This is a genomic window from Helcococcus kunzii ATCC 51366, assembly GCF_000245755.1.
GTDB classification, from domain to species: domain Bacteria; phylum Bacillota; class Clostridia; order Tissierellales; family Peptoniphilaceae; genus Helcococcus; species Helcococcus kunzii.
Genome location: NZ_JH601088.1, coordinates 1116048 through 1173718 on the forward strand (window position 1 = coordinate 1116048; position 57671 = coordinate 1173718).

The 57671-nt window shown below is 28.7% G+C and carries 49 protein-coding genes and 1 other annotated feature (1 of these 50 only partly in view); of the genes, 15 read left to right on the plus strand and 34 right to left on the minus strand.

Annotation, left to right across the window (positions count from 1 at the left end; genetic code table 11):
• Positions 1–80: 80 nt before the first annotated feature.
• A complete protein-coding gene (locus HMPREF9709_RS05055) occupies positions 81–479 on the plus strand; it encodes a hypothetical protein (RefSeq protein ID WP_005398463.1) in 399 nt (132 codons plus the stop codon).
• 123 nt (positions 480–602) lie between these two features.
• On the opposite strand, the gene HMPREF9709_RS05060 is transcribed toward HMPREF9709_RS05055, so the two are convergent.
• From HMPREF9709_RS05060 to HMPREF9709_RS05070, 3 genes are all read right to left on the minus strand, one after another.
• Entirely contained in the window at positions 603–965 is a 363-nt protein-coding gene (locus HMPREF9709_RS05060) for a PH domain-containing protein (protein ID WP_005398464.1), read from the minus strand.
• A 9-nt stretch (positions 966–974) separates the two neighbouring features.
• On the minus strand, positions 975–1952 hold the full coding sequence (locus HMPREF9709_RS05065; protein ID WP_005398465.1) for a gluconeogenesis factor YvcK family protein: 978 nt from the start codon (positions 1950–1952) through the stop codon (positions 975–977).
• A 949-nt stretch (positions 1953–2901) separates the two neighbouring features.
• Entirely contained in the window at positions 2902–4299 is a 1398-nt protein-coding gene (locus HMPREF9709_RS05070) for a cation:dicarboxylate symporter family transporter (protein WP_005398466.1), read from the minus strand.
• A 137-nt stretch (positions 4300–4436) separates the two neighbouring features.
• On the opposite strand from HMPREF9709_RS05070, the gene nagB reads away from it, so the two are divergent.
• Positions 4437–5171, plus strand: coding sequence for a glucosamine-6-phosphate deaminase (gene nagB, locus HMPREF9709_RS05075; RefSeq protein ID WP_005398467.1), 735 nt, complete (start codon positions 4437–4439; stop codon positions 5169–5171).
• 58 nt (positions 5172–5229) lie between these two features.
• Here nagB and HMPREF9709_RS05080 read toward each other — a convergent pair whose 3' ends face one another.
• From HMPREF9709_RS05080 to HMPREF9709_RS05090, 3 genes are all read right to left on the minus strand, one after another.
• Positions 5230–6591 carry a bifunctional metallophosphatase/5'-nucleotidase gene (locus tag HMPREF9709_RS05080; RefSeq protein WP_005398468.1) on the minus strand — a complete coding sequence of 454 codons (1362 nt, stop codon included), beginning with the start codon at positions 6589–6591 and terminating at the stop codon, positions 5230–5232.
• Between the two features lie 69 nt (positions 6592–6660).
• On the minus strand, positions 6661–6846 hold the full coding sequence (locus tag HMPREF9709_RS05085) for a DUF4250 domain-containing protein (RefSeq protein ID WP_005398469.1): 186 nt from the start codon (positions 6844–6846) through the stop codon (positions 6661–6663).
• 78 nt (positions 6847–6924) lie between these two features.
• Positions 6925–7776 (minus strand): 2-oxo acid dehydrogenase subunit E2, encoded by an 852-nt coding sequence (locus HMPREF9709_RS05090; protein WP_005398470.1) that lies wholly within the window; start codon positions 7774–7776, stop codon positions 6925–6927.
• 430 nt (positions 7777–8206) lie between these two features.
• Between HMPREF9709_RS05090 and HMPREF9709_RS05095 the strand changes: the two genes are divergently transcribed.
• The 7 genes from HMPREF9709_RS05095 (at position 8207) to malQ (ending at position 16641) form a co-directional block, all read left to right on the plus strand.
• Positions 8207–9589: a sugar ABC transporter substrate-binding protein gene (locus tag HMPREF9709_RS05095; RefSeq protein WP_005398471.1), complete on the plus strand. Its 1383-nt coding sequence runs from the start codon at positions 8207–8209 to the stop codon at positions 9587–9589.
• 84 nt (positions 9590–9673) lie between these two features.
• Positions 9674–10114 (plus strand): hypothetical protein, encoded by a 441-nt coding sequence (locus HMPREF9709_RS05100; protein WP_005398472.1) that lies wholly within the window; start codon positions 9674–9676, stop codon positions 10112–10114.
• Positions 10101–12134 (plus strand): ABC transporter permease subunit, encoded by a 2034-nt coding sequence (locus HMPREF9709_RS05105; protein WP_005398473.1) that lies wholly within the window; start codon positions 10101–10103, stop codon positions 12132–12134. Before HMPREF9709_RS05100 ends, HMPREF9709_RS05105 begins: the two co-directional genes overlap by 14 nt.
• A gap of 1 nt (position 12135) precedes the next feature.
• A complete protein-coding gene (locus tag HMPREF9709_RS05110) occupies positions 12136–13035 on the plus strand; it encodes a sugar ABC transporter permease (protein ID WP_005398474.1) in 900 nt (299 codons plus the stop codon).
• Between the two features lie 8 nt (positions 13036–13043).
• A complete protein-coding gene (locus HMPREF9709_RS05115; RefSeq protein WP_005398476.1) occupies positions 13044–14126 on the plus strand; it encodes an ABC transporter ATP-binding protein in 1083 nt (360 codons plus the stop codon).
• 7 nt (positions 14127–14133) lie between these two features.
• The gene (locus HMPREF9709_RS05120; protein ID WP_005398477.1) at positions 14134–15108 is read left to right on the plus strand and encodes a LacI family DNA-binding transcriptional regulator; all 975 of its coding nucleotides are present in this window, start codon (positions 14134–14136) and stop codon (positions 15106–15108) included.
• A gap of 3 nt (positions 15109–15111) precedes the next feature.
• Positions 15112–16641 (plus strand): 4-alpha-glucanotransferase, encoded by a 1530-nt coding sequence (gene malQ, locus HMPREF9709_RS05125; protein WP_005398478.1) that lies wholly within the window; start codon positions 15112–15114, stop codon positions 16639–16641.
• Between the two features lie 656 nt (positions 16642–17297).
• On the opposite strand, the gene HMPREF9709_RS05130 is transcribed toward malQ, so the two are convergent.
• The gene (locus HMPREF9709_RS05130; RefSeq protein WP_005398479.1) at positions 17298–18275 is read right to left on the minus strand and encodes an aldose epimerase family protein; all 978 of its coding nucleotides are present in this window, start codon (positions 18273–18275) and stop codon (positions 17298–17300) included.
• Positions 18276–18470: 195 nt separating this feature from the next.
• Here HMPREF9709_RS05130 and HMPREF9709_RS05135 point away from each other — a divergent pair, with 195 nt between their 5' ends.
• On the plus strand, positions 18471–19001 hold the full coding sequence (locus HMPREF9709_RS05135) for a hypothetical protein (protein ID WP_005398480.1): 531 nt from the start codon (positions 18471–18473) through the stop codon (positions 18999–19001).
• A 46-nt stretch (positions 19002–19047) separates the two neighbouring features.
• Here the strand turns inward: HMPREF9709_RS05135 and HMPREF9709_RS05140 are convergent, their stop codons facing one another.
• From HMPREF9709_RS05140 to HMPREF9709_RS05195, 12 genes are all read right to left on the minus strand, one after another.
• Positions 19048–19524 carry a metallophosphoesterase family protein gene (locus HMPREF9709_RS05140; RefSeq protein WP_005398481.1) on the minus strand — a complete coding sequence of 159 codons (477 nt, stop codon included), beginning with the start codon at positions 19522–19524 and terminating at the stop codon, positions 19048–19050.
• A 7-nt stretch (positions 19525–19531) separates the two neighbouring features.
• Positions 19532–20125 (minus strand): RdgB/HAM1 family non-canonical purine NTP pyrophosphatase, encoded by a 594-nt coding sequence (rdgB, locus tag HMPREF9709_RS05145; protein WP_005398483.1) that lies wholly within the window; start codon positions 20123–20125, stop codon positions 19532–19534.
• Positions 20122–21543, minus strand: coding sequence for an Asp-tRNA(Asn)/Glu-tRNA(Gln) amidotransferase subunit GatB (gatB, locus tag HMPREF9709_RS05150; protein ID WP_005398484.1), 1422 nt, complete (start codon positions 21541–21543; stop codon positions 20122–20124). Before gatB ends, rdgB begins: the two co-directional genes overlap by 4 nt.
• The gene (locus HMPREF9709_RS05155; protein WP_005398486.1) at positions 21540–22934 is read right to left on the minus strand and encodes an amidase family protein; all 1395 of its coding nucleotides are present in this window, start codon (positions 22932–22934) and stop codon (positions 21540–21542) included. The genes gatB and HMPREF9709_RS05155 overlap by 4 nt, the downstream gene beginning before the upstream one ends.
• Positions 22935–22941: 7 nt before the next feature.
• On the minus strand, positions 22942–23223 hold the full coding sequence (locus HMPREF9709_RS05160; RefSeq protein ID WP_005398487.1) for an Asp-tRNA(Asn)/Glu-tRNA(Gln) amidotransferase subunit GatC: 282 nt from the start codon (positions 23221–23223) through the stop codon (positions 22942–22944).
• On the minus strand, positions 23224–25230 hold the full coding sequence (ligA, locus tag HMPREF9709_RS05165) for an NAD-dependent DNA ligase LigA (RefSeq protein ID WP_005398489.1): 2007 nt from the start codon (positions 25228–25230) through the stop codon (positions 23224–23226).
• A gap of 165 nt (positions 25231–25395) precedes the next feature.
• A complete protein-coding gene (locus HMPREF9709_RS05170) occupies positions 25396–27603 on the minus strand; it encodes an ATP-dependent helicase (protein WP_005398490.1) in 2208 nt (735 codons plus the stop codon).
• Between the two features lies 1 nt (position 27604).
• The gene (gene tsaD / locus HMPREF9709_RS05175; RefSeq protein WP_005398492.1) at positions 27605–28615 is read right to left on the minus strand and encodes a tRNA (adenosine(37)-N6)-threonylcarbamoyltransferase complex transferase subunit TsaD; all 1011 of its coding nucleotides are present in this window, start codon (positions 28613–28615) and stop codon (positions 27605–27607) included.
• Positions 28612–29052: a ribosomal protein S18-alanine N-acetyltransferase gene (rimI, locus tag HMPREF9709_RS05180; protein WP_005398493.1), complete on the minus strand. Its 441-nt coding sequence runs from the start codon at positions 29050–29052 to the stop codon at positions 28612–28614. The genes tsaD and rimI overlap by 4 nt, the downstream gene beginning before the upstream one ends.
• 11 nt (positions 29053–29063) lie before the next feature.
• Complete coding sequence (tsaB, locus tag HMPREF9709_RS05185; protein ID WP_005398495.1) at positions 29064–29741, minus strand: tRNA (adenosine(37)-N6)-threonylcarbamoyltransferase complex dimerization subunit type 1 TsaB; 678 nt, start codon at positions 29739–29741, stop codon at positions 29064–29066.
• Complete coding sequence (gene tsaE, locus HMPREF9709_RS05190; RefSeq protein ID WP_005398498.1) at positions 29722–30186, minus strand: tRNA (adenosine(37)-N6)-threonylcarbamoyltransferase complex ATPase subunit type 1 TsaE; 465 nt, start codon at positions 30184–30186, stop codon at positions 29722–29724. Before tsaE ends, tsaB begins: the two co-directional genes overlap by 20 nt.
• Positions 30176–31168 carry an aromatic acid exporter family protein gene (locus HMPREF9709_RS05195; RefSeq protein WP_005398500.1) on the minus strand — a complete coding sequence of 331 codons (993 nt, stop codon included), beginning with the start codon at positions 31166–31168 and terminating at the stop codon, positions 30176–30178. Before HMPREF9709_RS05195 ends, tsaE begins: the two co-directional genes overlap by 11 nt.
• Positions 31169–31629: 461 nt before the next feature.
• Positions 31630–31853 (plus strand) — a binding site (T-box leader).
• 518 nt (positions 31854–32371) lie between these two features.
• Between HMPREF9709_RS05195 and brnQ the strand changes: the two genes are divergently transcribed.
• Positions 32372–33673: a branched-chain amino acid transport system II carrier protein gene (gene brnQ, locus HMPREF9709_RS05200; RefSeq protein WP_005398501.1), complete on the plus strand. Its 1302-nt coding sequence runs from the start codon at positions 32372–32374 to the stop codon at positions 33671–33673.
• Positions 33674–33720: 47 nt separating this feature from the next.
• On the opposite strand, the gene HMPREF9709_RS05205 is transcribed toward brnQ, so the two are convergent.
• Together HMPREF9709_RS05205 and tpx are read right to left on the minus strand one after the other, a co-directional pair.
• Positions 33721–34899 carry a cation:proton antiporter gene (locus HMPREF9709_RS05205; protein ID WP_005398502.1) on the minus strand — a complete coding sequence of 393 codons (1179 nt, stop codon included), beginning with the start codon at positions 34897–34899 and terminating at the stop codon, positions 33721–33723.
• A 136-nt stretch (positions 34900–35035) separates the two neighbouring features.
• On the minus strand, positions 35036–35536 hold the full coding sequence (gene tpx / locus HMPREF9709_RS05210) for a thiol peroxidase (protein WP_005398503.1): 501 nt from the start codon (positions 35534–35536) through the stop codon (positions 35036–35038).
• 116 nt (positions 35537–35652) lie between these two features.
• Between tpx and HMPREF9709_RS05215 the strand changes: the two genes are divergently transcribed.
• From HMPREF9709_RS05215 to HMPREF9709_RS05225, 3 genes are all read left to right on the plus strand, one after another.
• Positions 35653–36108 (plus strand): nucleoside 2-deoxyribosyltransferase, encoded by a 456-nt coding sequence (locus tag HMPREF9709_RS05215; RefSeq protein WP_005398504.1) that lies wholly within the window; start codon positions 35653–35655, stop codon positions 36106–36108.
• Positions 36108–36473: a YccF domain-containing protein gene (locus tag HMPREF9709_RS05220; protein ID WP_005398505.1), complete on the plus strand. Its 366-nt coding sequence runs from the start codon at positions 36108–36110 to the stop codon at positions 36471–36473. The genes HMPREF9709_RS05215 and HMPREF9709_RS05220 overlap by 1 nt, the downstream gene beginning before the upstream one ends.
• A 152-nt stretch (positions 36474–36625) precedes the next feature.
• A complete protein-coding gene (locus HMPREF9709_RS05225; RefSeq protein ID WP_005398506.1) occupies positions 36626–37966 on the plus strand; it encodes an MATE family efflux transporter in 1341 nt (446 codons plus the stop codon).
• Positions 37967–38300: 334 nt separating this feature from the next.
• On the opposite strand, the gene HMPREF9709_RS05230 is transcribed toward HMPREF9709_RS05225, so the two are convergent.
• The 3 genes from HMPREF9709_RS05230 to HMPREF9709_RS05240 are packed head-to-tail and all read right to left on the minus strand — an operon-like array spanning position 38301 to position 41445.
• Positions 38301–39677, minus strand: coding sequence for a glycoside hydrolase family 1 protein (locus HMPREF9709_RS05230; protein ID WP_005398507.1), 1377 nt, complete (start codon positions 39675–39677; stop codon positions 38301–38303).
• Positions 39674–40573, minus strand: a complete 900-nt coding sequence (locus tag HMPREF9709_RS05235; RefSeq protein ID WP_005398508.1) for an ROK family protein — start codon at positions 40571–40573, stop codon at positions 39674–39676. Before HMPREF9709_RS05235 ends, HMPREF9709_RS05230 begins: the two co-directional genes overlap by 4 nt.
• A complete protein-coding gene (locus HMPREF9709_RS05240) occupies positions 40561–41445 on the minus strand; it encodes an ROK family protein (RefSeq protein ID WP_005398509.1) in 885 nt (294 codons plus the stop codon). Before HMPREF9709_RS05240 ends, HMPREF9709_RS05235 begins: the two co-directional genes overlap by 13 nt.
• A gap of 58 nt (positions 41446–41503) precedes the next feature.
• On the opposite strand from HMPREF9709_RS05240, the gene HMPREF9709_RS05245 reads away from it, so the two are divergent.
• The gene (locus tag HMPREF9709_RS05245) at positions 41504–42241 is read left to right on the plus strand and encodes a MurR/RpiR family transcriptional regulator (protein ID WP_005398510.1); all 738 of its coding nucleotides are present in this window, start codon (positions 41504–41506) and stop codon (positions 42239–42241) included.
• Between the two features lie 55 nt (positions 42242–42296).
• On the opposite strand, the gene HMPREF9709_RS05250 is transcribed toward HMPREF9709_RS05245, so the two are convergent.
• The 10 genes from HMPREF9709_RS05250 to HMPREF9709_RS05295 all read right to left on the minus strand — a co-directional run.
• Positions 42297–43574: a glycoside hydrolase family 125 protein gene (locus HMPREF9709_RS05250; protein WP_211204494.1), complete on the minus strand. Its 1278-nt coding sequence runs from the start codon at positions 43572–43574 to the stop codon at positions 42297–42299.
• Entirely contained in the window at positions 43571–46210 is a 2640-nt protein-coding gene (locus HMPREF9709_RS05255; RefSeq protein ID WP_005398514.1) for an alpha-mannosidase, read from the minus strand. The genes HMPREF9709_RS05250 and HMPREF9709_RS05255 overlap by 4 nt, the downstream gene beginning before the upstream one ends.
• A 102-nt stretch (positions 46211–46312) precedes the next feature.
• Positions 46313–47947 carry a right-handed parallel beta-helix repeat-containing protein gene (locus tag HMPREF9709_RS05260; protein WP_005398516.1) on the minus strand — a complete coding sequence of 545 codons (1635 nt, stop codon included), beginning with the start codon at positions 47945–47947 and terminating at the stop codon, positions 46313–46315.
• 93 nt (positions 47948–48040) lie between these two features.
• Complete coding sequence (locus HMPREF9709_RS05265) at positions 48041–49576, minus strand: extracellular solute-binding protein (RefSeq protein ID WP_005398518.1); 1536 nt, start codon at positions 49574–49576, stop codon at positions 48041–48043.
• A 480-nt stretch (positions 49577–50056) separates the two neighbouring features.
• Positions 50057–50974, minus strand: a complete 918-nt coding sequence (locus HMPREF9709_RS05270) for a carbohydrate ABC transporter permease (protein ID WP_005398520.1) — start codon at positions 50972–50974, stop codon at positions 50057–50059.
• A 10-nt stretch (positions 50975–50984) separates the two neighbouring features.
• The gene (locus tag HMPREF9709_RS05275; RefSeq protein ID WP_005398522.1) at positions 50985–51935 is read right to left on the minus strand and encodes an ABC transporter permease; all 951 of its coding nucleotides are present in this window, start codon (positions 51933–51935) and stop codon (positions 50985–50987) included.
• Position 51936: 1 nt separating this feature from the next.
• The gene (locus HMPREF9709_RS05280) at positions 51937–52605 is read right to left on the minus strand and encodes a hypothetical protein (protein WP_005398524.1); all 669 of its coding nucleotides are present in this window, start codon (positions 52603–52605) and stop codon (positions 51937–51939) included.
• On the minus strand, positions 52602–53705 hold the full coding sequence (locus HMPREF9709_RS05285) for an ABC transporter ATP-binding protein (RefSeq protein WP_005398526.1): 1104 nt from the start codon (positions 53703–53705) through the stop codon (positions 52602–52604). The genes HMPREF9709_RS05280 and HMPREF9709_RS05285 overlap by 4 nt, the downstream gene beginning before the upstream one ends.
• 233 nt (positions 53706–53938) lie before the next feature.
• Positions 53939–55708, minus strand: coding sequence for a beta-N-acetylglucosaminidase domain-containing protein (locus tag HMPREF9709_RS05290; RefSeq protein WP_005398527.1), 1770 nt, complete (start codon positions 55706–55708; stop codon positions 53939–53941).
• Positions 55705–57671, minus strand: the 3' portion of a protein-coding gene (locus HMPREF9709_RS05295; RefSeq protein ID WP_005398528.1) for a beta-N-acetylglucosaminidase domain-containing protein. Its footprint extends 1240 nt past the window's final position; 1967 of the gene's 3207 nt are visible here — the last part of the coding sequence; the start codon falls outside the window, past its right edge; its stop codon occupies positions 55705–55707. The genes HMPREF9709_RS05290 and HMPREF9709_RS05295 overlap by 4 nt, the downstream gene beginning before the upstream one ends.

Here is a 57671-nt window from a genome sequence, read left to right on the forward strand (position 1 = left end):
AAAAATTAATCAATACTTGAACAATCTATATCTTTACAATATACTTTATATTATAAAAATATAGAAATTATGGGTGAAATATGAAAATTTATAAAAGAAGTTTTTTTACAATAGTTAAATCGTTTTTACTAAATTTATTGGCAACATTTATTTTTCTAATAGTTGTGGTTAATCTTGTCGACTTACTTTATGGTTTGATAGCTACAGCAATATTGTACAGCGTACTTATGTTTTATACATTTGTCATTGACAATGCTTACTTTACAATTGATGGCACAAAATTTAGAAAATTTAATGGAAAGAAATTAAAATTTGAATATGATGTAAAAAATGAAAAAATAAAAAAGGATATGAAAAAAGGCATAACAGGATATTCTGCTATGAATATTTTGATAGGAAACAAAATTGTGAATTGTTCAATTTTAGATATAGAAACTTTTAATAGACTTTTTATTGATTTATCAGCAGCAAGTAGATAAAAACATTCATAAAAATCGGGTAAGATTACCAGATATTGATAAAACATAAAAAGAAGCTCTAAATCCATATTTACACGAGACTACTTTCGTAAAATATAGATTTTAGAGCTTTTTTAATTAAAATTAAAAATTTGTTGGATTGTTTTGACTTTCGTAGAAAATTACATTTTTTTCTCTTTTTTCTTTTTCAACCAATTTATTTAATAATTCTGATACATTTCTTGGATCAGGAATATTTTGAATTAATACTTTTGGATTTGAAGGATCTGAAGTCAATAATGTAATTGAACCCAGTCCTAAAATCTTTTGCCCAAATGACCTGCTTACAGTGATATCAGTAACTTTATATAACTGTGTTTGATCTTCATTTGTGTTAAATAAACCAACTTCTTTAAAAAATCTATCTTCTGTCACTGAATACCTTGTAAAACTTATAGGTAAACCTAATATTCTCTTTTTCTCACTCCATAAAAAATTAAGATCCATTTCATACTCCTAAATACTAAAAATTAATCCTGATAATTTATCAGCATCATGTCTAATTTTACTATCAATTATTTCTATAATATCATCTTCTATTACTTTTATGCCTTCTTTTTTAAAAAATTCCCTATCACTTTCTGGGAAAGAAACTAATTTGGATTCTACCGAATTATATTTTTCCAAAATATCATCATTAACTATTTCTTTATTCACAATTACAGCATCTATAATCTTATCATTTGCATGTTTAATAATCGCATCATAATGATCCTTAACCGTATAGTTATCAGTCTCACCTTTTTGCGTAACAACATTTACAACATAATATACTTTTGCTTTTGAATTTTTTATTAATTCAGTCATATCTTTCGCTAGTAAATTAGGCATAATAGAAGTATATAAACTTCCTGGTCCTAAAATAATAATATCCGCATTTTCAATATCATGTCTAGCATCCTCAAAAATCTCAACAACTCTAGGTTTTAAATGCACTCTATTTATTTTTGACTTTTGCTTTGATACTTCTTCTGGGATTATTGATTCACCAACGACCAACTTACCATTTTCTAGCTCAGCAACTAATTCTGTATTTTCTATTGTAATTGGTAAAACTTTACCTGTAATAGTCAATATCTCTGCAGCTTTATAAATAGCTTTTCCAAAATCCTTATAAATATCAGACATCGCTGCTATAAACAAATTTCCAAAACTATGTCCTTTTAATTCACCTTTTTCAAATCTATAATCAAATAACTGTCTCATCTCTTCATCAGTATTCGCCAAGGAAACTAGACAGTTTCTCAAATCTCCCGGCGCAATTATACCTAAATCTTCTCTTAAGCGTCCGGTTGAACCCCCATCATCAGAAACAGTAATAATAGCGGTTAATTTACTCGTATACTCCTTGATCCCTGGAAGAATAGTAGAAACACCACTTCCCCCGCCAATCACTACAACTTTGGGTTCCGGCCAAATTCTAGTTTTTTTCATATCAATCTCCTCTTATAAATAAATTATACCAAAATATATATAAAATTGTTAAAATATTAAAAACTAAAATTTTTTTCTATAGCTAATCGACTTTTTTTAGAAAAAAGTAATAAATTAATAATTACATGTGTGAATGGGAAAATGGAGATTAGACATGTAAAAATTTTGCTACAATTACATGTGTAAATGAGGAAATAAGGAATACACATGTAGAAAAAATTTGTACTTACATGTGGGAATGGCAAAATGGCGAATACACATGTAAAATGGCTTAAAATCTTACATGTGTAAATGGCATAAATTAAAATAGACATGTAGAGGGCAAAAATATTCACATGTGGAATTGGAAAAATGACGATTAGACATGTAAAATGGTCAAAAATCTTACATGTGTAAATAAGATATTTAAAAATACACATGTAAAAATGAAATAGTAAGAGAATTTCCTGATTAAATCGCAAAACTGGATATAGACAGGAAAAATTTTCAAGCAAATTTCCTGATTAAATCAAAAAAATCAAAAATAAACAGGTAGAACTAGCAGGTGCTTTTCCTGATTAAATCGCAAAACCTAAAATATACAGGAAAAAATAATGAAGGTTTTTCCTGATTAAATTAAAAAACACGAAATAATCAGGAAAAATAAGCAAAAATCTTTCCTGACTAAATCAAAAATCCCAAATTAATCAGGAAAAATATATAAAAATCTTTCCTGATTAAATCAAGAAATCAAAAATAATCAGGAAAACCTAAAAAATTTTTTCCTGTTTAAATCGCAAATGCCAAATTAATCAGGAAAAATAAGCAATAATCTTTCCTGACTAAATCGTAAATCCAAAAATAATCAGGAAAATCCAACTTCAAACATTCCAAATACAAAAAAGGTTCATCTAGATCCGCTGAAAGTATTCCCCCAACGGACTTTGATGAACCTTAAATCTAAATCTGATTAGTCTACATTTTTACCATTGAATTGTTCAATATTATGTGTGCCTTCCCATCTATCAACTACAATTGCAGATACCATTGTACCACAAACATTTAACATTGTTCTTCCCATGTCTACAATAGGGTCAATACCAAAGATTGCACCAACTCTATTGAAGTATTGTCCTAATCCAATACCATTTAGTGTAACTGTTGCAGCTACTGTGGCTGTTCCAGGAACACCTGCAATACCGATTGAACCAAGTGTAACTACAATAACTAATAAGAAGTAGAATGAAATATTCATTTCTATACCTGCCGCTGATGCTACTAAAACACCAAGCATTGCTGGGAATATACCAGCACAACCATTTGCACCAACTGTTGTACCAAGTGGTCCAATAAAGTCTGCAGTTTTATTTGAAATTCCTAATTTATTTTTCATTGTATCCAAAGTATGTGGTAATGTACCCACACTTGACCTAGATGAAAATGCAAATACTAATGTTGCAAATGCATTTTTGTAAAACTTAATAGGACTTACACCTGATAATATTAAGATTACAGCGTAAACTACAAGTTGTAATGCAACAGCAGTATATAAAGCTAAAATAAATCCAAGTAAAGCCTTAATTGATTCAATACCATTTGAAATTATAGTATTTGCTACTAATGCAATGATTGCATAAGGCATAATTTTAATAATATTAATTAATACTGAATTTACTAATGTTGATAATCCTCTTAAAAAGTCAATTACAGGATTAATTACAGTTTTACCTTTGCTTTGTAAAAATTTTGCTGAAATGGCAAATAAAATTGCAATTAAAGCAACTGAAATTATTCCGCTATTTGATGAAAATGCTGTGAATATATTATTTGGAACTAAATTACCAAAGAATTCTGGGAATGAAGAATTTGAATATCCACTTATTCTTTCATTCAGTGATTCAGTAAGTTCTCCTTGTAGAGGTATTTTAGTGATACCAAATAAATTAACAACTATAATTGCAATAATAGCAGCTATAGCAGTTGTACCTAATAACATTAACAATGTCTTAAATGTAAATCCTTTTAAGTTTTTACCTTCAAAATCTAATAATACAAAAAATAATGACAAGAATACAATTGGCACAGCCATCATTTGTATCAATTTAACGAAAGTATTACCTACCAATCCAAACCATAGTGATATTTCATTTCTACCAACATCAACGTAGTTTGCATTTGCTCCGAAAATAAGATCTACACCTATACCTATAATTAGTCCCATCACTAGAGCTATTAACATTCTAGATGAAAATGAGACTTTTTTGTTTTTTAGCATTACCATTATTCCTATAGCAATTATTAAAATTACTATTGAAACTATTGTTGGCATTGTGCTAATTTTCAAAAAGTTTGTAAAAAAACTATTCATAATTCCTCCAATCAATATTCAATATCTTATTATTACCCAAAATTTCTTTTTATAACAATTATCACAAAAAATTTTTTAAATCTTATTATATAAATGCTATATATGATATAATTAAAAAAAATGCTATTGGAGGGACAATGAAAATTATAATTACAAAAAATTACGATGAATTAAGTAATGTAGCAGCTGATTTAGTAGAAAAATGTATAAATGACAAACCTAACGCAATGTTAGGACTAGCTACAGGATCAACACCTATCGGTTTATATGAAGAATTAATTAAAAGACACAAAGATAATAATTTAAGTTTCAAAGACATTACATCTGTTAACTTGGACGAATATATTGGACTTTCAGGTGATCATGATCAAAGTTATAGATATTTTATGAATGAAACACTATTTAATCATATAGACATAGATAAATCAAAAACATTTGTACCAAATGGTAAAGCTGAAGACTTAAATGAAGAAGCTAAAAATTACGAAAAAAATATCGACGAATTAGGCGGTATTGATTTACAAATCTTAGGAATAGGCACAAATGGTCATATTGGTTTTAACGAACCTTCAAGCAAGTTAGAATTATATACACATATTGAAGATTTAACAGAATCAACTATACATGCAAACTCAAGATTTTTTGATTCAATAGATGATGTGCCAACTACAGCAATTTCAATGGGTATTGGTAGCATATTTAAAGCAAAAGAAATTATACTTTTAGCTTCAGGTGATAGCAAAGCAAAAATTATGCAAACATTGAAAGACACATTAGTTACACCATTGATTCCAGCAAGTTTCTTAAAACTACATCCACATGTAACAATTATTATGGATGAAGCTGCTGCTAGTTTATATAATCAAGAATAAAAACGAACGATATAATTTAAGAGCCCCCAACATGATTATCTTTCATTTGGGCGCTCTTTTATATCCTTTTTCTAATTATTTTTGAAGTTTCAAAAATCTCACTATTCATTAAATTCTTTTTTACTAAATCTCTTATATACATATTTTCAAATTCTGATACTTCATCAGGAGTCCTTAGACTAGGATATCCTGTACCTCTTTGAAGATAGTCATCACCAGCAACTTTATAAACTTTGTCTAAAATGATATCTTCCCCATTTATCCTAAAATAAAATGGTTTTTCTGATAATTGAACATTGTAACTAAAACCCAGAGTTCCAAGTTTTGTACCTCTAAATCCTGCTCCAAAACCATATTGTCTTATTATATTTTCATCAAATGACTGCTTAACTGCTTCAACAATATCTATACCTAAAACAGGAAAAACTGTAGGATTTAATTTCGATGGCATATTTTCGAGTAAAGTTTTCTTAGAAACTGGTTTAATTAATGATCCTTCTGAGATCCCATTGTGCATAATTGCAAAATCACAATCTAGACTTGTATATAAAGCATCACAAATAAAATTTATTAATCTATTTTCTTTATATGGATTAAAATCTAAATCTTCTAATGCTTCAATTTCTACAGATAATATTTCTCCAGCTCTGGCAAGTTTTTCCGCATAAATCATTTCAAACTCTGGGTTTACTTCATCACTTAAATTAATGTGAGAAATCTCTCTTATCTCGATTTGATTATCATCAATATATAATTCGACTTTACCTAATAACTCACCTTTTCCACACATAGAATATTTTTCTCCTATTGTAACGATGTGAGTATGAGCACCTAGAAATAAATCAATCTGTTCAAAAATTTCCATTAATTTTTCATCAACTATATGTCCACTATGTGATAATAGTATTGAAAAATCATATTCCCCTTTATGTTTTTCCAACTCATTTTCAATCGCAATAATAGGATCCTGTGTTTTCAAATTTCCCAAAGTGAAAAACTTGTTATATTTTCCAGGAGAAAATTTATATCCAAAATAAGGTGCAACACTCATTATTAAAAATCTTTTACCAGCTTTTTCTAAAATAACTGATTTACACAAATTTGGAATCTCTTCATCATCTGCATCTGTTAAATTTGATGATAATATAGGAAATTTATTAACTAGATTTACAATATTTTTATATCCTAAATCAATTTCATTATTACCAATAGCCATCAGATCAAGTTTACAATCCATAAATAAATCCATTGCAGATTCACCTTTATCTGATTCAACCACTATACTTTTTATATCGTTATAATCTCCAATATCGAAATAAAAATCATTTTCTTTTTTATTTGCATGCATATATCTATGAACATTTTGTAAAAAATTATAATTACTATGAATGTCATTTGTATGGTAAATATTTAATTTCATAATTCTCCCCTCGTCACGACTAAAACATATACATGTCTTTATTTTTAATAAAAAATTTTATCAAAAAAATTATTCGAAATCTAAGCTATTTGTACTACTATTATATACTAATCCAAGTTCTTTTAATATACATTGAAAATTACCACAATCTAAATCTTCACTTTTACAAAAATCTTCTAAACTGGAATAGTAATCTCTTAATTTCATGTTTACAATGCTATAAAGCATATTTTTATCTATATTTAAGTAATCCATTTTTCCTCCATCATCTTAATCACTTTTAATATTATAATCAAAAAAAGGGTGATTTATCACCCTAATATAAAAAAAATATTAATCTTCCATATTAATTGGTTCTTCCAATTTTTCTGGATCATTTAAGTATCTGAAAAATCTTCTCATAGCTGAGGCATAATAGAAACCATCACATATTCTTTCGTCTATTACAAAACCAACATTCATAATTTTTTCTTCTACAAATTCGTTATTTTTCTTTGAAATTTTTCTATTTTTCTTTCCTATTGATAAAAACGCACCAACAGTACCAAAATTATAAATGTGATGTAACGCAGCATCTAACCCAATAGATCCTAAATTTGTAATAAATGCAGAAGCATGAAATGGACTTGCTTCGATAACCTTGGAAGGTATTAAGTTTATTTTATCTAAATATTTTACAATAAATACTATAAACTTCAAAATACTTAGTGGTGTTTTTGATAAAGTCTTTATCAATAAATCTGTTGCATTGTTACCACTTGTATTTGGATCTTTTTCAGCTTCTATTTTAGTATTAAGTTTATCTTTTGTTTCAATTGGTGTTTCATCACCTTTAAATTTCAATTTAACAATGGTTTCATCTGCTTCAAGACTCATTTCTTTTTTTACAACCATAGAAAATGTAATATCATTTCTCATATAGTATCTACCATTCATAATAAACTGATTAATCTTTGGTCTTTCAACATAAGTACGAGCCATAGCAGCATATATAATGTGCATATATGATAGTCTTATACCCTTTTCTAAATAAACCTTTTTAATATAATCATCTATTGGTGCTAAATCAATCTCTTGATTTAACATTACCAATGCATCATTTCTATGCTTCATAATTAAAGGTATAAATCTTGTAAATGCATCGACATCTTTAACTTTGTATCCATCTTTTCTTCTAAAAATCATTATTACTCCAAAATAAATTTCAATATAATATGTTTCTTAACAGTTAGTTTACCACATTTAATAGAATATAACTAGATAATATGACAAAATAAAATTTCATACTTTTATAAAAAATATAGATTGTTTGATTATCATATATCATTATTAAATATATTTAATAATGAACGTAGCATTTTTAAAATTTTTGTATTCATAATTTAAATACATTATATTATTATATTTCATTTACTTTTACCCATTTTTACAAATTTTACATAAAAGATACTTTAGTAAATTTATTGAAATATAATACTAATTATTATATTTTTAAAATATTCATGAAAATATTTGCAAATATAGTATTTAGACATATTGACACAAAAAAAAATAATAGCTATACTATAAATATAACGCAACCGTTTTCATGGGTTGCAAAGAATGAGGAGGAAACATGAAAACAAATCACAAAAAACTATTATCATTACTACTAGCTTTAGTAATGGTGTTCTCACTTGTAGCATGTGGAAATAAGGGTGGTGAATCAAAAGATAAAGCCAACACAGAATCCACTGGTGAATCAAAAGATGGAGAAAAAACTAATGCTGATGCAACTCCATTAAAAGGAGAAATTTCAGTACAAGCAGAAAAAGGCTGGGTTCCTTACTATGAAGCAGCAATCAAAAAGATTACTGAAAAGAATCCTGATGCTAAAATTAACATTAAAGAAGCAGGATCATTTGATCATTTAGACATAATAGATTCAACATCTGCAACTAATGGTGACGTAGCTGACGTTTTTGCAATCCCTGCAGATAGATTTACTGGGATGGTTGATAACGATGTGTTAGCAGCTTTACCAGCAAAAGAAATGTCTGAAAAAGTAGGCGGTTGGGATGATTATGAAGCTGGTTTAGGTGGATTATTCAAAAAAGAAAATGATTATCTAGCATTTCCATATAATATAGAAACTTTAGTAACTTTTGTTAATACAAAAAATGCTGAAGCAGCTGGTATTGATCATACAAAACCATTTGAATTAAATGACCAAAAAGATCCAGCAACCGTATTGTTACCTTTATTTGATGCATGGTATGGAGTTGCACCAAATAACGCAGGAGGTATTGATTTATTAGCTAAAGATGGTGATCAATTTAAATCAACATATACTGGAAAATATGAAGAATTAAATGCAGATCAAAAAGCTGTATTTGATAGTATTTATCAATATTGGAAATTAAATAGTGATAAAGGAACAACATTGTTTGACGCCGATGCTGGTTGGGGTTATATCGATGGAGAATTCAAAACTGGTGGTAAAGGTGTTATTAGACTTGGTGGACCATGGGATGGTAAGGCATTCCAAGAACAAGCTGGAGAAGGTAACTTAGAAGTTTATCCAATAACACAAATTACATTAGCTGGTAAAAAATTAACTCACTGGCAAGGTGCTTGGGGATTAGCAATAAACTCAAGAATTGAAGAAGATGCTGATAAGATGGCTTTAGCAGAAGCTTTAATCATGGAATTAGTTAAACCAGAAAATGCAATTGAATTATATAAATCTACTGGTAAAATTTTAGAAAATGTAAAAGTTGATGTTTATGAAAAATCTGACTTATCTGATTTAGATAAGAAAATTATTAAAAACGTTGTAGATTCATTCTATTTATCACCAGAAAGACCAACTTTCAAAGAATATGGTAAAGTTTGGGATACATGGAAAAATGCAGTATTATCATGGAACTCTGTTAAACCTGCTGACGCAGCTGCAGCATATAAAGAATTAAACGCAGCATTCACAGGTATGATGGAACAAATTAAAGCAGGTAATTAATTATAGATAAAATAATTAAGGGAAACTAAATAATTGTGAATAGCCAAAACAACTGTTTTGGCTATTCAAATATTAAGGGTGTGTATGAATAGTAAAAAACTTATTTTAGAAAAAAAATATATAAAAAGACTAATTATAACTACAATATTAATTATCTTTGTAGCAACTTGTGAAGCATTTATTATGGCAAAAAGCAAAGAATTAATGGAAACTTATATTAAATTAAATAAAGATAAATCAGTTAGTGATTATCTCAGTCTGGTAATGTTTAGTTATTTCTTAAATATAATTGAACCAATTGCTATAACTGTCTTTACATTTTATAGTCATAAAGAATATGGCATTTCTTCCCTATATAAAATTATTTTTAGTGCAATTATTGGATTAAGAATTCTAAATACAATATTGAAATTTGAGACTTCCTCATTATTCTATTATCTAATGATAATTTTATATATTATATACCTAATAATTTTACTAAATGCACCAATAACTAAAAGGAAGGTAAAAAATGGATTATTCTAAAGATATTATGGATAGCGTTGGACGTAGTTATCCTAGAAAAAACGAATATATTCTTGATTTAATAAAAGCCTCCCCTTCTGAACAAAAAAATCTAAAAAGCAATAGAAACTCTCATCCATACAATATAAAATTAAAAGAGTATGAAGATAAAGAAAAAGCTTTTTTAGAAAAAATTGAAAAAGAAGCAAGCTCAAGATTCAAAGATATGAAAGATAAAAAAATTGCAAGTCTTGAAGAAAGAGTTTATAAGGCAAAAAGAAAAGAAGAATTTTATAAAAAATATATAGATTTAACTTATGATGCTCAATTAAATTATCAAATTGCAGAACGTGAGTTACTTCATATACCTGATATTATCGAAAATGATAAGCAATTATATATTAATTTAGAAAATAGACAAAAAAGATTAAGCAATGTCACTGAAGCTGATATTGAAGCACAAAATAAAGAAATCGAATCTAAAACAAAACAAAGACAACAACAATTAGATTTAGAATTAAAAGAATTACAAAATAAATTTAATGACGGACTTATTTCAAAATCTGCATTGAGAAATGAAATTAAAATGAAAAAAAGATCTGCAAAAGATGACATTGCAGCTTTGAAATATATTAATCAAAAAAAGGCTTTGGAAGAAGATATCACTAATATCAAACACCATATCAAAGTTGATTATCAATCAAAAATGAATGTATTAAATTCTGATATTTCTGATATAAGAAGAAAAACTCCTATTGAAGTTGAAAAGAAACAACCAATTATTTCTTATTTAACATTCTTAATTCCGGGATTAGGACAATTATTAAATAAACAATACATAAAGGCAGCTTTATTTTTCTTAGGAACTTTATTTATTTATTTAATTGCCATTCCTTATGCACTTGGTTTTGGAAATTATCAAGGTGAAGGTGTTTCTGGTCTTTTAAGTTTAGCAGAAGGTGGAAAAAGATTAGACAAATCAATCATATTTATGATTGAAGGTATTATATCCATATTCCTTTTACTAATATCAATTTTCTTACTTTATATTTCTTTTAAAGATGTCAATACTGTTGAAAAGAAAATGATAAAAGGAACAAGAAAAAATGAATGGTTTGAAACAAAACAATTAATTGCAACAGAAGGATTCCCTTATTTAGTAATCTCCCCTGCTGCAATTGTAATAATGTTTATAGTATTGGTACCTATTTTCACAACAATACTTATCTCATTTACAAACTATAATCCAGATCATCAAAGTAAATTTACTTGGGCAGGATTTTCAAATTATCAATTGTTATTACAAGGTTCTGGGGTTGCTGGTAAAGCATTCTGGCCAATTGTAACATGGACTGTAATATGGACTCTAGCAGCTACTTCTCTTGCTATATTTTTAGGTTTTGTGCTTGCTTTAATTGCAAACCAAGACAGAATTAAATTCAAGGGATTCTTTAGAACTATTTACTTATTACCTTGGGCAGTTCCAGCATTTATCACAATAATGTTCTTCTCATTGATGTTTTCAAGAAATGGACCATTAACATTATTTATAAATTCATTAACTGGTCTTTCTTTAGACATTAAAAATAATACTGCTCAAACCCGTACAATACTTATATTGTTACAAGGTTGGTTGGGTTCTGCTTATATATTCTTGTTAACTACTGGTATTTTACAAGGTATACCAAAAGATTTATATGAAGCGGCAGAAATAGATGGAGCGACAGGATTTAAGAAAACACTAAGGATTACAATTCCACTTGTGTTGTTCCAAATATCTCCACTGATAATTGGACAATATACATTTAACTTTAACAACTTCTCAATTATCCACCTGTTTAATGGTGGTGGACCATTTAACCCTTCTATATATGGAAACGTTGCTGGTTCAACAGACTTACTAATTTCATATATTTATAAGTTAACAATAAATTCTAGGTATCAAGCTTTAGGTGCTGCTGTAACATTAATTGTTTCATTAATATTAATGTTCCTATCATGGTTAGGATTTAGAAATATGAAAGCATTTAAGGAGGACTAATATGTTTAAGAGAAAAAAGAATGAAAATAAAGGACTATACTTATCCGATCAACAGCCATTAAATACTGTAGGAAAGATAATGTTAGCTATATCCTATGTAATTCTTATTGCTTGGGCAGTTATTATTATAGTTCCTCTTGCAATGATGGTTATTTCTAGTTTTAATGGAAATCAAGGTCAATACATTCAAATGAATAGCAATTTTGCTTTCTCATTAAAAAACTTTAAGTATTTATTTGAAAAAACTCATTTCCTACTTTGGGTAAAAAATACAATTGTTATTGCTGTTGCTACTGCATTAATTACCCTGATAATAGTTTCATTTACAGGTTATGCTTATTCTAGATATAGATTTAAGGGTAAAAGAATGAGTTTAATGGGCATAATGTTGATTCAAATAATACCTGCATTTGCTGGTATCACAGCATATTATGCAATACATTCTATTGTATCAAGTGTTATACCTGTATTTAGCAGATCAATGATGCTTATATTAATCTATGCTGGTGGTGGTATTGCTGGTAACACATTCATACTAAAAGGCTATATCGATTCTATATCAATGGAATTAGATGATGCTGCAAGAATTGATGGTTGCTCAAACTTTGAAGTGTATAGATTAATCATTATGCCAATTGCTAGACCAATGCTTGCAATTATTGCATTATGGTCATTTATTGGACCATTTATGGATTATATGCTTCCAGCAATTTTATTAACAAATTCACAACAATACACTTTAGCAACAGGGTTATATACTTTAATTAGCGATATGAGAACAATGAACGAACCTGCCTTTGCTGCAGGTGGACTATTAACTGCCGTACCAATTGTAATCCTATTTATAGCATTACAAAAACAACTTGTTTCAGGTTTAAGTTCAGGATCAGTTAAAGGTTAGGAGGAAAAATGAGAGTAAAATTAAATAATATTGGTAAAAAATATGAAGGAAGAGAAAATTTTACCATTAGACATATTAACTTAGAAATAAAAGACAAACAATTTTGTGCAATCCTTGGTCCTTCTGGTTGTGGTAAATCCACACTGTTAAGAATGATTGCTGGACTAAACTCAATTACTGAAGGTGAGTTAATCTTTGGTGATAAATTAATGAATAAGGTACAACCAAAAGATAGAGATATTGCGATGGTATTTCAATCATATGCACTTTATCCACATTTAACAGTATATGATAATATGGCATTTTCTCTACAAATGAAGAATGAAAGAAAAGAAGTTATTCATAAAAGAGTATTGGAAGCTGCAGATATTTTGCAATTAAACGATTATTTATATTCAAAACCTTCTGATATTTCTGGTGGACAAAGACAAAGGGTAGCTTTAGGGCGTGCAATGGTTAGAAAACCTGCAGTATTCTTAATGGACGAACCACTTTCAAACTTAGATGCTAAGCTTCGTGAACATATGAGAGTTGAACTTGTTAGACTTCATAAACAATTAGGTACAACTTCAATCTATGTAACTCATGACCAAACAGAAGCTATGACAATGGCAGATAAAATCATTTTGATGAATGACGGTAAAATCCAACAAGATGGAGCTCCAGAAGAATTTTATAATTCTCCTGCTAATCTATTTGTTGCTAGATTTATTGGTTCCCCTACTATGAATATCTTCAAGGGAAAATTTGAAAATGGTCAATTTATCTCAGATAATAATTTAATAAAAATTACACCGTCAGAAGAAGATAGTAAAAAACTTAAAGCATATGAAGGCAAAAATATTTTCTTAGGTATTAGAGCGGAAAGATTTTTAGCACAAGAATCCGAAAACTCAATAAAAGGTAGAATAGATGTAATTGAAATGTTGGGTAAAGAAAAACTATTATATGTAAAATTAGATGACGAAAGTGAAGTTGTCATTTCACAACCAGGACATTTTGTTTATGGCATTGATGAAATACATAACTTTACATTAGAATCTGATGCTCTACATTTCTTTGATGGAGAAACAGAAGAAAGAATAAATTAGGTTAGATATGAAAAGAAAGGTTACAATTCGGGATGTTGCATACCTTGCAGGTGTAAGTATCTCAACAGTTTCGAGAGTTGTATCAAATAAAGTAAATGTTAATGAAAGCACTAGACAAAAGGTTCAAAAAGCAATTGATCAAACAGGTTATGAGCCAAACTATACAGCTAGGGCTTTGGCGACAAAAAACACCGATACAATTGCTGTCATCATTGATAGAAGCCCTACTCTGAGTTTGGGTAACTCATTTTTCATTGATTCTTTAGAAGCTATTTCAACAAAATTAAATGAATATAAAAAAGATATACTTTTAGTGTTTTCAGAAGCAAATTATTCAGATGAACATTCAAAAGTAAAATCCTTGATTCAATCAAATAAAATTGATGGAGTAATCAAACTTTCTGTGCAAAGAAACGATGAAACTATAAAATATCTTGTAAGCACTGGTATACCAACTGTTGTAATTGGTAGACCAAACGAAGATGTTTTATATGTAAATAACGATAACACTCTTGCAATGAAAGAAGCGACAGAATACTTAATCTCTCAAGGCGGCAAAAAAATTGCCTTTGTCGGAGGAAATAGTAAATTAGTCGTTACTTTAGATAGAGAGCAAGGATTTAGAGAAGCTTTAGATAAAGCGGATATCTATTATGACGATTCATATATTTATTATGAAGGATTTACAATAGATTCCGGATATAAAATTGCAGATACTTTAATTGAAAACAACTTTGATTCTGTTGCTTGTACTGATGATTTAATTGCATATGGTATAGCAAAACGTTATAATGAAAAAGGTAAAAAAATAAAGATAATAAGTTTCAATAATACACTTTTATCAGAGTTCTCACCTATTCCTATTTCAAGCGTTGATATTGACGCAAAAAAATTAGGAAAAGAAGCAGTTGAACTATTATTAGGTGAGAATAACAACAAGAAACATTCAATAATAGACACAAATATTATTTTTAGGAGTTAATGTATGACAGAAGAAAATAAATACAATTTCCAGAAAATAAACGAAAATCGTTCATCTGGGATACTAATGCACATTTCATCATTACCTGGACCTTATGGTATAGGTACACTTGGTGAAAATGCTAGAAAATTTGCGGATTTTCTAAAGAAAGCTGGCCAAACATATTGGCAAGTTTTACCAGTAGGTCCAACAAGCTATGGAGATAGTCCATATCAATCATTTAGTACTTTTGCTGGTAATCCATATTTCATAGATTTAGATTATCTTGTAAATGATCATCTACTATATTCAGAAGAAATTCAACATTTAAATGATAATGTTAATCCAACAAGCATTGATTATGGTAGAATCTACAATGAAAGATTTATCGTTTTAAGAAAAGCATTTGAAAGATTTAATATTAATTCTGAAGACTTTAAAGATTTTTGCAATCAAGAATCTTTTTGGTTAGATGAATATTCCCTATTTATGACATTAAAAAATGAACATGGTGGAAAATCATGGACACAATGGGATGAAAAATATAAATCTAAAGATAAAGATGCACTAAAATCTTTTACAGAAAGCCATATTGAAGATATTAATTTCCAAAAATTCATGCAATACATCTTCTTCAGACAATGGGAAGCTCTTAAAAAATATTGTCATGAAAGAGGAATAAAAATAATCGGAGATATACCAATATATGTTGCTGAAGACAGTTCAGATGTTTGGGGAAATCCGGAACTATTCAAACTTCGAGATGACCTAACACCTGCTTTTGTAGGTGGTTGTCCTCCAGATGCATTCTCAGATTCTGGACAATTGCGGGGAAATCCTGTTTATGACTGGGAAGCAAATAAAAAACAAAACTACAAATGGTGGGTGGAAAGAATCAAATCTTCATTTAAACTATTTGATAGCGTAAGAATCGACCACTTTAGAGGTTTTGAATCATATTGGGAAATAGTTGCAAAATCCGAAACAGCAGCCAATGGGAAATGGGTTCAAGGACCAGGTTATGACTTATTCAAAGTAATCAAAGAAGAACTTGGCGACTTACCAATCATTGCAGAAGATCTAGGATATATGACTAAGGAAGTTTACGAATTTAGACAACAAACTGCATTCCCTGGAATGAAAATCATCCAATTTGCATTCAATCCAGAAATGAATAGTGAACATATGCCACACAATTACACAAATGAATTTGTAGTATATGCCGGCACTCACGACAATGAAACATTAAATGGTTGGCTAAAAAACATCGATGAAGGTACACTTACAAGAGCAATCGAATACGGAAACCTTACTAAAGAAGAAGGATACGACTGGGGAATCATTAGACTTGCAATGACTTCTGTTGCTGACACATGTATAATCCAATTACAAGATATCCTAGGTTTAGATAATTCAGCAAGAATGAACTTACCTGGCACACTTGGCACAAATTGGCTATGGAGAGTTGATCAATTACCTTCAGATGAAATTTCTGAAAAATTATATAAATACACTAAAAACTCTGATAGATTAAATACAGAGTTGAAAAAGTAAATATAATAAGCTTCATCAATATCTGATAGAAATTACCCCCCCCCAATATTGATGGACAATAAAATAAGAGACTATTGTAAAACTATTACGATAGTCTCTTATTTTGATAATTTAGCTAATCAATGGCTGTTGAAATTACTATAAGATATTGTTGGGCAATCTATTATCTTTGTATTGAATGTTATTAAAAATATAATTTTAAAAGAAAAATCAAAATTGGAACTAAATATTAAATTACATTATTTAGTTCCAAAAATTATTGAGTTTTTTGGTACTTAATCTCAGATTTTGATTTTTAGTTCCAAAATTATCTCAGGTTTTTGGTACTAAATTTAAAATTTTGTTTTTTAGTACCATATTTCTATTGTAGATTTTGGTACTAAATTTAAAATCGCCAATTTTAGTACCATTTTAGACAAATTTTTTTGGAACTATTTTTAAAAATATATAATTTAGTACCATTTGGAATAGATTTTTTTGGAACTATTTTTTAGAATCATTAAATTTAGTACCATTTATGAAGATTCATTTACTATATCAGATAATCCAGTAAATTTTAATAAGCAAGATATGGTGCTAAAATGCCTCAAATATTAGTAAAAAATAAATAGTACCATTTAAAAACGTCAATGATATGCTGTTCCCCTATCTATCCCCTATAAAAACTTATACTCTATAAATTCTCTCATATCTTCCCCAGCTTTTAATGTGTAATCTGGTAAGAAGTCTTGATTAATAAAATCTGGTTCATATTGTGCTTCAAAACAAATACCATGATGCTTAAATGATTTTACGCCTTCAAAGGATAATTCATTTTCTGGGATGGCGTTTCCTGAGTATACTACCATTGCTGGATATGAGCTTGTTACTTCCATACTAATTTCATCATTTTCTAATTTAGCATTTGGCATGTCTCCATTTAAGATAAATGTATGATCATAACCGTCAAATTGAATGGCTTGTTCTGATTTAAGATTATCTAAAACACTTAAATCTTTTCCTTCTATTAAATCAAAATCAGTTCCTTTAACATCCATTAATCCTGTAGCAATACAATGTTCGTCAGATTGAATAATCTCATCTGCATTAATCATTAACTTATGGTTTTTGATTGATTCAGATTTATCTGCATTTAAATTAAAGTAGGAATGGTTTGTGATGCTTACAATAGTATCCTTATCTGTATGTGCAAATATTTCTATTCTTAATGTGGATTCTATTAAAATGTATTTAATATTTACTTTTACATTACCAGGAAAACCTGATTGACCATCTTTTAATATTGTTGTCAAAATTATATATGGATTCATTGCATCCTTTTTATACTCTGAAATATCCCAAAATCTTGTTGTTAAATTTTCATATCCACCATGCAAACAGTAATCTCCGTTGTTATTGTCTATATGAATTTCTTCCCCATTTAGGTTAAATTTTGCATTTGAAATTCTTCCTGCGACTTGCCCCACAATAGCTCCTAAATAGATAGGATTAGTCCTATATGTTTCAAGATCATCGTAAGTTAAAACCCTGTTTTTACCCTTATAAATAACTTTATGTAATACCGCTCCTAAATTTAATACAGAAACTTCTAATTTATTATTTTTTAATATATATTGTTCAATTTTGTTAACCATTTCAATCTCCTTTATTTTAATTATAACAGAAATAACAGCTTTGATAAAAGTAAAAATTAGATTAGCACAGAACATGAAAAGAGAATTCATTCGAATAAATATTTTTATAAAATGTTTTTTATTGACTTTATTTAAAAAATAAATTAAAATAATAAAGTAACAAATAATTAAAATACAAGATTAAAAGGAAACATTATGAAAGAAATAAACAAATCAAACGCAAAAAATATGTCTAATAAAAACGCACTATTCACTTTTCTTTTATGCGATTTAATAGTAGTATCTTTATTCTTTTTATCTGACGATATTTCTCATAATTCTACAATATTTAAAATATTACTTAGCTTAAATATTGTTAATATAATACTAGGATTGTTTACTTTTTATAAAGAATATAATGGAAAGAAAAATGATTCAAACAGTAATCTTATGAAATTCTATAATTATTATTCTTTTACAACTGTCTTTATTACAGTAGCTTATATACTTTTTACAATTATTTCAGAAAATAAAATGGATTATAAAATTTATATAATAACTATAGTCTCAATATTTTCACTAATTTTTATTGGTTATAAGATATACAAACTATTACAAAATAAATTAGGAACTAAATATTCCAATTCAAATAATGTTCTTATATTTATTTTGGCTTTCATTATTACAATAGTTGCTACCTATGCTTTATTAGTACTAGGTGAAAAATTAGTAAACTTACTATTTTAAATTCAAAAAATCGGATGAAATCATCCGATTTTTTACTTTATAGTTTTTATAATTTTACTCTTTCAACGTCAATTTTTTCTTCAGTGACATTCAAAATTACAAAAGATTCATACTCGCCACCCCTATCATATCCTGCTGAACCAGGATTTAAGACGGTTATGCCATCAACTTCACGATAATCATATCTATGTGTATGTCCATACATGACCATTTCGACATCAGATTGTTTAGCTTTTTGAACGAGTTTATCTATTCCATAGCTTACACCTTCTAAATGTCCATGTGTCAATAAAATTTTATGACCTTTTACTCTAATTAACTCATGCCATTGAGTATTATCCGAATAATAGTCATTATTTCCTCTTACTACTTTTACCATACATGGAGCATACTTTTGTATTTCTTTTGCATCTTCAACCATATCACCTAGATGTATAATCAATTCTGCATCTTCATGATTTTTTAATTGACGTATAAAAGGGTTATTGTTTCCATGTGTATCTGATAAAACAAGTATTTTCATACTACACCTACTTTATTTCCTCAAGTATTTGTTTTAAGTTTTCTATCGCTTTACTTCTATGATTAATTGAAAGTCTTTCTAAATCATCCATTTCAGCCAGAGTTTTGTTTGTGTTTTTTACTAAAAATAAAGGATTATATCCAAATCCATTTGTTCCTCTTCTTTCAGTTGTGATATATCCATCTAATTTACCTTCAGCATAGTAAACTTCACCACTTTTTGAGATGAAACATATTGTAGTCATAAAATATGCTCTTCTATCGTTAAGATTTGTAACGTCTTTAAGTTCTTCAAGCAATTTTGTATTGTTATCATCATAAGTGGCATATTCTCCAGCATATCTCGCACTATATACACCAGGTCTAAAGTCTAGCGCCTCAACAAATAATCCTGAATCATCTGCAATGATATTTTCTTTTACTTTATCATATAAAGCCTTTGCTTTTAGATAAGCATTTTCTCTAAGTGTTTCACCCGTTTCTTCAACATCGAAATCCTCTAGACCAATATCTGATTTAAGTACAACTTCATACTCATCACCTAAGATTCTTTGTATTTCTTCAATTTTGTCTGGATTTGAACTGGATAAAATTAATTTCATAATTTTGCTAACTCCTCTTTTACAAGTTTATTTGCTTCTTGTGGATTTGCTTTTCCTTGTGATTTTTTCATAACTTGACCCATCAAGTATCCAACTGCCCTATCTTTACCCGCCTTAAAATCTTCTACGGATTGTGGATTACTTTCAATAACTTCCTTAACTAATTTAATTAAGAAATCTGGATCATTGTTTTGTTCTAATCCTTTTTCTTTCATAACTTTTTCAGGTTCTTCATTCGATTCAAATATTTGTCTAAATATCTTTTTAGCAGAGTTATTTGAAACTCTTTCTTCTTTGATAAGATTTAACAGTTTAACAAAATTTTCATCTGAAAGTTTAATTTCGGTAATTTCAATTTCATGTTCTTTCAATCTTCTCATTGTTTCAGTTAAAATCCAGCTTGAAACTAAACTTGGATCATTAAATTGAGCAACAATATTTTCAAAATAATTTGAAATATCTTTATCTCTTGATAAAACATCAGCATCATAATCAGATAAACTGTATTCTTCTTTATATCTTTCCTTTTTATCATTTGGAAGCTCTGGTAAATTATCTCTAATTGATTGAATAAATTCATCAGACAAAATAACTCTTGGCATATCTGATTCTACAGTAAATCTATAGTCATTTTCCTCATCTTTGGTTCTCATAACTATAGTTTTATTTTGAGATTCATCCCATCGTCTAGTTTCTTTTGAAGCTGTGATACCTTGTTCAAGTTCTTTTTTTTGTCTTTCTTCTTCGTGAAGAATGGCTCTTTCTACCGCTCTAAATGAGTTCAAGTTTTTAACTTCAACTATCGCATGCCTATTTCCATTATCATCTTTCACATTGACATTAACGTCACATCTTAGAGAACCTTCTTCCATTTTACCATCTGAGGATTCGATAAATCTAAGTCTTTGTCTTAAATCTTCTAAAAATATTCTCGCTTCTTCTGCACTTGATAAATCCGGTTCAGTAACAATTTCTATCAATGGCACACCCGCTCTATTATAGTCTAATAGAGTTTTACCATCTTCTGTATGAGTGGATTTACCTGTATCTTCTTCAACATGAATTCTTTGTAGTCTAATTCTTTTAACTTCATCATTAACATTTATATCTAAAAATCCATGTTCCGCAAAAGGTTCATCTTGTTGTGTAATTTGATATCCCTTTGTTAGGTCAGGATAAAAGTATTTCTTTCTATCAAATTTCATGTTTGTTCTAATATCACAATCAAAAGCAATCCCAGCTCTAATTGCTAATTCAATTGCCTTTTTATTGATTTTTGGGAATGTACCAACTACACCTAAACATGTAGGACATACTAAAGTATTTGGTGCTTGTCCAAATTCGTTTTTACAAGAACAAAACATTTTTGTTTTAGTATTTAATTCTGCGTGAATTTCTAATCCTATTATAGTTTTCATCTTATCACTCCCTCAATTTCTTCAGCAATTTTCAACAATTTCATATCTTCTTCTCTATTACCCATTATTTGTAAAGATCCCAATTTCCCTTTTTCCATTGGAATGGAAATAGAAGGTACATTAGTTAAATTAGTTAAATAGTTGAAAATACCAACATCAAAAGATGAAGATGCGTCATTTTTTGATTCTCCAGCTTTCCTTGGAAGTGCTATTGTTGTCGGACTTAATATGATGTCATATTTTTTAAATAATTCATCAATTTGATTTTTATATGCCCATCTTAATTTCATAGCTTGCTTGTAGTATTTTTGTTCATTATCTTTTGAGGCAAAGAAATTACCTAAAACAATTCTTCTTTTAACTTCTTCCCCAAAGAATTGTGTCCTATTTTTAATATAAAAATCATCTGTAGAATCATATTCAACAACTGATTGTCCATATCTTAAACCGTCAATCTTAGCAATGTTTGATTCTACCTCTACACACATGATAACAGTATAAACTTCACCAATTACATCTAAATGGTCAATATCGATATATTCAATATTTACATTTAATTCTTTTATTTTTTGAATGCTTTCCTCAAATAATTCTTTAATTTGTGGAGAAACTTTATATTCATCTTTAAGATTTATAACAGCAACATTTAGTTTACTTAAATCAATATCTTCATCAAAATCTTCTAAGTCTATTGATGTAAAATCTGTATCACATTTTCCTCGTGTCGCATTAAATAATTCTCTAACATCATTAACATTATTTGCATTTATACCTATTCTATCAAAGCTATTTGACATAGAAATTGAACCCATTCTTGGTAATGCACCATAAGTAGGAGCAAATCCAACAACATTACAAAAGTCTGCAGGATTTCTTACAGATCCACCTGTATCAGAACCGAAAGCCAATACAGCTTCTTCTGCAGCAATTGAAGCCGCTGAACCAGATGATGATCCTCCTGGAGTTAATGCATTATCAAAAGGATTTATTGTTGGACCAAAATAAGAAGTTTCAGATGAACCGCCCATCGCAAACTCGTCCATATTAGTTTTTCCAACAATAATTGCATCAGTATTTTTTAATCTTTCAATAATTTTAGCATCATACATTGGAATGAAGTTTTCTAAAGACTTAGATGCTGCTGTAGTTCTTAAATCTTTAGTAAGAATGTTATCTTTAACAGCAACAGGTACTCCAAAAAGTCCAGAAATTTCTTTTGAACTTTTTAGTTTTTCATCTAATTCTTTTGCCTTTTCTAATGCATTTTCTTTATTTAATGTAATAAATGTATTGTAATTATCTTTTTCGATTTTATTAAATAATGACTCAATATATGAATAAACAGACATTTCACCATTACTATATTTTTCATGTAAACTCTTTATATCCATAACTCACCTAATCTTCCATTATATTATCTAACTTAAAGTATCCATATTCTCTATGGTTAGTATTTGCAAAAATTAATTCTCTATCAGTAGAATCTTTAACTTCATCCTCTCTAAGTGGGGATTTTAAGTCTGATGTAATTTCAAATTCTTTATAATCATTAGTATCTTTTTGCATAATACTATCAACTTTCTCTACAATTTTATTTATTTTATCTATCTGTATTTTTCTATCATACTCATCTTCAGGTAAAGATAAATATGCTTTTTTAAAATATCTTTCTACATCCATTTATTCTATTCCTTTCAAAAACTCATCTAATTCTTTCCCTTGATATATTTTAACATTATTTTTCTGTGCTTTTTCAAGTTTTGATCCAGCTTTTTCACCCGCTAATAATATATCGGTGTTTTTTGATACAGAAGATGTCACTTTTGCACCCATAAGAGTAAGTTTTTCTTCTATCTCTTTTCGATTATATCCCTCTATTGTACCAGTGACTACAATAGTTAAATCTTTTAATTCATCTGATTTTTCAACTTTTGTTTCATTAAAAACAATACCTTTTGATAAAAGTGTTTCAAGCGCTTCATTTATCCTTTCATCATGAAAGAAATCAATGATAGCTTTAGATGTAATATCTCCTAGATCCCTTACTTGAACCAGTTCTTCAAAAGTTGCATTTCTTATTTTATCTAATGTACCAAATTCTTCCACTAAATCAGAAGCGGTTTTGATCCCGACATTTGGTATACCTAGAGCATATATAAATGCATCTAAATTAGCTTGTTTTGAATTTTCAATTGAATTAAGAATATTTTCTGCTCTCTTATCCTTAAATCCTTCAAGCTTAAATAAATCTTCTTTTGTTAAATCATATAGCTCATCAACTTCAGAAATATTTAATATCTCTATCATTTTTTCAATAGTTTTTTCTGATAGACCTTCTATATTCATTGCATCTCTTGAAGCAAAATGTGTAATTCTAGCATTTAATTGTGGTTTACAATTTAATGAATTTTGACAATATATATGAACATTGTCATAGAATAATTCGGAATTACAATAAGGACAATGTATAGGTTTCTTAATCTCAATTGTATCAGTCTCGTTTTCAACATCAATCGCTGTTAAAATCTCAGGTATAACATCGTTTGATCTTCTTATCATAACTTCAGAGCCAATACTAACTTTCTTTCTTTGTATGTCATCATAGTTATTTAAAGTTGCTCTTGATACAGTAACTCCATCAATATCCACAGGATCTAAAAGTGCTACAGGAGTTACTTTACCTGTACGTCCAACATTCCAAATAACTTCTCTAACTACTGTTGTATATTGCTCTGCTTCAAATTTATAAGCAATGGCCCATCGTGGAAACTTGTTAGTGTAACCTAAAACTTCTCTCGTTCTAAAATCGTTAATCTTTATAACAACTCCATCAGTCAATACATCTATTTTCTTTCTCATTTCACCGATTTCGTTGATTATCTGAACTATTTCCTCAAATGATTTTGCTTTTTTTATGAATGGATATACCTTAAATCCATTATCTTTTAAAAACTCAAATACTTCTTCTTGACTGCTCACAGGATCTGGGTCAGAAAAAGTTATATTATACAAATAGCAATCTAAATTTCGCTTTCTTGTTTCTGCAACATTAAGATTTCTCAATGCTCCGGCTGCAGCATTTCTTGCATTTTTTAACTTAATCTCATTTTTCTGATTGTATTTTTCAAGCTCAGAAATTGGCATAATGCCTTCACCTGCTATTTCAATAATCCCATTAAATTTAATTTTTTCTGGAATGGACTTTATTGTTTTTACTTGAGGAAGGATCTCTTCACCGATTATACCATTTCCTCTTGTTGCAGCATTTATAAGACTACCATCTCTATATGTCAAATTTATTGTTAAACCATCAAACTTTAATTCTACAATATACTCTAAAGATGGAAGTTTATCGGTCGCATTTTCATTGTATTGAATTCTTAATCTTTCAGCTCTATTAATCCAATCTTCAATCTGCTCAAAGGATTGAGCTTTATCAAGAGAATATAATCTCCCCAGATGGGTATGCTTCTCAAATTTATCTAAGATTTGATCCCCTACTATCTGTGTTGGAGAATCATCTAAAACTATACCTGATTCAATTTCTAAAGACTTTAACTCATCATAGATTAAATCATACTCTTTATCATCCACTAAAGAATTATCTAAAGTATAATAATGATAATTATATTCTTTAATTTTCTCGATTAATTCTCGCATTCTTTCTTTGATATCAATATTATCCATATTAACTCCACTTAATTTCATTCGCTAATATATAAATTATAACATATATAGCGGTTTTGTTGATAGTAAAAGATATTTATAAAATATATATATAATTAAAAAGAACTATTGTAAAATACCACAATAATTAGCTTTACAATAGCTCTTTTTAATCAATTGTTTAGTTTATAATTTTTTTAGTTTTGCTAATTTGGCATTTAATCTTTTTAGTCCGTTATTATCAAAACTTACCAATAGCTCATCTCCATCCGCTTTTTTTGTAATGGAAATAACCATTCCTGTACCGAATTTTTTATGAGCTACTTTATCACCAATATTGAAGTTAAGGTTTAACGAATCCTCAAATTGTTTCTTTTTGGCTCTAACTTCTTTTTTGATTCTTTCACGTTTAGCTTCAAATGAATCAAAATCATTCATAAAGCTTTCGAAGGAATTTTCGTTTTGTTTTTCTACATAAGTCTTTTCTTGGTCAATATGTGATTTTATTTCATCTATGAATCTTGAAGGTTTTGCATACTGAGATCTACCAAACACCATTCTTGAAGCGGCAGAAGAAATAAATAATCTTTCTCTAGCTCTCGTAATCGCAACATAAGCAAGGCGTCGCTCTTCTTCAAGTCCACCCTCTTCCATGGTTCTTAAACTTGGGAAAAGCCCGTCTTCCATTCCTGTTAAAAATATTATATCATATTCAAGTCCTTTGGCAGAATGTATAGTCATTAAACTTACACCATTCTCATCATCAGTCTTATCTATATCTGAAAGTAAGTTTACATTTTGAAGATAATCGTACAAGGTTGCACCTTCATTTTTCTTTTCAAATTCAGCAACCGCACTTGTTAATGAGGAAATATTTTCAATTCTTGTTCTATCCTCAATTTTATTGGAAGAATCAAGCATTTTTTTATATCCAGATTTTTCATAAACTTCCTCTACTAAATCTGTAATCAAATAGTCGTCAACAAAATTAATAAAACTTGTCATTTCATCAAAGAATGATTGAACCTTCTTTAATGTAGCACCAGATAATACATCACTAATTCCTTCATCGTAGACAGCATCGTAAATGCTCATATCATTGTCTCTTGCAAAGGATTCTAATTTTGAAATGGTTGTGTCACCAATTCCCCTTTTAGGCATATTGATTATTCTTTTTAATGAAATATCATCATCTGGATTTGCGATAAACGCTAAATAAGATAGTAAATCTTTTACTTCTCGTCTATCATAAAACTTAAGTCCACCGATCACTTTATGTGGGATGTGATTTGACATTAATTTCTCTTCTAAAACTCTGGATTGTGCATTTGTCCTATATAAAATGGCCATTTCGTCATAATAATATCCTGCATTGTACATCTGATGTATCTTATTTACAATATCATCAGCTTCATCATACTCTGATGAAGAATTTCTATATACTATATTGTAGCCATCTTTCTTATCTGACCAAAGATTTTTTTCTTTTCTTTCAACATTATTTTTTATTAAGTCATTTGCAGCATCTAGTATATTAGTTGTTGAACGATAGTTTTGCTCTAACAATATCACTTTTGCATTCTTAAAATCTTTTTCAAAATTTAAAATATTTGTAATATCGGCCCCTCTCCATGAATAAATGGATTGATCGCCATCCCCAACAACACAGATATTATCATAGATTGCTGTAAATTTTTTTATTAATTCATATTGAGATTTATTGGTATCTTGATATTCGTCCACAAATATATATTTGAATTTTTCCGCATAATATTCTCTTACCTCTTTATTTTTGGTTAAAAGCTCTACGGTTTTTAAGATTAAATCATCAAAATCTAATGCATTATTGAATTTTTTTCTTTTTTCATATAGTTTATAGATTTCACCAATATTTCTCTGTCTTTCATACATTGCAGAATCAATAACTTCATCAGGTGTTACAAACTTATTTTTATAGTCGGATATACTTGAAATAATTGCTCCAATTGGGTTGTATTTTTCATCGATTCTCAATTCTTTCATAATATCTTTTATTAAAGTTTTTGTTTCAGATGTATCATAAATACTAAAATTACTCTTATATCCAATCTTATCTATATTTCGTCTTAAAATCCTTGAACAAATACTATGAAATGTACCAATCCACATATGAGAAATATTTTTATTTAATGTTTTTCCAATTCTATCTTTCATCTCATTTGCAGCTTTATTTGTAAATGTAAATGCTAAAATATTAAATTCACTCACATTTTTTTCTTCAATCAGATAGGCAATTTTTCTCGTTAAAACAGTTGTTTTTCCTGATCCTGCTCCCGCTAGTATTAAAAGAGGTCCTTTAGTATGTAGGACAGCTTCTATTTGTTCTTTATTTAAATTTCTTGTAAGTTCAGTCATATTACTCCTTCTCAAGTCCTAAATTAGGGATAACATTTACTTTTAGAGTATCTGCACCATATTTCACATAATTATAGTATCCAGCAGATGCTATCATTGCAGCATTATCTGTACATAGTGACATTTCTGGATAATATACTTTTATACCTAATTCATTTAATTCTTCTGTTAATCTATTTCTCAAATCTCTGTTTGCCGCAACCCCACCGGATAAAACAAATTTATCTCTTTGTTTCTCCTTGGCTAGTCTAACAGATTTACTTACTAGTACATCATTAACTGATGCTTGAAAACTTGCAGCGACATCAAATGGATTTATTTCTCTTCCTGCCATTTTTTCTTTATTTAAATAATTTAATACAGCAGTTTTCAATCCACTAAAACTAAAGTCATAAGAGTCTTTTTCAAGCATTACTCTTGGAAAATCAATCGCTTCTGAATTTCCTTTTTCGCTCGCTTTTTGAATCGCTGGTCCTCCAGGATATCCTAATCCTAATGCTCTGGATACTTTATCAAAACTTTCTCCAGCAGCATCATCTCTTGTTCTTCCAATAACGTGATAATCTGTATAAGATTTAACATCAACTAAATAACTATGTCCACCAGACACAACCAGTGATATAAAAGGAGGCTCTAGCTCTTTATATTGCAAATAATTAGCACAGATATGCCCTTCCATGTGGTTTACTCCTATAATAGGAATGTCTAACGCTGCAGACACCCCTTTTGCAAATGACATACCTACTAAAAGCGCTCCTACAAGACCTGGTCCTTTTGTAACTGCTATCAATTCTATATCGTTAAATGTTTTGCCAGCTTCTTCAAGCGCTTGTTTTGCCACATAATTTATCGCTTTTATATGCTCTCTTGAAGCTATTTCTGGCACCACGCCACCATAAATTTTATGTATATCTATTTGACTAAATATTATATTTGAAAGAATTTTTCTACTATCTTCTACAATTGAGACACTTGTTTCATCACAGGATGATTCAATTCCCATTATTATCATAATTCTTCCTTTCTATCTAATTGCATAATATATGCATCTTCTCCTAATGAATAGTAATTTTTTCTTGTTCTAATAATCCTAAGTCCATGTTTCTTATATAAATTAATTGCAGCTTCATTTTTTGTATGCACTTCTAGATATAGAAGTTGCTTATTAGTCATACCGCTAATTAGTTTGTTCAATATTTCACTTGCATATCCCATTCTTCTATATTTTGGGTCAATTACAAAATGATTGATGTTTATTTCATCAAGATATTCGCTATAAAAGATATATCCGATCAAATTATCATCAATACATAAAGCTATGGACTTATTAAATTCCCCTTCCATCTCTAAGAAAAAAGCCTTCAACGGCCATGGGTTTGGAAAGGCTTTTTCTATCTCCACAAGACATTCAATGTCTTTTTCATCAATTTCTCTAAAATATTTTTTCAAATTGCCCTCAACTATTTATTTAAATTTATTTCAGCTTGAGATTTTCTTAAATAACTTGGGGTTAAATCAAAATAGTTATCTAAGTCGTTATTTTCAAATCTTTCTTTTGCTATTACACAAAGATTTCTTCCAATCCCATTGTTTAATCCCGGATGTGACAGTCTTACATTTTCATAATTTTTAATTTCATCTGACAAAACGTCAATCGCTTCACCCACTAAAGTGACAGAGTTTTGTTGTTTTATAATTTCAAATAATTCACTCTCTTTAAGTATTTCTTCAAATTCTTTTACTAATTTATTATCTTGCCATTTATACATGCCAGTATAGTATCTCTTTCCTCTAGCATCAATTAAAGAAATGATAGAATCATTATTTAGTATTGAAAAAGCCATTGCTTCTAAAGTTGAAACGCCCACTATTGGTTTATCAAAAACTTGAGCAATCGCCTTTATTGAAGCCATACCTATCCTAAGTCCAGTAAAAGATCCTGGTCCTGATGCAACCGCAAATAAATCTATTTCATCTAAGATAATTTTGAGATCATCAACTGCCCTCTTTAACAATGGAATAAGCATCTCTGAATGGGTCTCTTCCTGAGAAATATTATAATCTCCAATTATCCTATTATCTTCCATAATTGTTATTGAAGACATCATTGTTGATGTGTCAATTGATAAAATTTTCATCTAAATACTCTCCTATTTCTAATGATCGCTTTGTATCTGTTACAATTTCTAAAATCCTACCATTTTTAGAAATATTTATTTCAATCTCAATTAAATCATCTGGTAAATAATAATCTGCTTTTTCAGCCCATTCGATAAAAGTTATCTCATCTTCAGGATAAAAATAATTTTCAAAATCTAATGCCTCTAATTCACTAGGTTCTTCAAGTCTATATAAATCTAAATGATAAATTGTAATATCTCCATTGTAAATATTGATTATAGAGAAAGTTGGAGATGTAATATATTCATCAATGCCTAAATGTTTCCCAATAAATTGTACGAATGTTGTCTTGCCCGCACCTAAATCTCCTTTTAGAGAAATGACATCTCTAGGTTTAATTGCTTTTGCAAAAACCTTAGCAAAATTATTAAATTCTTCTAAATTATCTATCCTATATTTCATAACTTCCTCTACTAAATTTATACTTTTCTTCTAAAAACTGAATTAAATCTTCTAATATTATATAGAGATTTGCCCTATTTTCAAACTCTTCTCTTGTTTTAGGAAGACTAAGATTCTTAAAGAATATCAATAATGTATCCGCCTTCTCTATTAAACTAATAGCAGTATTTTTTTCATAATATCCTAAATAAATCTCTTCTATAAACTCTGAAATTTTTTGAGTATGAACTAAATTTCGATCAATATTTTTAGACAATTCAAATATCTTTATCAAAATATTATATTGCTTTCTTCTTAAATTTAAATACTCTAAATCATAGAAATCATTATTAAATAAATCATTCTCCAATCTATTAATTATCTCATTCTCATAAATACTGAAAAATCTATTTGTGTCACTTATTTCTTTAGAGATGTATTCAATATATTCACTCTTATTCTCATCTTCTAAATGCTTTTCATTTAGTATATTAGAAATATACATCAATAGATTTTTTATCTTATCATCAAGCATTCCCCTATTATTATCTTTATTGGTCATAGGTATTAATAAGTTTACTATTATCGCCATTAATAATCCAATCAAATACACTAAAGTTTCATTCAAAATAAAACTCAACTCCATATGTCCTTTTAAAAAGAAATGACTTGCCATTACAACATTTGGAGCTAATCCTATCGAAATATCCAATCTTGAATTTATCAATGCAAAGATTAAAACAAAAAATCCAAAAGACAATATACTATATCCCATAATGTTAAATACAAGATATACCAAAGCTAGCATAATAACATAACCCAAAAATCTTCTATAGGCAATCTCTAAAGTCTTCTTTTTTGTATCTTGTATTGACAGTATTGTAATAATACCAGCAGTAACATAATTCTGTAAATCTAAAAAATTAGCCAATAATATAGAAAACAAAAAAGCAATTGCAATTTGTAAATTTAATATTAAATTATATTTTTTTAACGACTTCAAAATTTGCTCCTTGAAATACCTCAAATTTAAAAATCATGGCATAAAAAGCCATTTACTAAGAACATCATATATTAAAATCTCTCATTAGTCATAACTTCAATTCATTATTTAATTATACCAAATAGACAAGTTAAATAAAACTTATAAGATTTAAGATCTATACAGAGTATTTTTTTGATTTTCTGAATTTGCTCTGTTTAAATTTTCTTAATGCAACGGTGCTTTTCTTCATTTGGTAATTTTACTCTGTTTAAATTCTGATTTTTCTACGGTGCTTTTTTTCGTTAGCTGATTTTGCTCCGTTTAAATTCTAATTTTTCTACGGTGCCTTTTTTTGTTAGCTGATTTTGCTCCGTTTATGTCTCCATTTTTCGATTGACATTTATATTATATATTTTTGAAAACAATACTTGACATTATTTTATAATCTTATATAATGATAGATATAATTTTTATTAAATAATAATCAGAACAGAAGGAAAGAGTAAATTATCCTAGATGTCAGAGAGCTGTCGGTTGGTGCGAGATAGTCATTGAATATAATTGAAAATCATCCTTTATTGTTATTTTCTGAATGTAGTAAGAAGATACGCAGTGGCTTGCGTTACAAGGCCGGACATTGTTAGATGTCTTGAGAGCTTTTTTTAAAGAATTAAGGTGGTACCGCGATTATATCGTCCTTTATCCAGTTGGATAAAGGACTTTTTTTTATGACCTAACTTAACCTCTCAGCTAATCGATGCATCGCAATATCTGCACAACAAAACAGTATAAAACATAAAAAATAATAATATACTGAATGAAAAAAAAAATTCCTCAGTATAAAATTAAAAAGTCAGAATTATACTGAAGAATTTTCGTAAAAAGCAGTATTATCTCATGAATATTAAAATTATACTGAAAAATGTTCTTTAAGCATTCCAAAAAAGCAGTATAAAAATCTCAAATTGAAATTTATACTTAGGAAACAAACTAAAAAGTCAGTATAATTTTCGAAAATGGAAAATATGCTGATCAAAAAAATTGGGTGACAGTATAAATTTCAAAAGATTGATTTTATGCTGAAAATATTAGGATTGTTTTGCATTTTACTAAAAAATGTAAGGATCAATAAATGTGATACCGGGATACTGCTATCTTCAAAATAGTAAGACTACAAAATTTTATCACTTGAAATTATATAAAATAAAAAATGGAGGAATTATGGAAAGGAAATTAACAAGATCAGAATTTATAAGTTTATCAATAATGCTTTTCGGATTATTTTTCGGAGCGGGGAATTTGATTTTTCCACCAATGCTCGGATTTAATTCCGGAAACAAGACGATAGTCAGTTTTATATTTTTTACACTTACTGCAATTATTTTTCCGGTTTTAGGTGTGATTACAGTGTCTAAAACAAATGGATTGCAAAATTTAGCAAAAAAGGTTCATCCTGCATTTGCGCTAGTTTTTACAATAGTCATTTATCTATCAATTGGACCTGGATTAGGGATACCAAGAGCGGGTGTTGTTCCATTTGAAATGGCAATATTTCAATATTTGCCTAAAGATTTTGATGCAAATATTTCAAGATTGATATATACATTGATTTTCTTTAGCATTGCTTATTATGTTTCCCTATCACCTAATAAATTGGTTAAGAGATCTGGGAAAATACTTACTCCTATATTGATTTCATTAATACTGATTTTATTTGTAGGAATATTATTTAAAAATCCAAATAATGTTGGTCTTCCAAAGGGTGTTTACGCAAAATCTCCCGCAATCGTTGGTTTTGTCGAAGGTTACAATACATTAGATGCAATCGCTGCGTTAAATTTTGGATTGGTAATTTCATTAACATTAAGAAAATTCAATATAAAAAACGAGAAAGAAATTGTAGGATATACCATAAAGAGCGGATTATTGGCGGGATTCATCCTATTATTGATATACGCAATTTTAAGTTATATAGGAATGATGATCTCTGGTTCAAGTATTGAATTTGAGAATGGTGCACAAATCCTTTCATATATAAGTGAGAGCTTATATGGACAATTTGGGGTTGCTCTTATTATTCTAATTTTCACTTTAGCATGCTTGACAACTTCTATTGGTTTAATAGTAAGTATTTCCGAATACTTTGCAACATTAACAAATAAAATAAATGAAAAGACATGGGCGTTAATAGTGACTTTATTCGCATTTATCGTTTCAAACTTTGGATTAAATGCTATATTAAGCATAACTGTCCCAGTCTTACAAATTGTTTATCCATTCTCACTAGTAATCATAATTATGGGACTTCTACATGATAAAATCGGATTTACAAAGGCGACATATGTAGTAGCTGCAATTGTTTCATTTGCAATAGCAATCTTTACTATGTTAATAAATTTAGGACTTGAAATCCCATTCTTTACTGGTTTTATTAGTACTTTTCCATTTTATAATGTTGGATTAAATTGGGTGATTCCAACAATTATTTCAATATTCTTCACTCAATTAATTTCAAAAAAATAAAAAATTTAGGCTGCAAAAGGACTATAATCCTTTTGCAGCCTTCTGTTTTACTTTTCTAATAATTTTTTATAAGTGTTTTCAATGCCTATTGCTCCAAGCGGCGCTGTGACAATGATGCCTAAAACAGCCATTGACAATATTAGTTTTCCATTAGCAAGACCCATAGCAAGTGGTATGCCTCCTATCGTTGCCTGAATGGTTGCCTTTGGAATATAAGATATCATAATAAATATCTTTTCTTTTATATTTAACTTCGTGCCTAAAAGTGAGATATAGACACCAACTATTCGCACCATTAATGTTAAAAATATGAGTAATATTCCTAAAACTCCTGAATCAAGCGTATATCTAATATCTATAGCAGCTCCAATCATTACAAATAATATAATCTCAAAACCATACCATAAACCATTCAGACTATTTTTTTGAGCTAAGATATTTTCTTCTTCACTATTTAATGAATAAAACAATCCAAAAGAAAGTACAAATAACATTTCTGAAAATGGAATGATATTATTAATTTGATTTTTTAATCCTACAAATATTAAACTTATTGAAATTAGCATTAACAAATCAAAATATAGATTATTAGAAATCCACTTTAATATTTTGCTTATCAGTTTTCCAATAATAAATGCCAAAGCTATTGCGGAAAAAATAGAAATAAATATTGAAGCAAATGACATTACGGAGATCTGTGCATCTTTACTTAAATTAAGTAAAATTGAGAATATAGTAAGTACAAAAACATCATCCAGTGATGCCCCTGCAAGTATCATCTGCCCTATGCCCTTTTTATTTCCATAACCACTATCGATAACTTTTAACATACTTGGCACAACTACTGCTGGAGAGACTGCAGATAATATTGTTCCCATAATCGCAGCACTTAAAAAATCGATTTGAAAAATCCATTTTGCAAAAAATGTGTATGCAACTATTTCAAATGTTGCAGGTAAAAAGGAAAGTAATAATGCCGGTCTACCATTCTCAAAAATTTTATTTAAATCAAGTGAAATCCCTGCTCTTAATAAAATTATGACTAAAGCCAAGATACGTAATTCTGTAGAAATGTTTAACACTGATGTATCAATCAAATTGAGTACATAAGGACCGATTATTATACCGACAATTAACATTCCTAGTAATCTTGGTAATTTAATCTTTTCAAAGATCTTTGAAAAGATTAAACCTAATAAAAAAATAATTCCAAATGAAAATATCATATTTCCCCCCGTATTTAATATAAAAATAACTATTTCTATATTAAACTTTTCTTAGAAAATAAGCAAAAAATCTCTTCAAATGTTTAATCTGAGAAAAATTTAGATTAACATTTGAAGATTATATTTCTCAAAATTATTAGATAAGTTCTTTTATCTTATTGATCGCCGTATCGTAATCAACTTCGTTTGTTGATTCTTCAACATATTCAGTGTAAACAATTTTACCATCTTTATCAATGATAATTATTCCTCTTGATAAAAGTTTTAATTCATCAATTAGGAAACCATATTTTTCACCAAATTCTCTATATTTATAGTCTGAAACTATTTCAATATTTTCAATCCCTTCTGCAGCACAGAATCTCTTTTGAGCAAATGGTAAATCCATTGAAACTGTAATTATTTTTACATCATCACTTAACTTTGTTGCTTCTTCATTGAAGAATTTTGTTTGAATGGAACAAACACTTGTATCAATTGAAGGTACAACAGAAATTACAATAATCTTACCTAAATCATCGCTTAAATTATATTCTGTCATATCATTTTTGGTTGCAGTAAAATCTGGTGCTATATCTCCCTCGTATACTTGATTACCTAATAATGTGATTTCTTTATCTTTAAATGTGTATTTCATAACGCCTCCTATATTTTATAAAATAGTCTATATTTTTTCAGCTATATTATATCTACCCAATATATTTAATTTTATCGATTAAATTGTTATAATATAATAAAAAACTGGAGGTAAATATGAAACTATATTTAGCAGGAGCATTATTTAATGAAGCTGAAATTGCACAAAGAACACTTGAAGGACGTATTTTAAGGGAAAACTTCCCTGAAATTGAGATATTTAATCCAATTGATCAACCATTCAATGAAAACAAATCCAGTCTTCCTACTCCTATCGACATTTATGAAGGTGATACAAAGGCAGTTGAAGAATGTGATATTTTTATTTGCGACCTTACAAATGAGGATGCGGGTGTAATGGTTGAATTAGGTATAGCTCTTTACACAAATACTAAACTTATTATCGGTATCAATTCAGATTTAAGATTAGCGACAGCAAATAAATATGATGTGCCTACATATGGCATGAATCATTATGTTTTGGGTGCTATTTTAAAACACGGAAAATTTGTTAGAAGCTTCAATGAAGCCGTAAATGAAATCAAAGAATTTTTAGAAGAGGAAAATAAATAATGACATGTTTAGGTAATTTAATCTGGTTAATTTTTGGAGGATTTATAAATTTTATCTCATGGTCATTTGTAGGGATATTGTGGTGCTTAACCATTATTGGCATCCCTATTGGGATGCAATGCTTTAAAATGGCAAATCTATCCCTTCACCCATTTGGAAGAAAAATCAATTATAAAGGAAAATTTACAGCAACCTTGATCAATATAATTTGGTTTTTCTTTGGAGGAATTGAGCTTGCATTGGTTCACTTAATCTCCGCTTGTGCTTTAGCCATTACAATTATTGGGATACCTTTTGCTATTCAACAAGTAAAATTTGCAAGACTAGCTCTCTTACCTTTTGGTTCTGAAATAAGAAGAAAGTAAATGAATTTTAATATTAAATTGTGATGCTTTATAGAAATATTAATTAAACTTTATAGTATTTTGACTATCAAAATGATTTAATGGAACTTTTTTGATAAATAATTAAATTAGGTATAGAATATTATCCATGAGTTATTATGGAAGGAAGATATATGAAGGATAAAAATATTTATAAAAGAGCCTTACAGATTGCGTGGCCATCGGTACTAGAAAGTTTTTTTATCGCACTTGCTGCCATGATTGATACTATCATGGTTTCAAGTTTAGGAAGTTACGCCGTTGCCGCAGTCGGGTTAACAAATCAACCAAAATTTATCGCTTTTGCAATTTTTTTCTCGATTAACACAGCAGTTTCTGCTTTAGTCGCTAGAAGAAAAGGACAAAATGACAAAAGGGGTGCAAACACTGTTTTTAGTTCAGCTTTTGTCGCGAGTATAGTTTTATGTATATTAACAACTGCATTTTTCTTATACTTCTCATCTGATATTATGAGACTTGCAGGAAGTAACAAAGATACCCATGAAGCTGCTGTAAAATATTTTAACATTATCATTGGTGGTTTAATTTTCAATATCATTGCAATGGTTATAAATGCTGGTCAAAGAGGTAGCGGAAATACAAAAATAGCTTTTACAACAAATTTAACATCTTCAATTGTAAATGTGATTTTTAATTATCTTTTGATTGGCGGAAATTTAGGTTTCCCTGCATTAGGTATTGAAGGTGCTGCAATAGCTACTGTTTTAGGTTCAGCCGTTGCCGCTACAATGAGTGTATTCTCACTATTTCACAAATTCACTTTTATTGATATTAAATACATATTTAGAAAGAAAATATCACCTAAATTCGATGCTATTAAATCAATTTTCAATTTAAGCTCAAGTTTCTTCATAGAAAACATTGCAATGAGAGTTGGCTTTTTAGCTACAGCTATCAGCGCCGCAAATCTTGGTACTGATCCATTCGCCGCACACAATGTTGGCATGAGTCTATTAAGTATAGGTTTTTCATTTGGTGATGGGATGCAAGTAGCTGCAGTAGCACTTTCAGGTAGAGCCTTAGGTATGGGCGAAAAAGAAGAAGCATATAATTATGGTAAAGTCTCACAAAGGATTGGACTTGGAATTTCCATTGCCCTTTCTCTAATACTATTGATATTTGGACGAGCTATTTTAGGAAACTTCTTCAAAGAAGAACATATCATAGAGATGGGATTATTGATAAATAGATTTATTATGTTAATCCTATTATTACAAATCTCACAAATAATATATGGTGGTTGTCTAAGAGCCGGAGGTGACGTAAAATTCACATTGTTAGTTGCAATCATCGCAGTCACAATCATTAGAACATCTGTAACTCTACTATTTACAATGGTATTTAAGCTTGGATTAGTCGGCATATGGCTAGGAGTTCTAGCAGATCAATTCTCAAGATTTGTACTATTAAGACACAGATTCCATAAAAAGAAATGGTTGGATATTGCTATATAGAAAATAGTTCATTAATATTTGACAGAGTTATCTATCTAAAAGATTTGGGAGATTTAAATAATAGAGAAAATACTAAAAGAAAATATGTTGGATATAAGATTTTCAAATGCAAAAGAACGGCTATAATTGACCGTTCTTTTTTCATTTTATATATTTTTATCAATGTCTGTTGATAGTCAGATTAATGAATTAAGTAAATTTACTTGGTTATTTTAATTTTTTGAATTTGCCAAGTAAATTATAAAAATTTACTACTTTGTAAAATAGATATTTGCAAATAACCAAGTAAATTATATAAAAATGTACAAAATAATAATTTGCATATGCCTAGAAATTAAAATCCGTTATTTTCTGATAGTTTTTTGAACCATTCTCCAGATTTTTTAATTGTTCTTTTTTCTGTTTCTAGGTCTAAGGCTACTAGTCCATATCTATTTTTATATGAATTTAGCCATGACCAGCAGTCTATAAATGTCCAAACATGGTAGCCTATACAGTTTGATCCTTCTTCAATACCTTTGTGTAGATATGTAAGATGTTCTTTGAAGAATTCAATTCTATAGTCATCTTGGATTTTTCCATCTACCATAAATTTAGCTTCATTTTCTACGCCAATGCCGTTTTCTGAAATCATCCATTCAATATTTCCATAGTTATCCCTTATATAAATTGCAATATCATAAACTACTGATGGATCTATTTCCCAACCTCTATGTGGGTTTACTCTTCTTCCTGGCATGATATATGGCTCATAATAGTTATCAGGCATGAAGATTGCATCTTCACTAATTTGATATTTTATGGCTTTTACTCTTAGTGGTTGATAGTAGTTAACTCCCAAGAAATCAATTGTATTATTTTTTATAATTTCTAAATCTTTAAAATTAGTTTCTGGAAGCATGTCATTTTGTCTTAGTAAATCTACAAATTCTTTTTGGAATTCTCCTTTTACTGATGGATCTAAAAATGATCTAATAGCAAACATTTCAGCATATTTTGATGCTTTTATGTCACTAGGATGTTGTGATCTTGGTATAGCAGGTGTAAGGTTTAATACAATTCCAATTTTCTTCTCTTTTTCGATTTTTCTAAATTCTTCGATTGCACGAGCACTTGCTAATTGTGTATGATATCCAACAAGAACTGCTTTCTTTGGATCAACTTCCATAGGATAGTGGTATTGATATAGATAACCCATTTCTACGTGTACGATAGGCTCATTAAATGTAAACCATCTATCAACAAATTCACCAAAAAGTTCAAAACATGTTTTTGCATAATTTGCGTAATGTTCTACTACTTCCCTATTTTCCCAACCGCCAATTTCTTGCAATTTTACAGGCATATCAAAATGATATAGATTCATAAAAAGAGTTATGCCTTCATCTTTTATAGCCTTGAAATAACTTTTATAAAAATCTACAGCTTTTTGATTAATTTCTCCATATCCATTTGGAAATAATCTGGACCAAGAAATAGATGTTCTGAAGGAATTATGTCCTGTTTGTTTTAGTAATTTAACATCTTCTTTATAGTTTTTGTAAATTGTACTTGTATCCTTTGGTCCGATATTGTTATGAAATTTATATGGTTCTAGTTGAAACCATAAATCCCAAATATTTTCTCCTTTGCCGTCACCTTCAACTCGACCTTCACTTTGTGTAGCAGATGTTGCGGATCCGAAATAAAACCCTTCTGGGAATTTTATCATAATTGGCTCCTTTCAAAATTGTTTATTCCATTTTTTGCAGCACCTACAAGTCCAGCATCATCACCGTATTTTGCAACTTCAATAAAAATTCTATCTTTTAATCCTTCATATACTTTATCTTTTGTCTTTTCAATTATCATTGGAATTAAAAATTGATTTTTAGTAATTACTGAACCACCTAGATAGAATATTTCTGGTTCAATAGTTTGAAGTAGATTTGCAATTCCTCTTGAGAAATGCTCTGTCCACAGTTTAATAATTTCAACAGCAATTTCTTCATTATTGTTATATTTTTCAAAAAGTTCTTTTGTTGAAATTTCTTTTCCATATCTCTTTGTTGCTTCTAGAGAAAGAGCTGTACCAGAGCATAAACTTTCCCAAGTACCGGCATACAATTGATTGTGTTTTCTATCGTCATCTGCGATAATCATTAATCCAAATTCTCCAGCGTAAACTTTTTTACCTTCCATAAGTCTACCTTCATACACAATTCCTCCACCTAAACCAGTGCTTACAGTAATGAAAACTATAGTATCTCTATCATCGGTTATAGCTTGCGCCATCGCTGCAGCATTTGCATCATTTGTAAGATAAACTTTTCTGTTTGTTTTTTCTTCAAATAATTTTAGGAATGGTTTATTTGACCATTTTGGTAAATTTGGAGCATCAAATATTGTACCAGTCTCCTTATCTAAAGGTCCTGGAGAGCACATGCCTACAACTTTTGCTTTATTTTCTTTATCAATTTCATTTATCATATTAGAAATTTCATTAATAATTTCTTCAAATTCTTTATCGGCAGTTTCTGTGACAGACTTATCTAATAAATTTAATTCATCATCAAATAAAGCCACTCTAGCACTTGTACCACCTATATCTACACCTATTGAGTACATAGTTTCTTCCCTTCTTTAATTGTATTTAATAAATTAGCGTAAGCGCCATAAATATTATTATCATTATGGAATGTTGCAGCTTTGATATTGACATCAGCGTCTGCAAATATTCCTTGTTTTAATCTATTATTTAGTTCTTCTATAAAAGATTCTGATTGGCTAATCCCTCCACCAATATAGATAATTTCAGGATCTAAAGAATATTGAATGTTATATATCCCCATACATAAGTACTCAAACATCGAATTTACCTCAGAATAGTAAGGTTCTTCTTTTTCAAAGTACTTTTCTAAAACAATATGTGGTTTTTCTTCAATATTATGTTTTTCTTTTAATCTTCTCACAACATTTGGCATAGTTGATAATTGAGACATATTGGTATATTGTCCATCTTCATTTTTTAACAACATATAGCCAAACTCTCCTGTCTCCAATCTTCTACCCTTCATCAATTTTCCATCTTTTATAATTGCACCGCCGATGCCTGAACCTATTATGAAAAATGCAATAAGTTTTTCTTTAGGATTATCAAAATATAATTGTGCTAATGCCGCACAATTTGCATCATTTTCAATTGCAACAGGTAGATTATGTTTATCTTGTAAATGTTTAGCGAAATTAAATGTATGGATATAATCTAATGCACTAATTCCTCCAATATTTCCAGTTACAGAATCAACTGTACCTGGTGAGCTAAATCCAATACCTTTAATATTATATTTTTCTTTGCATCTTAAAATTTCATTATCCAAGAAATTTACAAATTCTTCTAAACTATCTTTTCTTAGTTCTGAAAATTTTTCTATTATCTTTTCATTGTCTATAATTCCTACTTTTGTGGATGTTCCACCTATGTCAAATATAAGGTACATAAATTTTCTCCTACATTTTTTTTTAATACATGCTATAATTAACATTGCGGGGTGACATATGAACAAATCTTACATTTTTATTAAAAATATAATTTCAAAAAACTCAATAAAACTTTCACATCTTGAGCAAGAGTTCATAGATAGACTCGGTGAAAGTGATACAGAAATTTCTGAATCATTTATCAGCGATTTATCTAAGAAATTTTATGTTTCAAATTCCACCATAACAAGATTTGCTAAAAAACTTGGTTTTGACGGATTTAATGAACTAAAATTTGCTATACAAAATATAAAAGAAACTGCAAAATATCAAACTCAAAAAATTTATATTGATTTAATCAACGAAATCGAAGAATTTGATGATAATATTGTTGATGTCATTCATAATCTAGATAAATTTACACGAATTGTAATTGTCGGCATCGGATCTAGTGGTTTGATAGCAAATGAGATGATGTTTAAATTAGGTGAAATTGGTCTTAACAATCTAGACTATGCAAAAGAACCATATTCTATTAATTTATTATCAAATAGTTTATCTACCACAGATTTATTAATTTGTATTTCTCTTTCTGGAGAAAATACTCACATACTAGAGGCATGTGAAAATGCTAAAAGTAAAAAAGCAACAATATTTTCAATAACCGGTAATATTAGTTCTTCACTAATGAATTATTCAGATTATGTTTTGAAAACACCAAGTTATTCAACTTATGAGTATTCAATTTCAAAAATGTTACCAATGTTAATATATATCGATATAATTTGCGAGATTTATTCTAAAAAAACTAAATAATTGATTTATTATCCCAAATCCTCTTTATATAAGGATTTGGGATTTTTTTATCAATTTATTTCTTAATTATTTCTTTACCTAAATAATTTAGTATAGCTTCACAAAACATTGAATTTGACCAAGAGAACCATTCTCTAGTAAATTCATTTGGATTATCAACATCAAATCCTTCGTGAAGTAAATTTGTATCCGCATCAGTTGTTTCAAAATATTTTAATAACTGTTCTTTTTCACTATCATCTATTGAAGTCATTAACTGAATTGAAAGTGCTATATGCCAAATATATCTATCTGGTGTATGTGGTGAACCTACTCCTTTTGCAACTTTTCCTTCATAATAGAATGGGTTTAATTCTGATAAGACAGCTTTTCTAGTATTTTGATAAATTTCATCTTCTTTATCTACATAACCTAGATATGGAAGTGAAAGTAAACTTGGGACATTTGCATCATCCATAAATAGTTGATTTCCTAATCCGTCAACTTCATAAGCATAAATTTTTCCAAACTTTTCATTGTCGATTAGTCCATATTTTTCAATGCCCGCATCAATTTCTTTAGAAAGTTTTTCCATTTTCTCAATTAATTGACTCTCTTCTGGTTTAATCTTTTTAAGAATGTTTGACATTTCTTCTAAATTTACAACCATAAATGCATTTGCTGGTACTAAATATTGATATTCACATGAGTCATCACTTGGTCTAAATCCACTCCATGTCATACCTGTGTATCCTACTGGAGTACCCATATTGGAATGTCTTAATGAATCTGTTTCTTTCCATGGATTTGGTCTTTCAAATCTATATGGGGAATTCTCATGATTTTGTTCAACAATAAGCTGATCTACTAATTTATTCATTAAAGATAAAATCTTTTCATCAAAAATGCTTTCATCATTTGTCTTATTGTAATACATTGCTAAAAGCTGAAACATATAGGCTATTGAATCAAGCTCATATTTTCTTTCCCATACCCAAGGGCTATCAAAGTCAGTGATATCCTCATGAGTCCATTTGGAATCATCACCTGTTTCATTAAATGCATTAGCATAAGTATCTTTTTCAATACTAAACCATTGTCTTTTGATTACTTTTTTAATTAATTCATCAGCTTCTTGTGAATCAATGTAAAATAAAGGTCTGATTTGTGCTGTGGAATCTCTTAACCACATAGCAGGAATGTCGCCTGTCAATACAAATGCATCGTCTCTATCAGTGATTTTTATTGTTGTTGTAAAAGTATTATTTATCGCGTTTGTAAACATTGCTTTTAATTTATCGCTAATTTTAGACGATTCTACAAACTCAATTAGTTCATTTACTATATTTTTCACTTGTCCTCCCATCTAATAGTCCTGATTTCATATGGGTTTAAATATGAATTATTAAACTGTTCGTCATTGATTGGATTTACACCAAATAAATCAGTAATCACACCGTTTTGTACATATAATCTGTGATTTTTATCATCTGGATTATACACTCTCAATATCATTTCTCCTTTAGGATTTCTATATAATGTTGAGAACATATTTGAACCAACTTTAAGATCTATATTGTGACTATTTGATTTAATATTTCCATCATTTTTTTCTATTTGTGTTATGAAATAAGGAACTCTTTCTCCTAAAGCTCTTTGCCATGAAGATACATAATCAGAAACAAAGAAATCAATATTGAAATTAAATTCTAAATCTTCTAATAATTGCGCATCTGGTGTTGGGAAATGTCCCCAGTCTCCCATTTCTCCTGTTGATCTAAATAATGTAACATATAAACCATCGTCTAATTGTTCATATTCTTGTACACCATTATTTGAAATTGTAAATCCACCATTTTTATCGTGCATTTCAACAAATCTATTAAAGTTTTGAGAATAGTCTGGGTTTTCCCATGTTTTTGGTGCTTTAACAGGTCGTTTTGCAACTTCAAAGATTGATTCTGCATTTACAATATCTGTTTCTAAATCATGGCCAACCATCATTCTTAATCTGTGATCTTTTGCTTTATTTTCTAATTTAATTTTTGCATTAATTGTTGGTTTAATCGGATCAATAACAACTGTCTTTTCAACAATTAAGTCAACATATTTATCAGATCTATGTGAAACTCTCTTTTCAATTGGTATAACCATCTTTTGTTCATCCAATAATGTATCAGCTGCACTCTCAGGCACTGAAATCTTTTCAGTAAGATTGATTATATATCCCTTAACTGGACTTTCAATTATAGAATAGTCAATTAATTCATTACTCTTTATAACTAAATTGTCTCCAGATTGTCTATAAATATATTCGTGTCCAATGTCTCCACTATCTTCTAACATCAACACATTTTCATAAACATTATTGTTTCTTTTATCTGTAATTGTAATAGTTGCGTTATCGTTGATTTTTACATTAAAGATATTTGTATCTATTTCTTTTGTATCTTTTATTTCTTTTTCTTCTACTATTTTTTCTGATTCAACCAGTCTAAATATTCTTCTTTCAAATGGTGCTAATTCAGTTGTAAATTCTACTTTTAATTTTCTACTGAAATATCCTTTTCTGAATTTTGTCTCAGGTAATTCAAAATCAAATAATACACCTTTATCAGTTACAATTGCATCATATTCTCTACCATTTTCATCAATAACTTGAAGATTAGGTACTTCAACCTTTTTCATCTCTTTAGTCATTTCTAAGTATTCCCAACCGGAGAAATATCTTTTTTCAAATTCTATCTCTACTTCAGCTGTTTTTCTTTGATGATATGCTGTTGTGTTTATAACTGCAAAAACATGTTTTTCATCATAGTCATTTTCAATATTTCTACTTAAAAATATCTTCAATTCATCTTCTAAATAGTCAAGAGCTTCGCTACATGCTCTGAATTTTCTCATGTTTCCATCATGTACAGAGTCTACAGAACAACCACAAATCGCATCATGAGTATGATTTTCAAAAAGTTCTTTATAAATATATTCGATTTTGTCATATGGATAATCTTTCTTATCTCTGTAAATCGCATATAAAGGTTGAATGATTTCTTCCATTCTCATCTCAATATTTTTATTATTTTGTTTTAATGTATATCTTGATGAAGAAGTACCTTGTAAAGTTCCCCAACCATTTGTTGTTTGTGATCTTAACTCACCTTTAATGACTGATAATTTATCTTTATTTACTTCCTTATCAACCGCTTCATAATAGTCTTCTAAATTTGAATGAATAAATTCGTAATCTTCATATAAAGTGTTTGCTTTTTCAATTATTTCACCTATATTCTTTTGTACAGGAGAATGATCACAACCATTCATCAATAATAGATGTCTTGTTGAAGCGTATTGTTCCATGTCGGCAATTTTTGTATCTAAGTATTTTTTCATGAAATCAGTTTCATAAGGTATATCAACACCATTACAATACCAGTTTGCAAATAATATACCTAAAACTCTTGAACCATCTGGTGATTGCCAAAACATTTCAGAATTTGAAGAAGTATAATCTTCGATTACAACATTAGCTAATCCAGTTGCTTTTACACCTCTTCCAAAATAAGCATTATTTATCCCCGCTTTTTTTAGAATTTGAGGAGCTTGACCGATATTACCAAATGTATCTGGGAAATATCCAATCTTAGCAGGCACTCCTATTTCTTTTGATTTTTTTAATCCTATTTCTAAATTTCTAACATTTGATTCGCCAGAAGTTAAAAATGAATCTTGTAAGATATACCAAGGTCCTACAATTATTTTTCCATCCTTTATCAATTGATATACTTTTGATCTGTTTTCTGGTTTTACTTTTAAATAATCTTCAATTGGTAAAAAATGTCCATCCATTTGAAATGAAATAAATTTGTTGTCTTCAGATGCTTCGATAACACCATCAATTAAATCCACAAGTCTCATATGGTGATTTTCAAGTGGCATATACCATTCCCTATCCCAATGTGAATGTGAAACTACATGTACTATTTTTTTCATTTTCCCTCCAAAAAATAACTTTTCTCTAATTAAATAGTACAATCAAAAAGGCTTAATTACAAGCATTCTTGACGATTGAACAGATATTTATTTATTATTAAATTAGTTATTTTTAGTGAAACCAATTTCACCTTTTTTCCTAAAAATATTATCACTTTCTATTAAATTTTTAGTGTTTTTAAAAACAATAGCTTTTTTATTTTCTATATCAAATTTATTATCAATAATTTCAATCTTATTATGAACGAAATCACCAATTTCTTCTGAAATAATCGGGTCAATCCATATTGATTTTGTCATGATATTATCTAAAAATATTTTGGAATATGAAAATAGATTATTTTTTATTGTCATATTATCTACAAAACCGGATTCATACCATTCATTTGCATCATTTGACACATATATGGAAGCCATCGTTATATTGTGAAATTTATTATTTTCTATAAGTACATTCTTTCTTGTTGTACATAATATAGCTCTAGAAGGTATATTGCTAAATGTTGAGTTTTTTATATCAACAGAAGGAGTATAACTTATATTTTCAGCAACAAATCTTCCTTGTCCTTCTATTTTTTCTCCTAAATAAGCTGGGAGATTTTCTTCAAATTCTACTTTCATATATTGAAGGTCTTCGTTATATTCTCCTGGATACAAGATAGATTTAATTCTATATTTTTTATCTTCTCTTCTTCTCAAATTTTTTCTATCAAAAAACTCTATTTCATCACCGATAAAATAATTCTTAAATCCTGCCTGTTGATGATGTACAAAACGTAATATAGCAATTTTTTCTTTTATTTCTTCTACTTGAGTATATGTACCATGTATATTGATAGAATCATCCAAGGAACTATCAAATTCACAGTTTTCAATTGAAATTTTTCCTTTGGCACCTGATACATGTATGGAATCAGCAAAGCTGGTTACCATATGTCTTTCATTTCCTATAAATTTACAATTTGAAAATGATATATTTTCAGACATTTGCACAAGTAAACCAAATCCATGTAAATAATTAAATTCAACATTTTCAAAAACAATATTTTGAGATTCTACAATTGCAAATCCTGCTGTATCTCTATTATTGGATGCATTAAGTGCTATCATAATATTTTCACGAATTGCATTTGGTAAACTTTTATATTGTATTTTAACACCGCTATTAGTCTTTTCTATTTTTTCAATATTACTAAATGGACCATCTTCCAAAACATATCTTTTAGAATATTTTTCTTTTAAATCAAACACTGTGATAGAATGAGCATTAAAACTATTCTTTTCTTTCCAATAATATTTTTCGTTTCTATCTTTTTCTGACATCCAAAACATGTCATTGCCAACTATCTCATAATTAAATGTATCTGGTATTTTATAATAGACAGATTTATCTTCTATTTTCTCTACATACATTTCTACTGTCGTTGGCACAAAATGATCAATAATAAGATTTTTAAATATAATATTTTGACAATTGTTTACTAAAAAACTTGCCATATCTCCATGAAAAATAAATTTAGATCCATTACCATTTATAGTTAAGTCTTTAATATTATTAAGATTAAAATATATAGTTTTTTCAATATTATCTTTTGAATCAATATTTGAAAAATGGATTTTAACTTTATTAGCATTTTCTTTAAAAAAATGATAAATATCATTTTCTAAATTTATTACTTTTTGACTCTCAAAAATATTATTTTCAAATTTGTCTTTTTTATACGTTATTTCTTCCATATCTCCTCGATTATTTACACTAAGTTTAGTAGGCATAAAGCATTTTATCAAAAAAAATAGAGGATGAGATTATCATCCTCCATAAAAAATATATTAGTTTTTGTGGTGTTCTTTATACCATGCATCAAATTCTGTTTTTAGTTTTTGAATAATTTCATCAGCATTTTTAGCTTTTAATTCATTTACTAAACCATCATAAACTTCACTAAATCTACCCATTTCGATATCTTTAATACCTGGTAAATCTTTATTTAAGATATCAAGTTCTTCTCTTAATTCTTTTGAAGGTTGGAAACCTAAATCTGCAGATGGATATAATTCGCCATTATGTGCTTTAATTCTTTCTTGCATTTCTGGAGAATCAATTGGAGCACCTTTATCAGTTGCAATTCTCATATCATTTGAGAATTGATTTTGCCATGGAGACCATTTATCAGCTTCATTAACTTTATCTTCCGCTTTTATAACAACTCTATCGTTTACTAAATCGTAGTTTTTACCTTCGATACCGTATGATAATAAGTTTTGAATTTCTTTGTCAAATCTTATTAATTCAATGAAGTTTAACGCTTCTTTTGGATGTTTAGAATGTTTGTAAACTGATGTTAATTTACCTTGAACTATTCCATTTAAGATAATATTATCATCTTTGAAAGTTACAGCTTTGATAGGCATGTCATAACTATTTTTCCATGTTTCTTCTGCTGAAGGTTCACCTTCATCTCTTCTTACTAACCATAAATCAGGTTGATTATGTTGTTCAGCATAACCTTCTGTACCTGCTTCAGGATGTGAGTATCCAGCTTGTCTATATTTTTCCGCTAATTTACCAGCTGCAACATATGATTCTGATGTATATGGATTTTGTACTACATATGAACCATCTTTTGCAGTTTGAATATAATTATTTCTTCTTTGTGTCCAATTTTCACCAAATAATGGATATTTTTCTGGGAATTTTTCTTTGTATTTTTTCAAGATTGGTTCTAGACCTGCAATGTCTCTAATATTTTCAACATCTTTTGCTTCTAAACCAATTTCTTTTAATTGATTTAAGTTCCATACTAAATGGTCTCTAGCTATTATAGCTTTATCTATAACTGTTGGAATACCATAGATTCCACCATCAATAGTTACCGCTGCTAATTGGTTTTTATCTAAGTCTTCAGCTAGTTTTGGTGCAGCTTCTTTTAAGATTGGTTTTAAATCTAGTAATGTATCCTCATCTACTAATGTTTGATAAGGTCCAATCCATGATGCTGTTGTTGATAAGTCAAATGTGTTTTCTGGAGATTCTGCACCTCTAGCAGATAAACCTACTCTTTCATTTAAGTTATCCCATCCCATTAATAGTAATTTAACTGTGTAGTTTTTTCCTAAAGCATTTAATCTTTCATTAATTGCTTTTTCTACAGCGTCTTTACCTTTACCATCAGATAAAATTAAGTATTTAATTTCTACTTTTTCACCTTTTGCTGTATCTTCTTTTCCTTCATCTTTAGAATCATCTTTAGACTCATCTACAGATTCTTTTGTGCTTTCATCTTTAGTGTCTGTATTTGTGTTACCACAAGCTACTAAAGAGAATACCATTACTAACGCTAATAATAAGCTGATTAGTTTTTTCATATATTATTCCTCCTAAAAATTATATATATGTTTTTTTGTCAGAAACATAAATATGACATATAAAATTTACATCACATCAGTATTTCATTACAAATATATTCTACCTTATTTTTCATATTTTGACAACGATATCCGATTTAATGAATTGATTTTCTCTTATTATATTTTTTTGATATTAAAATATAAAACATTTTCATTTTGTAACAATTTCTTAATCTTTATAGTTTTAATTCCAAAACAGACAATTAACTTAATTTACTGTAAACATTGCAAATTCTTATACGTACAACTATACAGTTATAAAAACCACAAAAAAACATTTTCTAAGTTCTAAATGCGTAAATATCTTTTTTCTTTTTATTTTTTATTTATATTAATAATATCTTTAATATGGTTTAATTGTTAAATTTTTTTAATCAAAATGTTTTCACAAAAAAAGAGAGAAGTGTATTTACTCCTCTCTGTAGTTTGTTTTTTTTATTATTCTTTTACTGCCCCCAATGTTAAACCTTGGATAAAGTATCTTTGGAAGAATGGATATGACATTGCAATTGGAGCAGTAGTTACAACTACTATCGCCATTCTTACCCCGTCAGCAGGTAAAGATCTTAAAGCATCTTTTGCTGCATTCCCCATTGTATCGGATTTTAATAGTACAGTTTCTATTGTTCTTTGTATTTGAATCAATAAATATTGTAAAGTACTATATTTTGAACCTCTATCTAAGTATAACATAGCTGTAAACCAATCATTCCAATATGCCAATGAAAGGAACAGTGCAATCGTTGCTATACCTGGTAAGGAAATAGGAAGAACAATTTTGAAAAATATATCAAATTCATTTGCTCCATCAATCATAGCCGCTTCTATCAATGCATGTGGCACTGAAGTCTGGAAGAATGTTCTCATTATTACCATCCAAAAAGTATTAAACAATAGTGGTAACAAAAGTACAAGTGGATTATTTCTCAATCCTAAAACTTGTGAATTTATAATATAGCTCGCTACCATACCACCACCAAAAAGCATTGGTATAAAAGCGATAGTATTGAAAAACTTTTTATATATAAAGTCATTTCTTGATAATGCGTATGAATAAGTTGTAATAACTATTAAACCACATATTGTACCAACTATTGTTAAAACTACTGAATTAATAAAAGATCTTAATATTGTAGAACCATTTCCAAATATAATTTTGTATGATTCTAGTGTAGCTTCTTTAGGAAACAATTGATAACCATATAACTGTATTGATTCTTTTGTCGATAATGATATTGAAAATACATATAGCATTGGCAATACACACATTATAACAATCAAAATTAATATTATATTAAATAACACATTGGTACCTGATGATATCTCTGTTGCATTCTTAAATTTCTTTTTAGCCATTTTTCCCTCCCTAATATAAAGCTCTATCAGGATCGTATCTCTTAACTATAAAGTTAGCTGAAAATATAAGAATAAATCCTATTACTGATTGAATAAAGTTAATAGCAGCTGACTGCCTTAAGTTTTGACTTACCATAAGCAGCTTATATGTATATGTATCAATAACTTCTGCTACATTTCTCAAAGTATCACCTGCACCACCACTGTTTGGTACGTGGAAGAATAAACCAAAGTCTGATCTAAAAATACCACCTAATGATAATACAAATGTGATGATAATTACAGGTCGAAGTAATGGTATTGTAATATTTAAGGCTTGTTGTATCTTAGTTGCTCCATCAATAGATGCAGCTTCATATAAAGATTTATCAATACCAGCTAAAGCTGCTAAGTAAATAATCGTATTATATCCGAGGCTCTTCCATGTATTTAAGAATATAAATATGAATGGCCATACTGAAGGAGTTCTATACCAGTCCATTGGTTTTAATCCAAATAGTGCTCTGATTTGATTAAACAATCCACCATTATATGCTAACATTGCATAAATTGAATATGAAATAACTATCCATGATAAGAAATATGGTAAGAAAGTAATCGTTTGATATACTTTTGCTGATCTTCTATTTAGTAATTCATGTAATAAAATTGCTACAATTAACGGAACAATAATATTAAGTACGATGAATACCATATTATACCCTAATGTATTTCTTACAACTGTAAATAATTTGTTTCCTCTAAATAGAATTTCGAAATTCTTTAGAGTCCATTCACTCTTAAATAGTGATGTAAAGAAATTACCATCAATATTTTTATAATCCTTAAAGGCTAGTATTAAACCAAACATTGGTAGATATGCAAAAACAAACAACCAAACTAAGCCAGGGATTGTAAATAAAGACAGTTGTCTTGATCTTTTTACTATGTCATTATTTCTTTTTTTATTTTTTTTAAACATATTATCCTCTATTTTTCGTTAAATTCTTTTTATCTAAAATGTAGTACAAAAGAACATATAGTGTTGAATAAGCAGGCATCAAACATATAATCAAAAATATATTTTTAGGGAATAGGTATATTATTATCCCTAAAATTATAGTCATAGCAACACTTATCACACCAAACATTAAAGATAAAATGATTGAGTTATTGAAAATTTGTTTAATTGATTTTTTTTCATACAATGAAAACTGTAGAGTTGAAAAAATAATAATTGGTAGAATTATAATTATTATCAAATTAAACAAAATCCAAAATAATTCACTAACTGTGTTTATCAATACTATTGTACTAGTTAATCCAAAATATAAAAGAGTAACAAATACTAAATAATATAGATAAACCTGAACAAAATTTTCTTTCAATGATATCCAAAAATAAGGCTTATAGTATTTTTTCTTTTTTATTAAAATCATATACGCTACATATACTAACGATTTTAATCCTACAATATATAATGTAACTAATGGTATGAAAAATAATGGATATCCAAATATACCATCTTTAATAAATAACCCAACAAGTACTAACGGTAATGCAAGGATAAAATAATAAAAAAGATTAATAATATATGCTAATATTTTTTCTGAAAACTCAAAAAAAGATTCATTTATTCTTTGAAAATTCATCCTAATATACTTTCTTCTGTTTCTATATCAAATAAATGTAATTTGTCAGCGTCTATAATTGTATTCAAAACTTCAATATTATCTGGAAACTTGTCTACATCAACATTTATTTTTGAAAGAATCTTAGTATTTCCAACACGACCGTGAATAATATATTCATGACCTAATAATTCTATAACATCAACATTTAATTTGATATTAACAACTTTTTCAGGTTCACCAGACACAAAACCTTCAGCTTGTAATTCTTCAGGTCTAACTCCTAAAGTTACAGATTTACCTTCATATAATCTAACTTTATCCATTTTGCTTTCTGGAAACTCTAACTCAACACTATCACTTACAAATTTTCCATTTTTAATTTGTCCATCTAAAAAGTTCATTGCTGGTGAGCCAATAAAACTTGCAACGAATTTATTTTTAGGATGTTGATATATTTCTCTTGGAGTACCAACTTGTTGGATATATCCTTTATTCATAACAACCAATCTTGTTGCCATCGTCATAGCTTCTGTTTGATCATGAGTAACGTAAATTGTAGTTGTATTCAATCTTCTATGCAATTGAATAATTTCAGATCTCATTTGTACTCTTAGTTTGGCATCTAAGTTTGAAAGTGGTTCGTCCATTAAGAATACATCTGCATTTCTAACAATTGCTCTACCTAAAGCAACTCTTTGTCTTTGTCCACCTGAAAGTTGTTTTGGTAATCTATCTAATAATTCAGAAATTTCTAGAATTTCTGCTGCTTCTTTTACCTTTTTATCAATATCTTCTTTTTTTTCTTTTTTTAACTTTAGGCCAAATGCCATATTATCATAAACTGACATATGAGGATATAAAGCATATGATTGAAATACCATAGCAATATTTCTATCCTTAGCAGACTCATAATTCATTAATTTCCCATTAATAAATAATTCTCCGTCTGATATCTCTTCTAATCCCGCAATCATACGTAAAGTTGTAGATTTTCCACAACCAGATGGACCAACAAATACGATAAACTCTTTATCTTCAATATCTAAATTAAAGTCGTAAACTGCTTGGAATCCATTGTCGTACACTTTGTCAATATTTTTTAAATTAAGTGTTGCCATAATTCCTCCTAATAATAATTTCTCTATAATATTCTATAATAAAACGTTGAAATTGACAACGATATCCGTTTTTAGACGATAGTTTCACAAAATTAAAAGATGAAAATATTTTTTGAAAATACTTTCATCTTTCTTTATCAGCATAATAACTTGATTTCAGACTAATGTTTCTTTTTATAATGAAAAATTTGCTCTGAAATAGAAAACTTAATTTATAAATCTAACTACTTCAATTAAATATCTTGCAGGTAGTTTTTAATTTTTTCAATGTTTCTATCTAACCTTAATGTACCCGATGCGGCAATCAATTCTTTAGCGTCAAATTCTGCTGTTTTTGTTTTTACGAAATAAGTATTACTTTTATTTAACAATTCCAAACCTAATTTAAGTTTTTCGTTAAATAATTCTAAATTGTTATTCTTTTTAGCTTCATATGCACTGAGTAAATTTAGTGCTGCTTCACTCTTATATTTCAAGTTACTTACATATGGTTTTATTTCTTTGGAAAGTTTAGTATTTTCAGCTTTTTTATAATATGCTTCTATACTATCAACAATTTTTTGATAATCTGCTTTTAATGTCATAAGTGGATATCTATATTCGAAAATATTATCGGAATCCATATTTTTCTCAAATTCATCAATAATCTGTTTCATTTCTTCAGATTCTTCTAATCCTTCAATACCACCATTGTCAGCATTTGACATATGTTTTGCAATCTCATATAACTCATCTGAAGCAACTTTTTCAATAAACTTAAATGAGTCTTCCCATGATTTTTGTGCATTAAAATCTTCTGTGTTCCATGCATAATCTGATATCGCAAATACAGCAGGATAAGATGCATATGCTTCTTCTAAAGTATTTGTAATGGTTCCGATTATGTTTTTTACTCCTGGATCTAACATTTCTCCCTTACCCATAAAAATTCTTCTATGAGTAGTTCTATCTATATCATTTACTGGCCAATTTAACCAAAATAGTGGGTCTCTTCTCTCTCCTATCTTAGTTTTTCTTGTCTTAAATCCATCAATCGCGCCCTGAGTTACAGGTGCACATGTAGTTTCTCCAGTAAACATTATTTGCACATCACTTGGAAATTCTTTTGAGTAAACATCAATTTCCTCTGGTCTAAATCCCCATTCTGCCAGTACATATCCCTCCGGAACAAATACAAAGTCATATATTTTTTCTGATTTTGTTTTTGCCCATTCACTTACAGCATGCATAACTTTAACAACAATATTTTTAGGTAATTCCCCTACATCATCTCCAAGTACCCCAAACTGTCTAATGCCAATTCCATAAATCTGGTCTAATTTGTTAAGTAATTTCACTATTGCTTCATCATAATTTTCTTCGCTTATAGGGTTTGAATCTTTTTTGAATGGAGAAATTGTCCAAATAAATCTTGTCTTTATCTTATCACCAAGTTCACCTAACATTTGGAAATCTTTCAACATATCTTCTGGGTATAAATCATCCCACTTTTCTCTGTGATATGGATCATCTTTTGGAGCATATACAAAAGTATTTGCCTTAAACTGTGAACTAAAATTCATCATATCTTTTCTTTTCTCAGTTGTATAAGGGATACCGTAATAACCTTCAATTGCTCCTCTTATTTTTTGATCAGCATAGTCGATAATTTCCACATTTCTTAAAATATCAGTCGATTGTTGTAAAATTTGTGAAAGAGTCATATAAGCATAATACACAGAATCATTGCTATTAGCTACAATATTAATCTCATTTTCAGTAATTTCAATGCTATGTTCATCAATACGAGACAAGTTTTCATCAATCTTTACATTTATTGTAATGTTTTCATTTTCTTCATCTTGTGAGACTTCGTACCCTAGTTTTTCAATAATTTCAAATATTGAATGTCTATTGTTCTCATCAATATTTTCATCAAAAACCATTTCAAACGGTTTGTTTAAATATGTTGATCGTGCAAGATACTTAACTTCTTGCGGTGTTGGATAAATTGTATATCTCATAAATTGTCTTCCTCCAATAAATAATCCCAAGTAAATTCTCTCATCATTATATCCATGTGATCATGTATCAATGTTTCTCCACCTTCATATAAGATATAGAACTTATTTGCCTCTTTATCTTCTTCCAATGAAGAATACCAGAATAAACCGTGAGAAATTATTTTTGATTTATAAAAATCTATATTTCCATCATTAACTTTTCCGATATATATTTTACCGTCAAGTCTTTCATTCGAATGTGCAGATGATGGAGCAGTCATTAATACATATTCCTCTTCTTTATAATGTGTGTGTACTAATGATAGTTGACAGTTTGACTGACTTTCAATATTTGCATCTATCAACACATCTTCAAAGCTTTCTCCATTATCTTTACTGGTTGCAATTTGAATGTGAACAGGTCTTCCATTAAAACTATTTCTAACAAATAGCTTAACTTCACCATTATCTAACTCAACAGCTTGACTCTCGCCAGCTTGATAGAAATAATTAAACTCAGTTTTATCATCAATAATTTCACCGTTTACATTTCTACCATCATTTACGGATTTACCCCTATGCCATGTCTTACCATTATCATCAGAATATATAAAGCATGAGCTTTGTCTACCATATTCATTCGTAAAATATGTTGGTACTAAAATCCTTCCATTTTCAAACGTCAATCCTCTTCCTGGAGCAACTCCGAAGAATTTCATCCATTCTTCCTTTATCTGAGGATTTAAATCAATTGGTTCAGTCCATGTTTTACCATCATCATAAGATTTTGTCATAATGATATGTGATGTTTGTTGGATGAAAAATTTATCATTCTTTAAGAAAATATTCCCGATGTGATTTCCATCTTTATCTAAAATATCACCGACTCTTCTATTTTCATCTTTTTTAATTATTACAGAAAAATCAGTTTCTTCACCATCAATTGTCAAAATCTTATTATCCTTTAGATAAAATATTGTATTATCTTTACTATATAAAGCTAAATATTTTTCACCATGTTTTTTAATATATCCAGATCCTGGCTCTTTAATTGAAAAGAACCCCTTTGATTCTGGAAATGCTGTTGTAAAGGCAAAAATAGTTCCTTCTTTATCTTGTAAAACAACTGGGTCTATTACAAAGGCGGATTTATCTCCAAGATCTAAATCAACCGGCCATATCAAATAGTCTGGCATCTTGCCACCATCTTGATCAACTGGGTCAATTATCACATGACTTTCACCAAATTCTCTTTCGCTTTTTTCTTTTCTCTTCACTACTAAATCAATATTTCCCCAGTCAAATTGATGTTCATTTCTCTTATCAGAAAAAGCAAGCATTGTACCTTCTTTTGTATATAAAATAGCAGGAATTCTATATGATTTAGAATCATCTAAACCTCTATAGAAAATCTTCTTCGCATTAGAAATATTTCTATTTTTTTCAAAAGGTCTATCCATATACTCTTTTAATCTTTTTATAATTGGTTTAATCCTTAATATAGAAGTTTCTGAAAGACTCATTCTTCTATTTGTCTTAGGATCAGAAACTATTGGATGCTTATTATATTTTTCATAATACATCGCTGCAATATTATATAATCTTTGGCCAATCTCTTTTTGTCCTTCTTCTAAAGCTAAGAATGCATCAATATAATATATTCCTGAAAGCAATAATTCTTTAAATGTATAGAAGAATGGCTTAACTTCATTTACTAATTCTTCTTCTTTAGATTTAGCAAAATATCTATCTACAGTCTTTACTAAGTCTTCAAATTTTTCTCTTAATTCATAAACAACAGACTTAAATTCTGAAACAAGCATATTATCAATTGAATTAAAGAATTTCTTTTCAATTTCTATAAAATCCTCTGATTCACTTAATCCTACAATACCTTGTCTTATCTTTTCATCTTGATTTGCCATATGAGATGAAATTATTCTTAATTCTTCATATGCATGTTTATCTATATACTTAAAGGAAT

Coding starts and splice junctions, on each gene's coding strand:
- HMPREF9709_RS05270 (WP_005398520.1), bottom strand. CDS start 50,974: ATGGCTAAAAAGAAATTTAAGAATGCAACAGAGATATCATCAGGTACC.
- HMPREF9709_RS05110 (WP_005398474.1), top strand. CDS start 12,136: ATGTTTAAGAGAAAAAAGAATGAAAATAAAGGACTATACTTATCCGAT.
- tpx (WP_005398503.1), bottom strand. CDS start 35,536: ATGAAATACACATTTAAAGATAAAGAAATCACATTATTAGGTAATCAA.
- HMPREF9709_RS05280 (WP_005398524.1), bottom strand. CDS start 52,605: ATGAATTTTCAAAGAATAAATGAATCTTTTTTTGAGTTTTCAGAAAAA.
- HMPREF9709_RS05055 (WP_005398463.1), top strand. CDS start 81: ATGAAAATTTATAAAAGAAGTTTTTTTACAATAGTTAAATCGTTTTTA.
- HMPREF9709_RS05100 (WP_005398472.1), top strand. CDS start 9,674: ATGAATAGTAAAAAACTTATTTTAGAAAAAAAATATATAAAAAGACTA.
- HMPREF9709_RS05085 (WP_005398469.1), bottom strand. CDS start 6,846: ATGGATTACTTAAATATAGATAAAAATATGCTTTATAGCATTGTAAAC.
- HMPREF9709_RS05255 (WP_005398514.1), bottom strand. CDS start 46,210: ATGAAAAAAATAGTACATGTAGTTTCACATTCACATTGGGATAGGGAA.
- HMPREF9709_RS05080 (WP_005398468.1), bottom strand. CDS start 6,591: ATGAAATTAAATATTTACCATACAAATGACATTCATAGTAATTATAAT.
- HMPREF9709_RS05225 (WP_005398506.1), top strand. CDS start 36,626: ATGAAGGATAAAAATATTTATAAAAGAGCCTTACAGATTGCGTGGCCA.
- HMPREF9709_RS05105 (WP_005398473.1), top strand. CDS start 10,101: ATGGATTATTCTAAAGATATTATGGATAGCGTTGGACGTAGTTATCCT.
- HMPREF9709_RS05130 (WP_005398479.1), bottom strand. CDS start 18,275: ATGGTTAACAAAATTGAACAATATATATTAAAAAATAATAAATTAGAA.
- HMPREF9709_RS05090 (WP_005398470.1), bottom strand. CDS start 7,776: ATGATTTTTAGAAGAAAAGATGGATACAAAGTTAAAGATGTCGATGCA.
- HMPREF9709_RS05170 (WP_005398490.1), bottom strand. CDS start 27,603: ATGACTGAACTTACAAGAAATTTAAATAAAGAACAAATAGAAGCTGTC.
- HMPREF9709_RS05285 (WP_005398526.1), bottom strand. CDS start 53,705: ATGGCAACACTTAATTTAAAAAATATTGACAAAGTGTACGACAATGGA.
- HMPREF9709_RS05155 (WP_005398486.1), bottom strand. CDS start 22,934: ATGGATATAAAGAGTTTACATGAAAAATATAGTAATGGTGAAATGTCT.
- HMPREF9709_RS05160 (WP_005398487.1), bottom strand. CDS start 23,223: ATGGATGTAGAAAGATATTTTAAAAAAGCATATTTATCTTTACCTGAA.
- HMPREF9709_RS05115 (WP_005398476.1), top strand. CDS start 13,044: ATGAGAGTAAAATTAAATAATATTGGTAAAAAATATGAAGGAAGAGAA.
- ligA (WP_005398489.1), bottom strand. CDS start 25,230: ATGGATAATATTGATATCAAAGAAAGAATGCGAGAATTAATCGAGAAA.
- HMPREF9709_RS05065 (WP_005398465.1), bottom strand. CDS start 1,952: ATGAAAAAAACTAGAATTTGGCCGGAACCCAAAGTTGTAGTGATTGGC.
- HMPREF9709_RS05060 (WP_005398464.1), bottom strand. CDS start 965: ATGGATCTTAATTTTTTATGGAGTGAGAAAAAGAGAATATTAGGTTTA.
- HMPREF9709_RS05275 (WP_005398522.1), bottom strand. CDS start 51,935: ATGTTTAAAAAAAATAAAAAAAGAAATAATGACATAGTAAAAAGATCA.
- HMPREF9709_RS05230 (WP_005398507.1), bottom strand. CDS start 39,677: ATGATAAAATTCCCAGAAGGGTTTTATTTCGGATCCGCAACATCTGCT.
- HMPREF9709_RS05205 (WP_005398502.1), bottom strand. CDS start 34,899: ATGATATTTTCATTTGGAATTATTTTTTTATTAGGTTTAATCTTTTCA.
- HMPREF9709_RS05245 (WP_005398510.1), top strand. CDS start 41,504: ATGAACAAATCTTACATTTTTATTAAAAATATAATTTCAAAAAACTCA.
- HMPREF9709_RS05140 (WP_005398481.1), bottom strand. CDS start 19,524: ATGAAAATACTTGTTTTATCAGATACACATGGAAACAATAACCCTTTT.
- malQ (WP_005398478.1), top strand. CDS start 15,112: ATGACAGAAGAAAATAAATACAATTTCCAGAAAATAAACGAAAATCGT.
- HMPREF9709_RS05095 (WP_005398471.1), top strand. CDS start 8,207: ATGAAAACAAATCACAAAAAACTATTATCATTACTACTAGCTTTAGTA.
- brnQ (WP_005398501.1), top strand. CDS start 32,372: ATGGAAAGGAAATTAACAAGATCAGAATTTATAAGTTTATCAATAATG.
- HMPREF9709_RS05235 (WP_005398508.1), bottom strand. CDS start 40,573: ATGTACTCAATAGGTGTAGATATAGGTGGTACAAGTGCTAGAGTGGCT.
- tsaB (WP_005398495.1), bottom strand. CDS start 29,741: ATGAAAATTTTATCAATTGACACATCAACAATGATGTCTTCAATAACA.
- HMPREF9709_RS05240 (WP_005398509.1), bottom strand. CDS start 41,445: ATGTACCTTATATTTGACATAGGTGGAACATCCACAAAAGTAGGAATT.
- tsaD (WP_005398492.1), bottom strand. CDS start 28,615: ATGATAATAATGGGAATTGAATCATCCTGTGATGAAACAAGTGTCTCA.
- HMPREF9709_RS05215 (WP_005398504.1), top strand. CDS start 35,653: ATGAAACTATATTTAGCAGGAGCATTATTTAATGAAGCTGAAATTGCA.
- HMPREF9709_RS05070 (WP_005398466.1), bottom strand. CDS start 4,299: ATGAATAGTTTTTTTACAAACTTTTTGAAAATTAGCACAATGCCAACA.
- HMPREF9709_RS05265 (WP_005398518.1), bottom strand. CDS start 49,576: ATGAAAAAACTAATCAGCTTATTATTAGCGTTAGTAATGGTATTCTCT.
- HMPREF9709_RS05135 (WP_005398480.1), top strand. CDS start 18,471: ATGAAAGAAATAAACAAATCAAACGCAAAAAATATGTCTAATAAAAAC.
- gatB (WP_005398484.1), bottom strand. CDS start 21,543: ATGAAAACTATAATAGGATTAGAAATTCACGCAGAATTAAATACTAAA.
- rdgB (WP_005398483.1), bottom strand. CDS start 20,125: ATGAAATTAATTTTATCCAGTTCAAATCCAGACAAAATTGAAGAAATA.
- HMPREF9709_RS05260 (WP_005398516.1), bottom strand. CDS start 47,947: ATGGAAGAAATAACGTATAAAAAAGACAAATTTGAAAATAATATTTTT.
- HMPREF9709_RS05290 (WP_005398527.1), bottom strand. CDS start 55,708: ATGAGATATACAATTTATCCAACACCGCAAGAAGTTAAGTATCTTGCA.
- nagB (WP_005398467.1), top strand. CDS start 4,437: ATGAAAATTATAATTACAAAAAATTACGATGAATTAAGTAATGTAGCA.
- tsaE (WP_005398498.1), bottom strand. CDS start 30,186: ATGAAATATAGGATAGATAATTTAGAAGAATTTAATAATTTTGCTAAG.
- HMPREF9709_RS05120 (WP_005398477.1), top strand. CDS start 14,134: ATGAAAAGAAAGGTTACAATTCGGGATGTTGCATACCTTGCAGGTGTA.
- HMPREF9709_RS05220 (WP_005398505.1), top strand. CDS start 36,108: ATGACATGTTTAGGTAATTTAATCTGGTTAATTTTTGGAGGATTTATA.